This is a genomic window from Acidisoma sp., from assembly GCF_035492295.1.
GTDB lineage: Bacteria > Pseudomonadota > Alphaproteobacteria > Acetobacterales > Acetobacteraceae > Acidisoma.
Window position 1 is genome coordinate 1 of sequence record NZ_DATJJK010000099.1, and the last position, 56511, is coordinate 56511.

A 56511-nucleotide genomic window follows, 5' to 3' on the forward strand; every position below is an offset into this window, starting at 1 on the left:
GCGTCTGTCATCGCTGATGTCTCCGGGCGGGCGGCATAATCGCCGCCCAGCTGCCGTGGGCGATCTTGGAAGGAGCGCCCGCCCGCATCAAGCCATCCTCTCAGGGCTCGGAGAGCTGCAGCCGCGCAAGATCGGTGAGCAGATCCGGGCCCGTCGGCGCCCACCCGAGCACGGCGCGCGTGATCGCACTCGATGCCGGCATGTCGTGGGAGACGAACATGGCAAGCCAGCCGAAATGGCCGGGCGCTTCCTCCGCGGTGATGGAGCGGACGGGAAGGTTGAGGCGCTTGCCGAGCGTCTCGCAGATGTCCCGCGCCGAGACCCCTTCCTCGGCGACGGCGTGGTAGATCGCACCCGGCGCCGCCCGCTCGATCGCGAGCCGGTAGAGGCGTGCGACGTCCGAAATATGCGCGGCAGGCCAGCGGGTTGTGCCGCTGCCGACATAGGCGAAGACGCCCTTCTCACGTGCCACCGGGATCACATAGGAAACCAGGCCCTGCCTGACCGGGTCATGCACCTGCGGCAGGCGCATGATGGAGACATTGCCGCCCGTTTCAGCCACGGCGTTTGCCGCCTCTTCGGACGCCGCACGGGGGATCACCTCGGCGCTGATCGCCCCCTGCTCCTCCGTCGCCGGCTGGCCGGGCAGGGTCTTCGCCATGCCGGTGCCCGACGTCACGATGAGGGGTTTACCGGTGCCAGCAAGGGCCGCGCCAAGTGCGGCGATGACCCGGCGGTCATCCTCACAATTCGCGGCGAAAGTCGAAAAATCGTGGTTGAAGGCAAGATGGATGACGCCGTCCGCCTGCGCCGCGCCTTGGCCGATGCGGTCGAGGTCATCGACAGAGCCGGAAAATACCTCAGCCCCGGCGGCGGCCAAGGCTGCGGCCTTGGCGTCGGAACGGCAAAGACCAAGCACCTGGTGGCCCGCGCCGATCAACTCGGCCACAACGGCAGAGCCGATGAACCCGGTCGCGCCTGTTACAAAAACACGCATGAGAACTGTCTCCGATTTGGATGAAGCAATCTTCTGCCGGAGATCTATTCGGGTAAATCAGTGACATTATACCGGTATGGAGACTACCCGGCTGGCTACTTGGCTTAGCCCCCGGATCACCCTAACCTCCGAGGACAGGCAAGCGGCTCGGGCGATCCGAAGAAGAACAAAAGCCGGGCCGGGAGGACTTCGTAGCGCTCATCGTCCTGCGCTACCGCGCCACCATCGAGGGAACGGACACACCATGCGCAGCTTCTATAACGAACGGGAAGACATGGTCTCGGAGGCGATCGACGGCCTCATTGCCGCAAGTGGCGGCCGCCTTCTGCGCTTCGATCCCGCCTCCCGCGCGCGCGTGGTCCTCCGACGAGACTGGGACAAGTCCAAAGTCGCCGTCGTCTCAGGCGGCGGGTCGGGGCATGAACCCGCCCATGCCGGGCTCGTGGGCCGGGCGCTGCTGACGGCCGCGGTCTGCGGCGACGTCTTCGCCTCACCAAGCGTCGACGCCGTGCTCGCGGCCATCATCGCCGTCACCGGCCCAGCGGGATGTCTGCTCATCGTCAAGAACTATACCGGGGACCGGCTCAATTTCGGCCTCGCCGCGGAGAAAGCCAAAGGGCTCGGCCTGCAGGTCGAGATGGTCATCGTCGCAGACGATATCGCCATCCCGGACGCAGCTCAGCCGAGGGGCGTTGCCGGCACCGTCTTCGTTCACAAACTCGCAGGCCATCTGTCGGAACAGGGCGGCGGGCTTGAGGAGATCGCGGCCACCGTCCGTCAGGCGCTGCCCGGAATCGTCACGATCGGCGCGGCGCGGGACAGTTGCACTGTGCCGGGCGTGCCGAAGGCGGAGCGCATCGCGCCGGAGGAGGTGGAGATCGGCCTCGGCATTCATGGCGAACCGGGGATCGAGGTCGCGCGCTTCGCGACCTCTGCAGCGCTGGTCCAAAGTCTCGTGGCCAAGCTCGCGCGCAGGCTGAAGCCGCAGGCCCGCTACGCTTTACTCTTCAACAATCTCGGCGGCTTGCCCGGGATCGAATGCGGCGTGCTGCTGCACGATGTCATGCGCTCGAGCCTCGGCCCGCGCATCGCCTATGTCGCGGGGCCTGCGAACGTGATGACGGCACTCGACATGCCGGGCTTCTCCCTCTCCCTGGCCGAGCTCTCGCCGGTACTGGAGATGGCGCTGCTGGCAGAAACCGGCTGTCCTGCTTTGCCGCCCTTCCTTCCCATCGAAATCTCCGCCCCCGTGGCGGCACCGGCGATCGCACGCGCTCAGGCGCATACGCCATCCTCGAACCCAGCTGTGCGCCTCATCGTGGAAACGCTCGTCGAAAGCGCGATCGGGGCTGAGGCGGATATCAACGCGCTGGACGCACAGGTCGGCGACGGTGATACCGGCACGACCTTCGCGGCGGCCGCCCGTGCGGTGCGCCAGTCGATCGACCGCCTGCCCTTCGCCAATGGCGCATCCCTGCTCGCTGCGTTGGGGGACATCAAGCGCGATGCCATGGGTGGATCAAGCGGCGTGCTCTTTGCGATTTTCCTGGCGCGTGCCGCCGAGGCCTATCGCGATGCACCGGATTGGAGTGCGGCACTCGGCGCCGGCCTCGCGGCGGTGCAGACCTATGGTGGCGCGGAGCCCGGCGACCGCACTCTCGTGGACGCGCTGAAGCCTGCGCTCGATGCCCTTCAGGCCGGTGAAGGTCTCGCCACCGCAGCGGCCCGTGCGCGGGCTGGCGCAGATGCCACCGCGACGATGCTGCGCGCCAAGGCGGGGCGCTCGGCCTATCTCGATGCGCGCTCGCTCGATGGCGTCAAGGACCCTGGGGCAGAACTGGTCGCGCGCATGTTCGCGGCCCTGGCGCAGCATGTTCCGGACAAGGGCGCGAGGTCGTCCTAAGGCGGCGCTCTTTATTTCTCCGGGAACAGCCCACGACGAGCGCAGGGGCCAAGCCTCGCTCCGCCGCCGGGGGCTGCCTCAGAGCCGGGCGCCGCGCGGCTCAGCGTTGTCGAGGTAATAAGCCTTCTTCGCCTCGTACATCGCCCGGTCCGCGTGGCGGATGGCGAGTTCAAGCCGCATGCCGTCCCGCGCCGTGGCGTGGCCCATCGCCGCGGTCAGCGGCGTACCATAGAACTGATTGTTGATTGCAAGCAGTTCCTCAAGTTGCACGATCATCATTTCGGCGCCGCGCTCGTCCGTGTCGGGCAACAGGATCGCGAATTCATCGCCGCCGATGCGGCAGGCGAACTGCCCGCCAGAGGCGGCCTTGCCGAGTACTTCGCCCATGCGGCGGAGCAACGCGTCCCCTGCCTGGTGGCCGAGCGCGTCGTTGATCTCCTTCAGGCCGTTGAGGTCGATGATGACGACAGAAACCGGGTGGCGGCCGCGCCGGTCCAGCCGGTTGATCTCGTCGGCATAGAAGGAGCGGTTATAGAGCTTCGTCAGCTCGTCATGCTTGCCGAGGAATTCTAGATAGGCCTCGGCCTTTTTGCGGGCCGTGATGTCGGTCAGCGCCACCAAAACCCGCGTCCAGTCCTCCTCATGTCCCGGCATGGTCGAGAACTGGAGGTGCAGATACAGCTCTTCGCCGGTCAGCGTGTAGTTCACCACTTCCCGCTGCTGGTGCAGCTTGCCATCCCACAGCTCGACAAGCTGCTCTTTGAAATGATGGCGCATCCGGTCACGAAAAATCTCCCCCGTGCCTGCAAGCAGCGCCTCGCGGTCCCGCGCCCGGAAGAGCTTCAGCGTATAGTCGTTCACGTCCAGCACGCGAATCTCGTGCATGCAGCGGAGGATGAATTCCTCATGCACATCGAGGAAGGTGCGGAAATCGGTGATGCCGCGATCCCGCAATTCCTGCAGCAACCGGCGGATGGTGCTGAAATCCTCAACCCAGAGCGAGACCGGCGAGAACTCGAAGAGGCCGCGCGCATTGCGCTCGCTCTCCATCAGCCGGCGGCGGGCGGCCTCGCGCTCCGTCACATCCTGCACGACCACGAGCACGCGGCTCATATCGGCCTCATGCCCAGGCAAAACATTGCCCGTCACCTCGACATCGAGCCGCTTGCCCGACAGCGTATAGTTCACCGTCTGGCTGAAGAAGCGAGTTTTCCCTTCCCAAAGCTGGACCAGTTCCCGGGCGTGGGTCGCAAGCGATTCGGCGCGGAAGACGCGATCGAGATTGCCGGTGAGATCGTCGAGACCTTTGGCCTCGAAAAGCTCGAGGGTGCGCGGATTGACACGGAGAACGCGCAGGCTCGCGGCACAGGCGCGCACCCGCTCGGGGTCCTCCTCCAGATAGTCGGCGAGCGAGGACACGCCCGCGGCCCGGAGGTCGCGGAAAATGCGGTCGAGACCCGTATAGTCCTCGAGCCAGAGGGAGACCGGTGCGAGGTCGAACATTCCGGCAGCCAGCGCGGCCTCCCCGTCCGCTGCCTTCGTCTCATCGCGGTCCATCACGAAATCGCCCCGAGACAGGCGGAGGGCGCGGAGTCCAGTGAACCCGGCTTGGCCGGCAGCAGCGCGAAGTTCACGCAGCCGGGTCCCTGGACCTCGCCCACCAGCCGATCCCCCGCAATCGCCTGGCCGTCGAGCCCGACGGTCACGAAGCCCGGCGGCCGCAACCGCCACGCGCCCGGCGCCAAAGCGAGGTGGCCGGCCTGGTCTAAACGCCCGGCCATTTCGAAACAGCCGCGCGGAACCCCCGGATTCTGCTTGATCGCGAAAAATTCGAAGAGCCCCGCGGCCGTGCCGTCCGGCGCCACGGTCAGCGTGAGCATCGCCCCCGTCAGGCCCTGGGCGCATTGATAGACCCCCCTCCACACGCCACTATGCAGCGGTGCGGCCTCGGCCGGCTGCACGGCGACGCCGGAGATGGCCAGCGTCACGAGCAAACGACAGATCCCAGGCTTGAGCCGCATTCCTTCTCCTTCCACCCAGTTGGATCGCACAATGCACCAGCCGAGCCGGATGCCGCCTCAACGGGCCGCCGTCCCGTCCTGGATCGCATCCTCCACTGAATGGAAGACCGCGTCTGTCCCAAGGCTGGCGAGAAGACCAGTGCGTATCGCGACCGCCCGGGCCTTTTCCGATGAAAGCCGTGCCATGGCAACAGGAATGCCGCGATCACGCAACCGGCGAATGGCAGCGCCGAGGATGCGGGCGCCGGTATAGTCGATGCCCACCACACCGCTCGCCTCCAGAACGATGCGGCGCAGCGGCACGGTCTCCGCCGCGACCATCGCTTCCAGCTGGCGACAGATGGAGAGCGCATTGGTGAAATTGATCGGTGCACCGATGGCAAAAACCAGGATGCCTGGCAGGCGCTCCCCCTCCTCGCCCGGCTCGGGCGGCCACCAGACCGTCGTTCCCGGCACGCGGGCGAGGGCCACGCAGCGCGGACGGGCGATGCCGTAGATGCTCTGCGCAAGGGAGAGGCCGATGCTGCAGAGCATGCCGTATTCGATCGGCAGCAGGATGACGAGCACGGCGCTTGCGAGGACGAGTGCCATTTCCGGGCGGTTCTGGCGCCAGATTCGCGCCATTTCCTGCAGCCGGAACAGGCGCACCGCGATGGCGATAAGGATCCCCGCGAGCGCAGGTTGCGGCACGAGACGGAAGAGCGACCCGCCAACCAAAAGCAAGAGGAGCACGACACCGGCCGACACGAGCGAGGCGAGTTGCGACCGGCCACCCCCTTGGACGATGGCCGCGGTCCGCGGCGGGCTTGCATCCACCGCGAAGGCACCGGCGAGACCCGCGGCCACGCAGCCCAGGCCCACGCCCGCGAAATCTCCCTCGATCGGCGCCAGGGGATCGGAATCGCCGGGAAAGGCGCGCACTACCGTCGCGGTCTGCATCATGCAGACGAGGGCGACGATAACGGCGAGCGGCAGCAGGCGCATCAGATCCCCTGGCGCGACCGCGGAAAAGGCGGGAACAGACAGCACGAGGCCCGGCAGCGCCGCCATCATCGAGACGCCATGGTGCTCGAGATGGAAGAGACTGACCGAAAAACTGCCGAGCAGGATGGCAATCAGCGCGCCGGGCAGGTGCGGCGCGAAGCGCTCCGTCAGAATGGTTGCGAGAGCCGCGCCGAGCCCGATCGCCAGGGCATAGGGGTTCACGCCGCCGAGCGAGCCGATGACCGCTCCGACCTGCCCCAGCGGAGAACCGCCCGAGCCAGCCAAGCCAAGGAGCGGTGCCAACTCCCCCACCGCTATATGAACCGCGATACCGGCGAGGAAGCCGTTGGTCACCGGGATCGAGAGGAGATCTGCGATCCAGCCTGCCTTGAGGGCTGCGGCAAGCAGGAGAATTGCCCCCACCATGAGGGCCAGGATGGTGACGAGGATCTGATACTCGGCCGCACCGAAGGCGACGAAGGCGGCGAGCCCGCCGGCGAAGATGGGTGCAATGGTCGAATCGGCACCGACCGAGAGGAAACGGTTGCGGCCGAGCAGAATGAAGCCTGCGGTCGCGGCCACGAAGGCGATCAGCCCAGCCTCGGCCGGCATGCCGGCGAGGCGCGCAGTCGCCACCTGCTCGGGCACTGCGATCGCCGTCAGCAAAAGCCCGGCCGCCAGATCGTGCGGCAGCCAGGAAAGCCGCCAGTCGCGCAACGACGCGAAGAAGACCGCGCCCGCCAACGGCCGCCGCGGCGCCCGCCCTGTTCTCGCCCCAGACACCGTTTCGTGATTCCCCTGCCCAGGACCCTCGCTGAACCATGGGTCGTGATACAGGATGGTTCCGCGCCCGGAAACTCCGGGTTTGCGGAGGCCACCGGCCAAGGCCGACTTGATCCCGATCAATGCAGCGGCGGCCAGACCTGCCACGCTAGGAGAGCGCCCACTCTGCCTATTGATCAGACTTTAGGCCACGGAGATCGTTCAATGTCGCTCACCTCCATCCTCTTGGCTCTGCAACCCGGCCAGGACAATCGGCCCCTGCTTGACGCGGCGGCCGCGCTGGCGGCGCGATTCGGTGCCCATGTCGAGGGCATCATGCTCGCGCAGCCGCTGCGCATCTCGGCCAGCGAAGCCTATCTCGCGTCTGATCTCGCCGTCGAAGACCGCAGTCTACGTCTGGAACAGATGACAACGGCCGAGGCCGCATTCCGCGCAGCGTTGCAGGGTCACGCGCCCACCATCGCATGGCATGCCGAGGTCACCACGGCCGATGTCGCCACGGCGATCGGCGACCATGCCCGAGCGAGCGACCTCGTCATGACCGCGAGCGACAGCCCCCATGGCCTGAGCGATGCCCCGCCAGCCTTTCGGGTAGGCGATCTCATCATGCAGGCCGGACGGCCGGTGCTGCTCGTGCCTGCGACGGGGGCCTCCACCAATCTCAACCATGCGCTTGTTGCCTGGAAGGACGCCGCACCCGCGCGGCGGGCCCTGGCCGACAGCCTGCCCCTGTTGCGGAAATGCCGACAGGTGACCGTCACCGAAATCGTGCATGAGGCGCAGCTGCCGGAGGCACGCCGGCGCCTTCGCCTCATTGCCGGCTGGCTCGCCCGGCACGGCATCGAGGCCCGCCAGTACCCCGCCGCCTCGGTTGGCGACGATGGCGGTCGACTGCAACAGATTGCCACGGAGCAGAAGGCCAGCCTGCTGGTCGCCGGCGCCTATGCCCACAGCCGCATGCAGGAATGGATTTTCGGCGGCGTGACCCGCACCTTGCTGTCCCATGCCAAGCTGTGCACCATCCTGTCCCATTGACCGGGATGCGACCATGTATTTCCTGGCGCTCGCGACCGATTATGATGGCACCCTCGCCCATGATGGGGTGGTGACACCTGAGACCCGCGCGGCCTTGCAGCGGTTCAAGGCGAGTGGGCGCCATATCATCATGGTAACGGGCCGGCAGATGCCTGATCTCAAGGCAGCGTTCACGGACCTTTCGCTGTTCGATGTGATCGTCGCCGAGAACGGCGCCCTTCTCTACCATCCCGACACCGGCGCCGAGCATTTGCTGGTGCCGCCGCCGCCGGCGGGTCTCGTCGCCCGGCTGAAGGCACGTGGCGTGACGCCGATGTCCGTCGGGCGCGGCATTATCGCCACGTGGGAGCCGCACGAGGGGACCGTGCTTTCGGTCATCCATGAACTCGGGCTCGAGATGCAGATTGTTTTCAACAAGGGGGCGGTGATGGTTCTGCGGCCCGGCACTTCGAAAGCCACCGGGCTTGCCACGGCACTCGGCGGTCTCGGCATATCGCTCAAGAACACGGTGGGTGTCGGGGATGCCGAAAACGATCATTCCTTCCTTGCCGTCTGCGGCCTTTCGGCGGCGGTCGCCAATGCGCTGCCGCCCCTGAAGGAAAGTTGCGACATCACTCTGACCGGCCGCAACGGCGCGGGCGTGGCCGAGCTTGCCGAGCGGGTCATGGCGGAAGATGACGCCCTCGCCCCGCCCAGTCGCCACGGCATCATGATCGGCCGAGACCGTGACGGCACGCCCCGCCTCCTGGGCCCGGGCGACGGGCAGGTTCTGCTGGTCGGGCCGTCGGGATGCGGCAAGTCGACGCTCGCCACCGCCCTTACCGAGCAGATGGCCGATCAGGGGTTGAGCTTCTGCGTCCTGGATCCGGAGGGGGACTATGTCGAGTTGCAGCATGCCGTCTGCATAGGCAGCGCGGTCGCGCCGCCGAACGTAGCCGATGCAGGCAGGTTGGAGCGGAACATGGGTGTCAATCTCGTCATCAATACGCAGGCGCTGACCCTCGCCGAGCGGCGGCGCGTCTTCGCCCGGCTGTTGACTGACGTGACGAGGCTGCGGGAGGAAACCGGGCGCCCCCATTGGCTGGTGCTGGACGAAGCTCATGAAATCGCGCCCGCGCGGTGCGGCGGTCCGTCCACCGCCCTGCCCAGTGGCGCACCGAACGCGCTTTTCGTGACCATGTATCCGGAAATGCTGGATGTCGAAATTCTGAAATCGGTCCGCACCGTGCTCGCCTTCGGTCCGAGCCCCGCCCACTTCCTTGCAGCCTTCGCGGACATTACGCGCACCGCCTTGCCGCCCGCTCTGCCAGTGCCGGCCCATGGCGAGCTTCTGTTCTGGCAGCCGGCGAGCGGCAGACCGCCGACGCTGGTCCATCCCCTGCCGCCGCGCCAGCACCATCGCCGCCACATCGGCAAATATGCGACCGGCGACGTCGGCCCCTGGCATAGTTTCTATTTCCGCGGCAGGGACAACTGCATCAACCGGCCCGCACGCAACCTTTACGACTTCATAGACATTTCCAACGATATTGATGACGCCACCTGGCTGTATCATCTGCGGGCCGGCGACTATGCCGCCTGGTTCCGCCACGTCATCAGGGATGAGGAACTGGCGCTCGAAGCCGACAGCATTGCCGAGGACATGGAACTCAGCGCGCGCGACAGCCGGCGCAGAGTCAAGCGGGCAATCTGGCAGCGCTACGCAGCCCCCTGCGAGACCGTGACGCGCGCCGCCATCGTTTGATCGGGCGCCTTCAGCTCATCTCGCCCCGCGCCAGCGCCCGCACCACGTCGGCCCGACTGACGATACCGACCAGGGCACCGTCACGCAGGATCGGCAGACGCTTGACCTCCTTTTCCGTGATAAGGTCTGCGAGCTCGTTCAAGCTCGCACCCTCCGTGGCCGTCACGACAGGCGTCGTCATGAGGTCCCGGGCGCGGCGGCCGTCAAGTCTCAGATAATCCTGGAATTCAGGTGCCAAATCCTGGCCCTCGGCCAGAAGTTCCAGCCACCAGGCACGTTTGAGCATTTTGCTTTTGGTGAAGGGGCGAAGAAGGTCGCCTTCGCTCACCATACCGACCACATGCCCTGCGTCATCGCAAACCGGAACCGCGCTGATCCCGTGCTCGGCGAGTCGCTTGGCGACGACCCGAACCGTATCCTCGGGCTTTGCCGTCACGACCGCCCTGGTCATGATATCCGCTGCTTTTATCGACATTCCTGCCTCCGCTGCATGGCTTGAGGGCAGGCTAGAAGGCGCGCAAACATTCAGCATTGATCTGCCGCAAGCGGGTTATTGCCGCGGAGGGGCCCCCGATGCCATGGCGGCCTCGGCCAGTTGCTGCGCGGCGCGGGCCAGGTGAGCCATGGACTGTGCGGCGTCCAGCCGCTGCCAACGGAGATGGCCTGTGCCGGCGGACAGCTGTGCTGCCAGCACATCCGCCGTCGCGTCCGACGCATCGCCGCGCCGTGCCGCAATGCGCAGCCGAAGCAATTCGGGCGGCGCATCGAGCCAGAGACCGAGGAAGGGCAGGCCAAGGCTCGCGGCCAGGTCCTCCGCTTCCATCCGCTCCCGCTCGTGCCGATGGGTCGCGTCGAGAATGACGCAATATCCGGCGCGCAAAGCCGCGCGAGCGCGCGCCTCCATCAGCGCACGCAGTCGCGCGGTCACCTCCGGCCTGTAGGAGACCGCCTCGAGAGGGGTCGTTTCATCAACGTCAAGCATCGCTTTCCGAAGAACGTCGCTCCGCAGATGCACGGCACCGGGTGCGGAGCCGAGATATGGCGCCAGGGTGCGGGCAAGCGATGTCTTGCCTGAACCCGAGAAGCCGCCGACCGCAACGAGCATGGCGGGCCTGGGCGCCAGAAAGCCGAGCGCCGCGGCGAGATAGCGCCGTGCATCCTCCTGCTTCGCGTCCGCCGCCGCCGACAGGCGGCTCTGGGCCACCAGAACCTTGGCGCGTATCGCGGCGCGCAGAGCGAGAAAGAAGGGCAGCGCGCTCAGCCCCTCCATCTGCGCAAGTGGCGCCTCGCTGCGCGCAAGGTAGCGGCAAAAGAGAAAACTGGCTTCCGCGCGTAGCCCACGCTCCCACAGATCCATGAGCAGAAAGGCAAGATCGTAAAGGATGTCACAGGTCGCGATGGCGTCGTCGAATTCGATCGCATCGAAGAGCACGGGCGCCGCGTCGATCAGCGCGATATTGCCGAGATGCAGATCACCATGGCAGCGACGGAGAAATCCCTGGGCCGCGCGTTGCAGCAGAAGCGGCGCCCCCGTGTCGAAAGCGATGCCTGCGGCCTCGGCGAAACCTTCGACATGATCGCGGTCCAGAAGCCCGATCCCGGCCCGCAGTTCCGCGACCGTATCGGTGAGGATGGCGCGGAGATGCGCGGCGTGGCCAGGATTCTCCACAATCGGCGCGCGCGTGTGGGCGGAGAGCACGGCATCCGCCAGCGACTGGATCAGCCCCTCGCCAAGCCGCCCTTCGCCAGCCAGCCGGTCGAGCGTTGCGTTTTCATCGAAGCGGCGGAGATGAACCGCCCATTCGACGACGCTCCCTTCGCCACCGAGACGCAGCGCACCGTCCTGCTCGGTGATGGGAATGACGCCGAGGTAGAGGTCAGGCGCATTGCGATGGTTGACCGCGAGCTCCGCCAGACAGGCCTGGTGGCGCTTCTCCAGGGTCGAGAAATCGAGAAAGGGGTATTGGACGGCGCGCTTGACCTTATAGACCGCGGGTCCGGCCAGGAAGACAGCCGCGCAATGGGTATCGATGCGCCGGACCATGTCCGCCATCCCATGCGTATGAGGATCCGCGAGCAGGGCGAAGACCCTCTCCTGCACTTCGGCCTGGCCGGTCTCACCCGTCGCCGCCATCTTTGTCTCCCGCCCCTGCACCTTGGCCGCCGCCATCCTAAGCGCCGGCCTGCAGAAGGGTCTTGATCGGAATCAAGCGGCGCGCCCGGGATCAGGCCCGCAAGCGGCGCCCCAGCGCGACGCCACCAACGGCAAGTGCCGCCAGGGTGCCGACCCAGAAGGCGGCCTTGTGCCGGTCCGTGAACATTTCCACGCTGAGATTCCGGGATTGCTTGTCGAAATCTCCGTGGGCCGAGAAATCGCCTGCAACGGGCTCGAAAAGATTGCCCTCGCTATTGCCCGAGGAGGGCTCGTCTCGCAGCTGGCCCTTATAGGCGGTGCGGGCGAGATACCAGTCGAGCAGGCCGGGCGCCACACGGTTGCCGAGGATTGCCTTGATCGTCGACGTGCCGACCCAGACCTCCCGCCGCCGGTGGGTCGCTGCGAAATAGATGGCGCGGGCGGGGACTTCCGGCTGGTAGATCGGTGCCACCGGCCGCGCCTTGCGGCCCATTTTATTCGCCGCCCAATCGAATTGCGGCGTGTTGACCGCGGGCAAGTCTACCATCGTCAGATGAATGTCGAGCTTGTCGTGGATGATCTCCGACCGCAGGGAATCCACGAAGCCGCGGATCGCTGCCTTGGCGCCGCAATAAACCGCCTGCAACGGAACGGAACGATAGGCGAGCGCCGAGCCGACGTTGACGATCGTGCCGCGATTGCGCCAGCGCATGCGGGAAAGCGCCGCCATCATGCCATGCACCTGCCCGAGATAGGTGACTTTCGTGCCGCGCTCGATCTCCGCCGCGTCGAGCCGGGACACGGGCGCGAAGACGGTTGCCATGGCGACATTCACCCAGACGTCGATCGGTCCGAGTTCGGCCTCTACACGGTCCGCGGCGCGCTCCACCGCGGCGGCGTCTGCCACATCGCAGCGCAACGGCAAAGCGCGGATGCCGTAGGTCCGGCTGAGTTCCGAAGCCGTGTTCTCCAGCCGCTCCTCACCCCGAGCGATGAGCCCCAAATCGTATCCGTGACGGGCGAATTCTTCCGCCGTCGCCCGACCCACCCCGGCACTTGCGCCCGTAACGACTGCGATTTTTGCCATTTCGTTCCTCGCTTGAATGAATGCCCTTGGTCGTCCGAAGGCCGCTGCTCGTCCGAAGGCCGAGGCGCTGCCGCGACGGCATCCGGTGGTACGGGCATCGGCCCCGGGCCCGCCCGCTTGCACGGCACATGGCGATCGGCCGTGGCGGGACCATTCACAAGGGCGCGACAGGGCGGTTTCACGATACTGGGCACGATGATTGACGTTGCACGACGTCATCACGCTATAAACGTTGAAACAGAGAGGTTGTGCGATGATGGCCGTGGGCCATGCGGCTCTTTCGCCCGCCTATATTCTGTCCGGCCTGCTGGTTGGCATATTGGTCGGATTGACGGGCGTCGGCGGCGGATCGCTGATGACCCCGCTCCTGGTTCTCGTCTTCGGCTTCCACCCCTCCACCGCCGTCGGCACCGACCTGCTCTTCGCCGCCGCAACCAAGACGGTTGGCACCTCCGTCCACAATGCCGGCAAGTCGGTGGACTGGCGGATCGTCGGGCTTCTCGCCTCAGGGTCGATCCCCGCCACCATCCTCACCCTCGTCGTGATGGCCCATTTCGGCACGACGAGCCATGCGGTCACCGCCACGATCTCTCTCGTGCTCGGCGTGGCACTGCTGCTCAGCGCCGCATCGCTGCTGCTGAAGGACCGCGTGCTGCAACTGGCGCTCGATCGCAATCCCGATTTCGGGCGGGATACCTCGCTCTGGCTGACCATTCTCGTCGGCTTCGTGGTGGGCGTGGTGGTCTCGATTTCCTCGGTCGGCGCAGGTGCGCTCGGCACCATCGCGCTCTTTTTCCTCTATCCCCGCCTACCCGTGGTGCGCATCGTGGGGTCCGATATCGCCCATGCTGTGCCGCTGACCCTCGTCGCCGGCATCGGCCATTGGTATTTGGGGGCGGTGAACCTGCCGCTGCTCGGATCGCTGCTGATCGGCTCGATCCCCGGCATCATCCTGGGCAGCCTCGGTGCCCGCCGCGCGCCGGAAACCGTGCTCAAATTCGCCCTCGCCGCGGTTCTGCTGCTCGTCGGCATCAAGATGCTGACGGCCTGAGGCCCGGGGCCGTCAGGCAGCGGCGATGACGTCCACCCCGCCCATATAGGGCCGCAGCGCTTCCGGCACGCGGATCGTGCCATCCGGCTGCTGGCAGTTTTCCATCACCGCAATGAGGGTGCGGCCGACCGCCAGGCCGGAGCCGTTCAGCGTATGGGCGAAACCCGCGCTCTTGCCGTCCGCGCCGCGGGTGCGGGCATTCATGCGCCTGGCCTGGAAGTCCCGCATGTTGGAGCAGGAGCTGATCTCCCGCCACGCCTCCTGGCCGGGCAGCCAGACTTCGAGGTCGAAGGTTTTTGTCGCGCCGAATCCGGTGTCACCGGCGCAAAGCAGCATGCGGCGATAAGGGAGGCCGAGCCGCTCCAGCACCGTCTCGGCCGCGCGGGTCATGCGCTCGTGCTCCTCCGCGCTCTGCTCCGGCGTGGTGATGGAGACCATTTCCACCTTGCGGAACTGGTGCTGGCGCAGCATGCCGCGCGTATCGCGCCCGGCGGACCCCGCCTCGCTGCGGAAACAGTCCGTCAGCGCCGTCATGCGCCAGGGCAACCGCGCCTCAGGTGTAATCTCGCCGGCCGCCATATTGGTGAGCGGCACCTCGGCCGTCGGGATCAACCAGCGCCCGTCGGTGGTGCGAAACAGATCTTCGGCGAATTTCGGCAATTGAGACGTGCCGTAGACCGCGGCATCGTTCACCAGCGTCGGCACGATCATTTCCTCATAGCCATGCTCGGCCGTATGCAGGTCGATCATGAACTGGCCGAGGGCGCGTTCCATCCGCGCGAGCGCGCCGCGCAGCACCGTGAAGCGGGCACCGGCGAGCTTCGCTGCCGCCGCAAAATCCATCATCCCAAGCGCTTCGCCGAGCTCGAAATGCTGGCGCGGCGCAAAATCGAAGCGCGGCACCTCACCCCAAACCTTGAGCTGAAGGTTGGCGGTCTCGTCCGCGCCCTCGGGCACGTCATCCGCCAGGAGATTGGGGAGGGATTCCAGCGCCGCCTTGATATCGGCATCGGCCTGATCGGCCTGGCCCTGCAGCAGTTCCATTTCGCTGCGCAGCGTCACCGCCGTGAGCTCCAGGCTCGCGGTATCGACGCCTTCGCGCTTGGCACGGCCGATATCGCGGGACAGCTCGTTCCGCTTCGCCTGCTTCTCCTGCAACAAGGAGAGTGTTGCGCGCCGGCTCGCGTCGAGCGCCAGGATCATCTCGCTCTGGGGGCTGAGCCCGCGCCGGGCCATGCCAGCGTCAAAGGCTTGCGGTTCGGCGCGGATGGCGCGGATGTCATGCATGGTTCAGGCTCTCGGTCTCGCAGGCTTTGCGCAGGGTCCCGCGCTCATTCCTCGTCCAGCTTCGGCTCGACCAGCCGGACGCAGAGGATGGAAATCTCGTAGAGCATGATCAGCGGCACGGCGAGGCCGGTCTGCGTCAGTACGTCGGGCGGCGTTAGCACCGCGGCGATGACGAAACAGCCGACATAGGCGTAGCGGCGATAGCGCTTGAGGGTTTTCGCCCGCAACAGGCCGACCTTGCCCATGAGCGTCAGGGCGACTGGCAGCTCGAAGGCGACGCCGAAGGCGAAGACGAGCTTCATGACGAGGCCGAGATAGTCGGATACCCGCGCCATCAGCTCGATTTGCATGCCGTCCGCCGCCGGGTGGCTGGTGGGCGTCTGGAAGCTCAGGAAAAAGCCGAAGGCGATGGGAAAGATGAAGTAATAGGCGAGCGCCGCGCCTGCCAGAAAGAGCACAGGCGTCGCCAGGATGAAGGGCAGCAACGCCCGCTTCTCGCTGCGATAGAGGCCGGGCGCGATGAAAAGCCAAATCTGGGAGGAGATGATCGGAAAGGCGATGAAGAGCGCCGCGTAAACCGACACCTTAATGTAGGTGAAGAAAGCTTCGTAAAGCTGCGTGTAGATCAGGCGCGGCACTTCGCCGCGGCTCTTCAGCACCTCCACCAGCGGATGGGCGATGAAGGAGTAGATCTGGAACGAGAAATGATAGCAGGCCAGGAACGCGACAAGGAAACCCGCCCCCGACCACAGCAGGCGCCGGCGGAGTTCCGCCAGATGCTCCAGCAGGGGCATCGGCTTGTCTTCGATTACGTCGTTCTCGTCGCGCGCCACGTCAGGCTGCCTCGGTATCTCTCAGTCGGTTGGTGCCGTTAGCGGCGGATGCCGGGTGGGATGAAGGCAGGACGGCCCCCCGTCAAGCTGAGCGTCGGAGGCACGAAGGATGGACGGGTCGGGCCCTCAGTCAAGGCAGGCTCCAGATCCTCCGGTCGGTCGATCCGGTATTCGGGGAATTCACCGACGGCGACGGTCTCGATCGCGGTCGGGTCCGCCGATACCGAACTGGCGCCACTGTTGGCGCCCGCCATCGGGTCTTCGAAGGCAGAGCGGATCGTGTTGTCCGGGTCGATCATGCGCCCGAGCTGCTTGCGCACGTCCAAGCCCCCGCGCAGCTCGTTGATGCTGTCGCGCACCTCGTGAAGATTGGCCTCGCGAACGATATCGTCCATCTGGCCCTGGAATTCGCCCGCCATCTTGCGGGCCTTCTTGAGCATGGTCGTAATGGAGCGGATCGCCACCGGCATGTCTTTTGGGCCGATGAAGATCAGCGCAGCCGCCGCGATCACGGCGATATGGGCCCAGGACAGGAAATCGAACATGGCTGGCGCTTGCTCCTCCCGGGAGCGTTAGCAGGGATTGGCGGGCAGGGAAACTCTCGCTCAAGACGCCATGGGTGGCGGGGGATCGGGTTCGGTCTCAGGCGCGGAATCGTCACCATCCGCCTGCCCCTCCGAAATGACACCGGTCGCGCCCTCGGTCTGTCTTGAGACCTCCTCCGTCTCAACCGCCGCCGCCTCCTCCGGCTCAGGCGGCAGCGTCATGGCGTCGGGCGGCAGGTCGCCCATCGCAGAGTTGTCGTTGATGAGATCTTCCCGGCGCGGCAGGTCGGAGAGTGATTTCAGTCCGAATTTGGCAAGGAAATTCGGCGTCGTGGCCCACAGCGTCGGCCGTCCTGGGCTGTCCTTGCGGCCACACGGGGCAATCAGCTCGCCCTCCAGCAGCGCGTCCAGCGTGTTCTGGGACAGCGCGGTGCCGCGCACCTCCTCGATCTCGCCTCTCGTCACGGGCTGGCGATAGGCAATGATGGCGAGCGTTTCCATGGCGACACGCGGCAAGCGGCGCGGCACCTCGATAACGCGGGTAAGGCGGGGGGCGAGGTCGGGCGCCGTGCGGAACTGCAGCCCGCCCCCGACCTCGGCCAGTTCCACGCCACGGCCGGCGTAACGCGCGCGCAACGCCTCGACGACCGCCTCCACTGATTCTTCCTCGGGCAGGAGCGGCTTCAGCACCCGCAGCGCGACCGGCGCCGCCGATGCGAAGATCAGGGCTTCGGCAAGCCGGAGGGATTCGTCGGATACACTCATGGTCTTCCGTCTATGGATTGCGGGTATCCGGCCGCAGGGCGGCCCTCGAACCCGGCTAGCTAGCCGATGGAGCGCCCCCAGCGCCAGCCTGGGCGATGCAGAAATGCGATACACAAACGGAAGTTGCCGCTTCTCCCTCTTGTGGTGGCCGAACCGCGCGGGTAAGCCCCCGGCGTTGCTGCGCGCGTGGAAGGTTGAACCTTTATGTTTTCTCGCATTCTCGGAATGATGTCCGCCGACATGGCGATCGACCTCGGCACGGCGAATACCCTCGTCTACGTCAAGGGCCGCGGGATCGTGCTGAACGAGCCCTCCGTCGTCGCCATCGCCGATGTGCGCGGCAAGAAGCAGGTGCTGGCGGTGGGTGAAGAGGCCAAGAGCATGCTGGGCCGGACACCGGGTAATATCTCCGCCATCCGCCCCATGCGCGATGGTGTCATCGCCGATTTCGAGATCGCCGAGGAGATGATCAAGCACTTCATCCGCAAGGTGCATCACCGCCGCGGCTTCGCGAGCCCGCTGATCATCGTCTGCGTGCCCTCCGGCTCCACCGCGGTTGAGCGCCGGGCGATCCAGGAGAGTGCCGAGAGCGCCGGCGCGCGCAAGGTGCTGCTGATCGAGGAGCCGATGGCGGCTGCGATCGGCGCGGGCCTCCCCGTCACTGAGCCCTCGGGCAGCATGATCGTCGATATCGGCGGTGGCACGACGGAAGTTGCCGTGATCTCGCTCGGCGGCATCGTCTATGCGCGCAGCGTGCGCACCGGCGGCGACAAGATGGACGAGGCTGTCATCAGCTATATCCGCCGCCACCATAACCTTCTGATCGGTGAGAGCACGGCCGAACGCATCAAGATGGATATCGGTGCGGCCATGACCGAGGCCCCGGGCATCGACGGTCCCTGGCGCGAGGTGAAGGGCCGCGACCTCATGCACGGCGTCCCGCGCGAGGTCATGGTCAGCCAGCGCCAGATCGCGGAAAGCCTGGCCGAGCCCGTCAGCGCCATCGTGGAAGCCGTCAAGGTCGCGCTCGAGAACACGCCTCCTGAACTCGCCGCGGATATCGTGGACAAGGGCATCGTGCTCACCGGCGGCGGCGCGCTGCTGCACCGGCTGGACCAGGTGCTGCGGGACGAGACCGGCCTGCCGGTCGTGGTGGCGGAGGAGCCGCTGCAATGCGTGGCGCTGGGCACGGGCCGCGCGCTCGAAGAAATGAAGCGCCTGCAGAATGTGCTGACCTCGATGTATTGAGAAACCGGCGCAGATGAGATCAAGGTAGGGCGGCCGCGATCGGGTACGCGCACGCATGCGTGTTAAGATTCGATTATCGCAGCAGCCCCCTGTATAGGGCCCCATCTTCGCTGAGGCTCATATCGGAGATCCGGACACGGTGATTAGGCTCTCCATACCCGTCCGACAGGCCCTGGAAAAACTCTCGCTTCCGGTGCTGATCGCGGCGGCCTTTGGTCTCATGCTGATCGGCAAGGCGGACGCGGTGCTGGCGGTCGAGGTGCGGGTTGCGCTGGCGGACATGCTTTCGCCGATCTATTCGGCCATGGCCCAGCCGCTGGCCCAGGTGCGCAGCGTCGGCGCCGATATGGTCCAGATCTGGGACATCCGGGCGGAAAATGCCCGGCTCCGGGCCGAGAACGAGAAGCTCCGCCGCTGGCAGACTGCCGCCCTCGCCCTCGAGGCGCAGAACGAGGAATTCAAGGCGGAACTCAACTGGATGCCGCCGGCCGCTCCCGCTTTCACGACAGCGCCGGTGGTGGCTGATTCGGGTGGCATCTATGCCCGCTCCGTGCTGCTCGCCGTGACCCCGCCCCATCAGGTGGTGAAGGGCGAGATCGCGATGGACGAGCGCGGCGTGGTCGGCCGTGTCACGGAAGTGGGCGACCGTAGCGCGCGGGTGCTGCTCATCACCGACATCAACAGCCGCATCCCGGTGATCCTGGAAAGCAGCGGCGGCCATGCCATCATGGAGGGCACGAACGAGGCCCTGCCCGTGTTGCGCTACTGGCCGGAGGGCCAGGCGCCAGTCGATGGCGAGCGCGTGATGACCAGCGCCTCCATCGGCGCCTTCCCGGCCGGACTGCCGCTTGGCACCGTGCACTACAACGCCGATCATGTGCCCCAGGTCTATCCGGTGGCCGACCTGAACCATCTCTCGATGGTTCGGCTGTTCAATTATGACGACACGGGAGTGGATGCGCCGGAGGCGCCACCCGGACGCAAGCTGATGCAGAGACCACCTCCATCGACGCTGAATCCGCGGGCCCGCTAAACCGTGGAGAAAACGCCAGGCATTCGGCCGCGGCGCGGCTGGGGCCAGCGTCTGGACAGGGCCGCGCGCAGCGGCTTCCCCATCGGCACCACGGTCATCGGCATGGTCCTGCTCTCGGCTCGTTTCGGCATTCCCGGCCAAGCGGAGCTGCTGCCCGGCTTCACCTTGGCCGCCGTCTTCTTCTGGACGCTGTTCCGCCCGGCCTCGGTCGCCCCGCCCCTCGTCTTCCTCATCGGCCTGCTCGCCGACCTGCTGGGCGAGATGCCGCTCGGTAGCAACGTCCTCGTCCTTCTTCTGACCCAGCTGCTCGTGGTGCGGACACGCCGCTACCTGCCGCTCAAGGGCTTCCTCTTTGTCTGGCTGGTCTTCATCGCGGTAGCGGCCGTCGCGGCCCTGCTGCAATGGGGGCTGGCCTGCGGCATGGAATGGACCCTGTATCCGCCGATCGCCGCAATCACCCAGTTCCTGCTCGCCGCCGGACTTTATCCATTGCTCGCCATGATCTTCAGCCGGGCGCACCGGACCATTGCAGCACCGGAGCGGGTGTGATGCGCCTTAACAAAGAAACACGTGCGATGCCGCCCAAGGCTGGTATGACCCGCGCATGAAGAAGGAAATCACGCGGAGCGGGGTTTTCACCCGCCGGGCGCTTCTCGTCGCCGGCGGGGAGATCGCGGTATTCGGTCTCCTGGGTGCCAAGCTTTACCAGATGCAGGTTGTGGACGGCGCCAAATACACGGCGATGGCCCACGGCAATTCGGTCAGCGTTCGCCTGCTGCCCGCGTCTCGCGGCCGCATTTTCGATCGCTTCGGCGCGGCGCTTGCGACCAACAGGCAGAACTGGCGCGCGCTTCTGATGGTGGAGCAGACGAACGACGCGCCCTCGGTGCTGGACGCCTTCTCCAAGCTCATTCCGCTCTCCGACAGCGAGCGCGCGCGCATCCTGCGCGAGTTGCGCACGCATCAGCGTTACGTCCCTGTGATGCTGCAGGATTTCCTGACCTGGGAGCAGATGGCGCTGATCGAAGTGAACGCACCGAACCTCCCAGGCGTGCTGATCGATGTCGGCTCCACCCGCCTCTACCCGACTGATGAACTCCTCGCCCATGTCGTGGGCTATGTGGCTCCGCCGCATGATGCCGACGTGAAGGCGGACCCGACGCTGGCGATGCCGGGCATGCGCGTCGGCCGCACCGGTGTCGAGGGCTTCAACGACCTGATGTTACGCGGCCATGCCGGCGCCCAGCAGCTCGAGGTCAACGCCCTCGGTCGGGTGATCCGCGAACTCGACCGGCAGGAGGGGACGCCCGGCACCGATATCGGGCTCAGCATCGACGTTAGCCTGCAGCAGGCGACGGCGAACCACCTGGCCGGGTTGAGCGCCAGCGCCGTGGTCATGGACCCACGCAACGGCGAAGTGCTTGCCATGGTCAGCCAGCCGAGCTTCGACCCGAGCCTCTTCGATTCCGGTGTCAGCAATACTCAATGGCAGGCCTGGATGAACGATCCGCGCAAACCGCTGCTGAACAAGGCGGCGGCGGGCCTCTATCCGCCGGGCTCCACCTTCAAGCCCGTCACCGCCATGGCGGGGCTGAGTTCCGGTGCCATTTCCCCTGAAGAGCGTCTCAACTGCCCCGGCTATTTTGACCTCGGCAATGCCCGCTTTTACTGTTGGCGGAAATGGGGCCACGGGATGCAGGACGTGAAGACGGCGCTGAAGAACAGCTGCGACGTCTTCTTCTACCAGGTGGCGCTGCGGACCGGCATCGACCCCCTCGCCTCCTACGCCAAACGCTTCGGCATCGGCGCCGATATCGGCATGGACCTCACCAACGTGTCCGACGGCTTCATGCCGACGAAGGAATGGCGGCTGCGGCAGCACAAGACATGGCCGCTCGGCGATACGGTGGTGAGCGGCATCGGCCAGGGCTATATTCTGGCGACGCCGCTTTCGCTTGCGACCCTGTGCTCGCGGGTGGCCACCGGGCGCGCGGTGAGCCCGCATGTCGCGCGGCGTCACGGCGGCGTTCTGCAAACCGGCTCGGCCGCCGATGATTGGGGTGCGATGAGTCTGTCCAACCACTATCTCTCCATCGTGCGCCAAGGCATGTTGGAGGTGGTGAACGCCCCGGACGGCACCGCGAAAATCGCCAAGCTTCCGCTGCCGGACGTGCAGATGGCCGGCAAGACCGGCAGCGCCCAGGTGATCCGTGTCAGCCGCGCTCAGCGCGAGCGGGGTTTCAACTCGATGAACCTGCCTTGGGCATTGCGCCCGCATGCCCTCTTCATCGGCTTCGCACCCTTCGACGCGCCGCGCTATGCGGTTGCGGTCGTGGTCGAACACGGCAATGCCGGCGCCGATGCCGCTGGCCCCGTGGCGCGGGACATCATGATGGACGCGCTGACGCTGGACCCCGCCGGGCGCGACCTGCCGTTGAAGCCGCCACCCGCCCCACCCCTGCAAAGCTCGTGAGGCCGCCCGCATGATGGAACGGCGCCTCTGGCGCGAAGGCTCCCTCGGCGTCGCCGGCAAGGTCTGGCAGACGAACTGGTTCTTCGCCCTCCTCGTCTGCTGCCTCGCGGCCGTGGGCTATATGGCGCTCTATGCGGCGGCCGGCGGTTCGCCCGAACCCTATGCGCAGAAGCAGCTCGTCCGATTCCTCATCGGCCTCGTCCTCATGCTGGGGATTGCGATGATCGATATCCGGGTCATCGCCAAATGGTCCTGGTGGTTCTACGCGCTGGGCATTGTCCTGCTGCTCGTCGTCGCCAAATTCGGCCATGTCGGCAAAGGCGCGCAGCGCTGGATCGCCGTTGGCGGCTTTCAGCTGCAGCCGAGCGAACTCATGAAGATCTTCCTCGTGCTCGGTCTCGCCCGTTGGTTTCACAAGGCAAGCTATGAGCAAGTGGGGCGCCTGCGCTTCCTGATCGTGCCGGTGATCGCCGTGCTCGTGCCCGTCGGCCTGATCCTGAAAGAGCCCAATCTCGGCACCGCGCTGATCACCGGCGCGATCGGCGCGGCGATCTTCCTGGCCGCCGGGGTGCGCTGGTGGAAATTCGCGGTCGTCATCATCGGGATAGGGGCGGCGCTGCCGGTCGCCTATCACCACCTGCACGATTATCAGCGCCAGCGCATCCTGACCTTCATGCATCCCGAGCGTGATCCGTTAGGCACCGGCTACAACATCATGCAGTCGAAGATCGCGCTCGGCTCCGGCGGCATGTGGGGCCGCGGCTTCCTCCACGGCACCCAGAGCAATCTCGATTTCCTGCCCGAGAAGCAGACCGACTTCATCTTCGACGTGGTCGCCGAACAATTCGGCCTCGTCGGCAGCCTCTCGGTTCTGGGCCTTCTGCTTGTCATCGTGCTGACAGGCATGCTGATCGCCATGCGATGTCGACACCAATTCGGGCGGCTGGTGGCGCTCGGCATCAGCGTCGACCTCTTCCTCTATGTCTTCGTCAACATCGCCATGGTCATGGGTGCGATCCCGGTGGGCGGCGTGCCGTTGCCACTGATCTCCTATGGCGGATCAGTGCTGATCACCGCGATGATTGCCTTCGGGCTGCTCATGTCCGTCCATGTCCATCGGGACGTGGAATTCTCCGACGACGGGCACTGACGCGCGCGTGTCAGTCACGGTTCAGATTGAATCGCTGCCGCGATGCACTCTGAACCGATCGGGCCCTCTCACTCCCCCGTCTCATAGCGGGCCCGCCAGGCGGCCTTGATCGGGCTCTCCTGCCGGGCGATGGGAAGCGCGGCCAAATCGGCCCGGAGGCCGGGAAGGCCGAGCCAATCTCCGATCTCGGCCACCATGGCCTCGGGTGCTGCCTCAACCTGCTCGTAGGCGATGTGCTTCGGTGTGATGCCGTTGCTCGCGAAAAAGCGATAGAAGCCGAAATTCTGCTGCGCGATCAGCGCCTGCTGCTCGACAAGGATGCGCCGATCATAGACCAGCGCCTCGTCGCCCATCCGACGGCTGTGGCGGGAGGTCCATTGCTGCGTCTGGATGGCGACGAGAAGCGAGATCGCCTGTGCCAGCTTGTCCTGCCGCTCGACGAGCAGAAACCGCGCGCGGTCGCCGATCTGGTCGAGCAGACCCGTTTCGGTCAGCATGAGCAGCTGTTCGAGCCCTAGTTTGGAGAAGAAGATCCCGCCCTGGGCGAGCCGCTTGCACAGGAATTCGACATAGGCCGGAAAGGAAGGAAGCCTCTGGGCGCGAACATGCTCGGCAATGGTCTCGCCATTGAAGACCTCCTCGGCCCGGTTCAGCGCGCCGGTCGAGGCGAGCAACTCGGCAAGATAGTTCGAGCCGCAGCGATTGGTGAAGCAAAGGAAAACAAAGCGGAGTGCGGGATCGGGCGCTGCCGCCGGCGCATCCGGGATGAAGAGGCCGGTGATCGCCGCACGGTGGTAGCGCTCAAGCCCCGCCAGCGCCTGCGGCACGGCAAAGCGGCGTTCAGCGGCCATGGCCAGACTCAGATCGTGGAATTAGAAGGACACGGTGCATAGCGCCATCATGCGCAGGGACCGAAAATTTTGAAATCATCCGCCTGGCTCGATCAGATCGGAGGCCGCCTTTCCGATCAACTCCGCTTCCTTCTGGAAGCCGACCGCCTGAAGGGCGTGATCAGACTTAACCACATCGCGGACGGGTCGCGGCGTGAGAATACCGCCGAACATTCCTGGCATCTCGCCCTCTTCGCCATGGTGCTTCAGGATTACGCCGTGGCGCCGGTGGACATCTGGCGCGTGGTGCAGATGCTGGTTCTCCATGATCTGGTGGAGATCGAAGCGGGCGACACGCCGCTGCATCTGACGCTCACCGACCACGGACAGGCCGCACGCGAACAGGCGGCGGCGGATATCCTGTTCGGCATGCTGCCTGCGGATCAGGGCGAGGCCTTTCGCGCCATCTGGGAGGAATTCGAGGCGGCGGAAAGTGCCGACGCACGTTTCGCCAAGGCCTGTGACCGGCTGCAGCCGATCCTGCTTAATCATGTCGTGGGTGGCGGTACCTGGGGCGTGCGGCCGGACTTCAACATCGACATGGAGAAGCAGCTGACACGCCGGATCGAGCACGGCTCACCCACGCTCTGGGCGGCAGCCGAGGTGGTCTTTGCGGATGCCGTCGCCTGCGGCTGGTTGAAGCCTGCCCCCGCCCCCGCCGCCGAAGGCTAAAGTCGCCGGAACATCACCAGCGCGTCGACGAGGCCCGCGGCCGGGTGATCGAAGGCCTCCGGCAGGCGGCAGAGCGTCTCGAAGCCGAGACTGGCCCAGAGATGCACGGCCGCTTCGTTGGTGCTCACCACGAAGTTGAACTGCATGGCACGGAACCCGCGCGCCTTGGCATGAGCAAGCGCGAAATGGCCCATGGCGCGGGCGACGCCGCGCCCGGAAGCATGGGCGGCCGTGGCAAAGCCGGCATTCGCAACATGGGCACCCCCGCCCTGCTGGTTCGCCTGAAGGTAGAAGGTGCCGAGCGCCTTCCCCTCTTCCTCCGCCACGAACACCTCATGCGCGTCGAGAAACCAGTAGGCGAGCGCCTGCGCCGCTGACCAGTCGCGGGGGAGCGCATAGGTCTCCCCCGCCGCAACGATCGGCCCGATGATGGTCCAGACCGCCTGCCTGTCGGTAGCGAGCGCCGGACGGATGGCAAGCGCGGCCGTCATTCAGCCGCCCGCGCCGTCGAGCGCCTGGGTCAGATCCTCGATCAGATCCAACGGATCCTCGAGCCCGATGGAAAGGCGCACGACCCCCGGACCGATGCCGAGACGCGCCCGCTCATCCACCGCGACCCGCATATGCGTCGTCGTCTCCGGATGGGTGATGAGGGACTTCGAATCGCCCAGATTGTTGGAGACCGCGATCAGCCGCAGGCGATTGAGCACGGCGAAGGCCGCCTGTTTCGAGCCGAGATCGAAGGTGACGAGCGTGCCGCCCGCTGTCATCTGGCGCATCGCGAGTTCGCGCTGCGGATGACTCTCGAGCGTCGGATACCAGGTACGGGAGACCCTCGGGTGACGTTCCAGGAAGCGGGCAACCGCTTCCGCCGAACGGCAGGCAGCGTCGACGCGGAGCGACAGCGTCTCCAACCCCTTCAGCAACAGCCACGCATTGAAGGGTGAGAGGGCGGGGCCGGTATTGCGCGTGAAGGGCTGCAGCACTTCCTCGACCCATTTCTTGGAGCCGAGCACGGCGCCGCCGAGCACGCGGCCCTGGCCGTCGATATGCTTGGTGCAGGAATAGACGACGACATCCGCCCCCATCTCCATCGGCTTTTGCAGGAGGGGCGTCGCGAAGACATTGTCGACCACCACGATCGCGCCTGCGGCATGGGCGAGATCGGCGACGGCCTTGAGATCGAGGATGTCGAGCATCGGGTTGGAGGGCGTTTCCAGCAGCACGAGATCGGTCTTGGAGCCCAGCGCCTCCTTCCAGGCCGCAAGATCGCCGCCATCCACGAAAAGGGTCTCGATGCCGTAGCGCGGCAGAAGAGTGGAGACGATCCAGTGGCAGGAACCGAAGAGCGCGCGGGAAGCCACGACACGGTCGCCCGTCTTCAGGTGACTGAGAAGGGCGGCGGAAACCGCCGCCATGCCCGTGGCCGTCGCGCGGCAGGCTTCCGCCCCTTCCAGCATCGCCAGCCGGCTCTCCAGCATTTGGACCGTCGGATTGCCGAAGCGGGAATACTGAAAATGCTCGACCTCACCGAGGAAGGTCTGCTCGGCCTGTTCGGCGCTGTCATAGACGAAGCCGGAGGTGAGAAAGAGCGCTTCGCTCGTTTCCCCAAAATTGCTGCGGATCGTCCCGCCATGAACGAGAAGGCTGGCAGGACGAAGGGATTTAGACGGATTAGTCATGGCAAAGGGCCTCTCTTCGAGAAACCCGGCCGTGGATGCAGCAGGGCATAACGCCCCCACTGGCCTCTTTAGCGCGCTTCTTTCACCTCGCCGCAATCCGGCCGGACAAATCACGAGGGGCACGCGGTGCCGCGAGATGCATAGGCCGGGCCTTGCCGCCGCGTCAACGCCGGGTGGATCAGGGGAGCTTTTCAAACCGGGCGTGGGCAGCTATGAACGGTTCCCGGGCGCACACGCGGGTATGGTGTAATGGTAGCTCGTCAGCTTCCCAAGCTGAATGCGCGGGTTCGATTCCCGCTACCCGCTCCAAAATCCTGTTCGGCAGCGGCCACCAAAGATTGAAAAATCCCCAAATTTTCTTTATCTTTCAGTGGTTACTAGTTGCTAGTGATCGCCCTTGTCCGCCTGCAATCGCCAAAGATGGGGGCCTAAATTGGGGGCCTCAAAGGGCCCCTCTCGATGCGAGGCCCCCAAATGGTGCTAACAGATACGGCGATCCGTAACGCCAAGCCCAAGGACAACAAGCCATACAAGGTGGCCGACTCGCAGGGACTGTATCTCCTCGTCAACCCGACTGGGAGCAAACTTTGGCGTGTGAAATATCGCATGAACGGGGTGGAGCGTAAGCTGGCGCTGGGGGCGTACCCCGAAATTACGCTAGCCGAAGCGCGGGCTGCACGCGACGCAGCGCGGAAGCAGTTGGCCCATACCATTGATCCCAATGCCGCCAAACGGCAAGCGCGGATCGAGGCGAACATTCGAGCGGGAAACAGCTTTGCCAGCGTGGCCGAGGAACTGATTAACAAGAAGGGACGAGAGGGGCGAGCCGCCACGACGCTGGAGAAACAGCGTTGGCTGTTGAAATTGCTTGGGACGGATTTCGGAAAGCGGCCGGTCGCCGAAATTGCGCCCCAGGAATTGCTCCATGAGCTGAGAAAACACGAACGACGCGGGCGGTTGGAGACGGCCAAGCAGCTCCGCGCCTTCGCGGGGCAGGTTTTCCGCTACGCGGCAGCCACGGCACGAGCGGAACGCGACCCGGCACAGCTCCTACAAGGGGCACTGATTTCACCAAGGATCCGACATTTCGCAGCAATTACCGACCCGTCGGAGTTTGGCGCGCTTTTGCGGGCGATAGACGACTATCAGGGAGACCCTGCCGTCATTTTTGCCTTGAGGCTCACCCCGCACGTCTTCCAAAGACCAGGCGAGATACGCCAAATGGAATGGTCGGAGGTCAACTTCGAGAAGGCCATCTGGGAATTGCCCTCGGCCAAGATGAAAAAGCGTGAACCCCACACGGTACCGTTGTCGAAGCAGGCCGTGGTGATCCTCCGTGAGATGCGCAGCCTGTCAGGATCAGGGCGATATGTGTTTCCCTCTGTGCGCACGAGGGCAAGGCCGATCAGCGACAATACGGTCAATGCAGCGTTGCGACGTATGGGATATTCTAAGGACCAGATGACGGCGCATGGGTTCCGTACCTCGGCGTCATCTCTGCTCAACGAATCGGGAAAATGGAACCCAGATGCGATCGAACGCGCGCTAGCTCACATGGTCCCCGGTATCATTCGGCGCATCTACAACCAATCCGTTTATTGGGGCGAACGAGTGGAGATGGCCCAGTGGTGGAGCGACTACCTTGAGGAGTTACGGCGGGGAGGCAATGCGCCCAACCATCTCGGACAGCAAAACGCCAAGGCAGCCTGTCGTATCCAACAGAAGGTCACGGTTGACCGCTGAGTATGAGCGGATAATCCAGTCTCTTACGCATTTTTGGGCTCAAGGTGTGCCCGAAGCGAACTTACTGAGACCAATCTACGCCGACCAACAGTGATCGTGTCGATGTAGCCAGCTCCAATCAGCTCGTACAACTTCGTTCGCCCCAGGCCAGTTGCATCACATGCTTCAGAAATGGTGCATGTCAGGCGTTGCGAGAATGGAATCGTGGTGCTGGACGACGCTAAAATTGTCCCGGTAGGTTGGTTGACTTGCGAACTACTGTCCAATTTTGACAGAATGCGGCGCATGTTGTTTCCCTTCAGCTGATGCTATCTGATGGAGGGTCTCGTCTTTTGATCCGTGAAATCGTCTAAGCCTCCGTCATTTGCCGTGGCCTGACTTTAGTCGGTTCCAAACGAGCTGTGCCAAGCTGCCGTCGTCGGAGGGGAACAGGACAGCGGTGATCCGCTGGCTCAGACTGGGATCGTCGAGCTTGACGCGCAGATAACCTTTTGAATTGTCGCCGCGTGATCTTGCCTCCCAAGCGTCTCCGATATGAAACTTCCCAACAAATACGCGGAACACTGGTGCGTTGTCACCGGTACGATTGTCGTTGGGCACAAGGCGCAGCTCTGCATTGATCGTGAGCGTCTGAATGCTGCCGGTCCAGCCGCCATCCTTGGCGGGCGTGAATATTCCGATCGTTGGCATGATGTTTCTCGTTTTCAGTCTGTGATTGATGATGGCTCGAGCGCAGCGCTCTTCCGACGCCGACCGCCGCGCGGAGTCGCGGGTTCCGCGGATACTGCTTCGTCGATGACGCTCTTGCGTGCCTTGGCAAAACCGCGGTCGCTATCGAGGAAGACACCAAGCATGAACGGGATCAATTCGGCGAGGGATTCGGCCTCGCCGTAGGTCGCACGGTAGATGCCAGCATATTGGCGCAGCGCCTGATGCAATTCCGGTGGCATGGTGATCGTGATCTTGACCGGGGTGCGGTCGGGCAGCTTCGCAAGTTTCAATTCGGGCATTGGAATTCCTTATTCCGGGTTTGTCATCCCTGATAGGGTCGCAATGTGAGGTCCTTGTGGACGATCACGCGCAGCGGCCATCCGGGACGCACAATGATCGTGGGTTGGATGTTGAGGTCCTTCTCGACGATACGCTGTCCGGCCTGGTTGGTGCTTTCCTGGGCAGATTCCTGGATCGCCTCGACGAGATCGTTGTTGTCACTGCCGAAGGTGGCCTGGGTGCCGACACCGAGCAGCGTCGACATCGCAATGCCCTTCAAGAGCGTCCAGGTGTGATAATCGACCTGATCCTTCAGCCCGGAATAACCGGCGGCATCGGTCGCCGGCAGGTTGTCGATCTGGATCGAGGAGCCGTCCGGCATGACAATGCGCTGCCAGGCGACCAGGGCGCGAGACTGACCGAAGGCGACGACGCTGTCGTAACTGCCGATCAGGCGCGACCCTTGCGGGATCAGTAGGTAGCGCCCGGTCACCGTGTCATAGACATTCTCGGTCACTTGTGCCGTGACCTCGCCGGGCAGGTCGGAGTTCAGGCCGGTGAGCAGGCTGGCGGCGATCACCGTGCCGGCCAGAACTTCATAGGGCGAAGCGGGCGTTTGCAGGGCATGGTCGTTGTAGATGTCCTTGGCCGATGCCTGGTTCACGAAATCCATCTTGCGCTGCTGATCGTTCTGGTCACTGGCGAGATTCAGGTTCAGATGGCCGGCGTCTGCTCCGGACGAGCCAGCGGCAACCGGCGCCAACGTGACACCAACACCGGTAGCAGCATTGTCCGATGCACCACCTGCCGAACCCGCGATCGCGCCTCCGCCATTGCCGGGCGCCTGGTTCAGCTGGAAGAACACCCCGGCTTCCCGCGCCTGTTCGGCCTGTTGCGCCAGCCGTTCCTGTTCCGCACGTTCGGCCTCATCATTGGAGTTCGCGGCAACCGGGTTGAGGCCGAGCTGTCGCTCCCGTCGGACGATCCCGGGCCCAAGGTCGCCGGGCAGCGGTGGTCCCAGCTGCGGCTTGGGTTTGGGAATCTCACCGTAATTGCTTGGCAGCGAGGCCAGATCATCGGGTTTGGCCTTGTTTCCGGTATCCAGAAGGTTGGCCTCGCTGCCGCTGGTGAAGTGAGCGCCCTTTAGCGCCACCCAGGCGACACCGGCGACAGCCATGCAACTGATGGCAGCGATACCGATGAGCAGACGACGCTTGAAGCGGACAACGCGGCGTGGCGACGCCTTCAGCACCACGGATTCGGGATCGTGTTTCGGGGGGATGGGCTCACTCATGCCCCCCCTCCTGACGAACCCGAACTGGTGGCCGATGCGACCGCATCGGTGCGGCTGATCCGCACCACCTGCTGCGGCGTCTCGCCGAGACGCAGCTCGGCGGCAGCGAAGAGCCGGTCTACGATGTAGTAATTGCCGCGGACCCGGTAATTGACGAGCTGATCGTCGCCCCGCGCGCCCACCACGAAAAGCGGGGGCATCTCACCCTGGCCGATCCCGGAGGGGAATTCGATATAGACCTCGCTGCCGTCGTCGAAAACACGCACCGGCCTCCAGGGTGGATTATCACCTGTAATCCTGTAGCGGAAATGCAGATCCGAGAGCGCCACGCCATCGGCGATGGGAGCCGCGGCATTGGCCTGGCTGTTCTGCTGCTGGAGGGCGAGCAGCTGATCATCCGGATAGGTCCAGGAGATCGCGGCCATCGCGGTCCGGTCGGTGCTGACCAACTCGAGATGATAGCTGCGCCGGTCGGTCATGATGATGAGGTTCGTCGTCAATCCCGGCGCGAAGGGCTTGACCAGGATATGCACCTGCTTATCCGCGCCGGTACCGCTGCTGGTATTGCCGACAACCCAGCGCACCGTATCGCCCGCCGCGACAGAAACGAGTTTCTCCGCCGGCTGAAGCGCGATATCCGTCACCTGCTCCGGGGCGGCATAGAGGCGGTAGAGCGCGCCTTCGGTGAAGGGGTAGACCTGGATGGCGTTGACATAACCATGCGCCGTCGGCTCCTGGAGCGCGGCCTTATTGGCGGCCGCGACCCGCTGCGTCGGCGCCAGCTTGTCGGTGCTCCCCTCCGCCGACGGCGGCGGCATGAGCTGGCCGGGCAAGGGCAAGGGCTGCGGCACGGTGACGATCTGCACCGGCTTTGGCGGATCAGGAATCACCGTCGCCTGATGGAAATCCCCATTATCATAGCTGATGGCCGGCGGTGAGACTTTGCCGGCACAGGCGGCAAGCATCAGCGCCGGCAATGAGATGATGAACACGGAACGAATGGGATGCATGGCGCGATCTCCTGTCATGGGGAGGTGCCGGGATCGAGTTCGCGCGACCAGGCGATGTCGGTGACGTAAAGGCCGAGCGGATTGACCCGCAGCACCTCAGCGGTCCGAGGCGGCGCGATGGCGATGGTGAGAATCGCGGTCCAGCGCTCTGTCGAGGCGAGGCTATCCTGCCGGTAGGTCTGCTCAGTCCATTTCACCTGGAAGGAGCGATCCGAGGCACGGACGACGTTGGTCACCTCGACGGAAACGCTGCGGTCGCCGATGGCCTTGAACGGATCGTTAGCGCGCGCGTAGTCGTTGAGGAAAGCCGCCGCATGGCGGCCGGCGAAGGCATAGGCTTCGAGCCAGTCCCGTCGCACCAGCACCGGATCGGTCGGCAGCGAGCGGACATTGGTGATGAAGCGCGCCAGAAACCAGGCGATCTGGGCATCCCTCGGCTGGTAATGCCGGATCGCGGGTGCCACGGCCTGCACCTCGCCGAGCTTGTCCACCTCGACAACGAAGGGCGTGACGCGGCTCTGTGCCGAGAGCCAGATGAGACCGCCGGCGAGACCACCCGAAAGCGTCAGGCAGCCGAAGGCCATGAGGCGCCAGTTCTTCGCCTGAACGCGGGCCGTGCCGATCCGTTCGTCCCAGAGCTGCCCGGCACGCTGATAGGGTGTCTCCGGCTCCGGCGTGCGGCCGTAGCGCTGAAGCGAGCGCTTAAAGAGCATGGATCATTCCTCCTCTTCATTGAGATCGGGATTGGCGGGCGCACCGGGCCGGTCGCCGTCCTTGATCGCCTGGGAAGTGGCCTGACGGTGGTGACGGGCATGCTGCTTGGTCTGCATCCGCCGCGCCCAGGCCGGTGGGTTGGACGTGCCGCTATCGCCGGTATTCGCGGATGTGCCACTCCCTCCCGCACCACCCGACGGCCCGGCGTCGTCTTGGCCGTGCCAGGCCCGCCAAGCCGCCTCCCGTCCGGATTGCGCGCTTTGGGAGAGGGACGCGCCGGCCCGCTGCATGACAGACCGGCCAGCCTGCATGGCGACTCCGCCTCCGGCCCGCGCCACGCCGCCGAGACCGGCGGCAACACCGGCCGTGCCCGAGGCGCCGGACGCGGCCTGGCCGAAGCCATAAGCCGCGGACGCGGCGGCACCCATGGAGGTACCGGCACGAATAGCGGCAAGCCCGCCCGATCCCGCGACGCCCAACAGACGCGCGCTATCCATCACGGCACCGCCGGTCAGCATGGCCGCTCCGGCAACGGCGCCCGCCGTGCCGATCGCCGCCCCAGCACCAAGCTGCGGCGCGCCGGAGACCAGCCCGGTCGCGATGGCGGGCCCGAAGATGCCGAGCCCGACCATGGCGATTGCCGCCAGCACAAGCGCCATGGCGCCGGCAATGGTGGGAGACTGCGCCGATGCGGCACTGGTGAAGGTCGAGAACAGCGTGTCGCCGATACCGATGATGACGGCCAGGACCATGACCTTGACGCCGGAAGAGACGACATTGCCCAGCACGCGCTCGGCGAGGAAAGAGGTCTTGTTCCAGAAGGCGAAGGGGACCAGCACGAAGCCGGCGAGTGCCGTCAGCTTGTATTCGAGCACGGTGATGAAGAGCTGCACCGCCAGGATAAAGAAGCTGATCACGACGATGAACCAGGCGATCAGCAGCACGACGATGATGACGAGATGGGTGAAAACGCTGGCAAAGCCGATCAGCGAACCGGCTTGCTGCAGAAGCGGCCAGGCCGCGGTGAAGCCGGTTCCCGCGATCTTGCCCGGCAGCAGCAGATCGGCGGCGGTGAGCCCGGTTACGGTCGCGTTCAACCCCAGCGTCGAGAAGGAGTTGAACACGACGGTGGTCAGGTTCTGGTAGTTGTCGATGATATAGGCGAAGGCGCCGATATAGAGAGTTTTCTTGATCAGCCGCGCGAGCACGTCGCCGTCGCGATCCAGCACCCAGAAGAGACCGGCAAGTGTGATGTCGATGCCGATCAGGATGGAGCTAAGCGAAACGACATCGCCATTCAGCAGCCCGAACCCGCTATCGATATAGCTGGTGAAAGTCTTCATGAACTGGTCGATGATATTGAGATTATCCATGGCGGCCTCGTATCGGCGTTCCGGTCATCGTTACGGGTTGTAGGCGTTGTCACTGCCGAGGAAGGTGGTCAGCGCCGCCTGTCCTTCCTGCTCGGCCTGCGCCTCATTGGCGCCTTGCACCGCCTCCGCCCGGCCCTGTGTTGCCAGCAATGTCTGCAACTGCAATTGCTGCTTGATGGAGAGCGCCAGCAATTGATTGGTCGCCTGGCTCACGGCGAGATTGCCGGTCGCGGCCTGCGAGGCATCCACCAAGGTCGAGAGTTTTTTTGAGTCCGATTGCACCGTCTGCGCAATCTGCGATTGCACGGTCATCGTCTGCTGGAAGGCATCGCGCGCATTCTGCCAGCGCGTCTGCGCATTGCTCAGCAGGCTGGAGATGCTGGTGCCGGCGCTGTAGTTTTGCGGATAGAGCTGATTGAACGCGGCCTCGACGGATTGCACCTGGAAGCTGATGCCCTGCGCCTGGTTCATGAGGTCGCCAATCTGAGTCAGATCGCTGGTGATGCCGGACAAGGACGAGACATTCAGGCTGGTGAGATTCCTCGTCTCGTTCTCCAGCATGGTGGCTTCGTTCTGAAGTGAGGCAATCTGGTTATTGATCTGTTGCAGCAGCCGTGCGGCCTCGATAACATTTTGCGCGAGGTTGGCTGCATCGATCACTGGCACCGCTGCCCACACCGGTTGAGGAACGGCAAGTGCCGTGGACGCCGCGAGGACGAGTGCTGCGGCACCGGCTCGAAGGGCATGGGTTCTCATGGCAGGTTTCCCTGTCGGGATGGAAAGCGGCCGAGCAGATCCGCAGCCCAATCGAGATCGGGACTGCGAAGAAACTCAGCCGCGAAATCCTCCGGCCTATGCTCGGCGAGTATATGGTCGATGCGCTGCTGGTCGGCAGGGGACGATGCACCGCAGAGCGCCAATGCAATCGGGCCCAGCCCCAGCTCGAATAGCCGGTTGCCGCGGCGGGATTGCAGATAGTAATGCCGCTTCGGCGTGGCGCGGGCGATCAACTCGATCTGGCGCTCGTTGAGGCCGAAGCGTTCATAAGCGGCGCGGCCCTGGGGTTCGACGGCGCGATCATTCGGCAGGAAGATGCGCTGGGAGCAGGACTCGATGATGGTGGGCGCGATGGAACTATCCGCGATATCGGCCAGCGACTGCGTGGCGAAGACCACAGCGACATTCTTCTTGCGCAGCACCTTCAGCCATTCGCGGATGCGCGCGGCAAACAACGGATTGTCCAGATAGACCCAGGCTTCGTCGAGAATTAGCAGGGTCGGCCGGCCGTCGAAGCGATCCTCCAGCCGATGGAACAGATAGCTCAGCACCGGCAGGATCGCGGCGGCCTCGTGCATCAGATCCTCGGTCTCGAAGCACTGCACCTCGGCGAGTGCCAAGCTGTTCTCGGCGGCATCGAGAAGCCGGCCGAAGGGACCGTCCAGGGTGTAGGGCATCAGCGCCGCCTTCAGCGCATTCGACTGCAGCAGGACGGAGAGGCCGGTCAGCGTCCGCTCGTCGGCGGGTGCCGAGGCCAGGCTGGTCAAGGCCGACCAGACTGCTTCCTTGACCTCCGGGGTGACATTGACCCGCTCATGGGCCAGCAGACCCGAAATCCATTCGGCGGCCCAACTCCGCTCGGCGGGATCGTCGATGTTCCGCAGCGGCTGGAAAGCAAGTGAGCCATCGGAACCCAAGGCATGATGCTCGCCGCCCATGGCGAGCACGGCGGCACGCGCCGAGAAGCCCTTGTCGAAGATGTAAAGCTGGGAATGGGCGTAACGGCGGAACTGCAGGGCGAGCAGCGCCAGCAGCACGGATTTACCGGCGCCGGTCGGCCCGACGATCAGCATATGACCGACATCGCCGACATGGGTCGAGAACCGGAACGGCGTCGAGCCCCTGGTCTCGGCATGGAACAGGGCAGGACCATCCAGATGATCGTTGCGTGCGGGCCCCGCCCAGACCGAAGAAAGCGGCACCAAATGCGCCAGGTTCAGCGTGTGCACGATCGGCTGGCGGACATTGGCGTAAGGGTGCCCCGGCAAGCTGCCGAGCCAGGCCTCGACGGCGTTGAGGCCCTCACGGATGCAGGTGAAGCCGGCACCATTGATGATGCGCTCGACCGCCCGGCGTTTTTCTTCAGCATGCAGCCGGTTCTCGTCCATCACCGTGATGGTCGCCGTCAGATAGCCGAACGCGACATGATCGCCGCCCAGGGCCTGCAGCGCCTGGTCGGCATCGTGCATTTTGTTGTCGGCGTCGGAGTCGGTGAGCTGGGCCGGCTGGTTGTAGAGCACCTCGCGCATCAGCGCGGCAATGGACTTACGCTTGTTGAACCATTGCCGCCGCAACCTGGTCAGCGTCTTCGTCGCCACGGTCTTGTCGAGGGCGATGAAGCGCGTCATCCAGCGATAGGCGAAATCCTGGTGGTTCAGCGCATCGAGAATGCCGGGGCCGGTCATGCCCGGAAACCCCAGCACCGTGACGCTGCGCAGATGCTTGTCGCCCAGCATCGGCTCGATGCCACCGCTGAGCGGCGTATCGGCCAGGATGGCATCGAGATAGAGCGGCGTCTCGGGCACCGCAACCGCATGGCGCCCGGTCGAGATCGTATTGTGCAGGTAGGTCAGCGTGCCGGCATCGTCGAGCGCCTCGACCTCCGGCATGAAGCCCGCGAGCAGATCGCGCACACGCTCTGTCTCGGCGATGAAGGCGTCCAGCTCCCGACGCCAGTCCCTGCCCTTCCCCGGTTCGGCGCGTTCGAGCAGTGCTTGCTCGGCGCGGGTCACCTGATCAGGTGGGGGCCTAAAGAGCAGGGTCAGATGATAGGCGCTCTCGTAATGCGCGCGCCTACGATGAGAAAACGGCGAGGCGTCGTCATTCTCGAATGCGGCGCGGCGCTCCTCATCCACCAGCCAAGACGCAGCGTCAGGAAAGATCGAATCCGGATAGCCTGGCGCTTCGAACCGTTCCGCCTCGAAGAACAGCACCCAGCCCGATCCGAAACGGCGAAGCACATTGTTCAGCCGAGCGCAGGCGCCCACCAGCTCCGCTTCCGTGGCGCTCTCCAGGTCTGGTCCGCGGAAGCGCAGCGTGCGCTGGAAGCTGCTATCCTTATTCAGGACGACCCCGGGGGCCGCGAGCATCGCCCAGGGCAGATGATCAGCGAGCCGGTCGCCGGTGCGTCGGTATTCGGAGAGGTTCAGCATGCGAGGTATCCCCGCTGTCGGAGATGACGCACCAGCACGGGCGCAAAATCCGGATCACGCTTGGCGGCAAAGACACTGAGCGTGTGCAGCGCCATCCAGAGCAGCAACCCGGGCACCCACATCTGAAGCCCGAGCCCGAGCGCGGCGGCCAGCGTGCCGTTGACGATGGCGATGCCGCGCGGCGCGCCGCCGAGCAGGATGGGCTCGGCGAGCGCGCGATGCAGCGGCACCTCGAAACCGGAGACGCTGACACCCATCAGACCAGCGCCCCGCCGCCGAAACCAAAGAAGGAGAGAAAGAACGAGCTTGCGGAAAAGGCGATCGAGAGTCCGAAGACAATCTGGATCAGGCGGCGGAAGCCGCCGCTGGTCTCGCCGAAGGCGAGGCTGAGGCCGGTGACGATGATGATCATCACGGCGATGATCTTGGCCACAGGACCTTCGACGGATTCCAGAATATCTTCGAGCGGTGTCTCCCAGGGCATGTTCGTCCCGGAGGCATAGGCAACCCCGGCGAGCAGCGGCAGCATCGCGATGCCGGCGGCCAGGCGGCGCAGGAGCCGGCGGAGCGGAGAGGACGCGGGTGCAGACACAAGCATGGCAAACCCTTTCTGGTGATCAGACATCGTGCGAGGCACGGAGCCGGTGGGGGTCGAGGTCGGTAACGGCATAGTCTCCGTCGACGTCGAGGCCAGTGACTTCGCTGATGCTCTCGACGCGGCGGGTGGTGCCGCGGCCCTGGATGAAGACGATGATGTCCACCGCTTCGGCGATCAGCCGGCGCGGGACGGTGACAACTGCCTCTTGGATGAGCTGTTCGAGCCGGTAGAGCGCCGCCCTGCCGGAATTGGCATGAATGGTGGCGATCCCGCCGGGATGGCCCGTATTCCAGGCCTTCAGCATGTCGAGAGCTTCCACGCCGCGGACCTCGCCGACGATGATGCGGTCCGGCCGCAAGCGCAGGGTGGAGCGCACCAGATCGGCGAGGGACACCACGCCCGGCCGCGTGCGCAGCGCGACACTGTCGGGTGCGGAGCATTGCAGTTCGCGCGTGTCTTCGAGGAGAATGACCCGCTCGTCGAGCCCGGCCATCTCGGCGAGCAGGGCATTGGCGAGTGTCGTCTTGCCGGAGCTGGTGCCGCCGACGAGTAGGAGATTGCGGCGCGCGACCACCGCCTCACTCAGGAGCTTCGCCTGCGACGGCCGCATTGTGCGCTCGGCAACATAGTCACTGAGGGTGTAGACGCGCGCCGCCGGCTTCCGGATCGTGAAGCACGGTGCCAACGAAATCGGCGGCAGGATGCCTTCGAAGCGCTCTCCGGCCACACCCTCATCCCGCGGCGGCAGCTCGGCGCTGACCACTGGACTACCGGCATGGACTTCGACCCGGACATGGGAGGCGACGAGGCGGATGATCCGCTCAACCGCGGCAGCACCCAGCCGCACGCCGGTGTCGCTCCGGCCCTCGCCGAGACGGTCAAGACGCAGCGCGCCATCGGGATTGACCATGACTTCGATGACGGCCGGATCGGCAAGTGCCGCCACTATCTCCTGGCCCATGGCGGTGCGCAGCATGGCACGCCGCCGTTCCAGTGATTGGCTGGCGTGGGCTTCCGGGCGGAACGGGCCGCTCATGGTCTCTCTCCCGGCCGGCTATGGCCTTCCGGCGGCGTCGCTCCTGCCGCCGGCATATGACTGGGGGGCTGACCACCATCCCTCTCCTCCTGCCCGAAGGCGCGGCCGCCACGGGCGATGTGCCGTCCCACCTGGTCGATGAAGGCCTGGAAGCGGTCACGGCCAACGGCGCGCGCCGCCTGGTCGGGCTCGGGCAAGGGGGCGTTGATCGTGAGGTAGTAACGGATGAAGAGAGCCAGGCTCTCCAGCAAGATCTGCTGGTCGCGCTCGATGCGTGCGAGCTGGGCGCTGACACGGTCCAACCTCAGCGCGAAGCGATCATCGAGCTCCTTGGTACCGCGGCGGGTCAGCCAGGCTTGTACCGCATCGGCGAGGATTGCGGATTTGGAAGCACCGGGCTTGGCAGCGAGTGCCTCGAGCTTCTCAGCGACATCCGCGGAAAGGTAAAGCTGATGACGGGTTTTGAATTGCTTGCTCATCATCTCCCCTCAGAAATCCGGCAGGAGGTCGCGGTCGGGATTGCGATGCAGATCACCCTCGTTCATCGCATGAGCGCGATTGACGCTGCCGGCCTCCTGCACCCGGTCCATTGCCGCCTTGTCGGCGCCGATGTCGGTGTCTTCGTCGAGACCGAGGTCGACGGCCTGTTCTGTGGCGTACGACCATACCTTCCTGTCATCGGGCGAACCTGGATGGCGCTGACGCTGAAGGCCGCCTTCGTCCTCCGGAGAATCGGCGATGCCCTCATCTTTGGCGGCGGCGAGACCCAGATGCACACCGCGCACCTGGCCGCCCCAATCGTCAGGCCGAGCAGCGGGAGGGTCCAGATAGCCCTTCTCTGCCAGCGCTGGCGCCGGGGCGACGCGCCCGGTGAAATTCCGATCTTCGAAGTAGCGGAGCTTCTTCGCGCGGATCGGAGCGAGGCCCGAGACCAACACCAGCTCGTCGGCGGGCGGCAGCTGCATCACCTCGCCGGGTGTCAGCAGCGGCCGGGCCGTCTCCTGGCGGCTGACCATGACATGCCCGAGCCAAGGGGAGAGCCGATGACCTGCGTAATTGCGCTGAGCCCGCAATTCCGTGGCCGTACCAAGGGCGTCGGAGATACGCTTCGCCGTCCGCTCGTCATTGCTGCTGAAGGCAATGCGGACATGGCAGTTGTCGAGAATAGCATTGTTCTCGCCATAGGCTTTGGAAATTTGGTTCAGCGATTGCGCGATCAGATAGGCGCGGATGCCGTAGCCGGCCATGAAGGGCAGCGCCGTCTCGAAGAAATCGAGCCTGCCCAAAGCGGGGAACTCGTCCAGCATCATCAGGAGCTGGTGCTTCCGCCGCTTGGCCGGATCACCCTCGAGCCGCTCGGTCAGGCGCCGGCCGACCTGGTTCAGCACCAGGCGCACCAGCGGCTTCGTCCGGGAAATGTCCGAAGGCGGGATGACGAGATAGAGCGAGACCGGCCGCTCGGCATCCACGAGATCGCTGATCCGCCAGTCGCAGGCGGCGGTGGTCGCCGCGACCGTGGGATCACGGTAGAGACCGAGGAACGACATCGCCGTCGAGAGCACGCCGCTGCGCTCGTTCTCGGATTTGTTGAGCACCTCGCGTGCGGCGCTAGCGACGACGGGATGGACGCACGGATGCTCGGGCGTGCCGAGATGGTTGGTCCCCATCATCCGGCGCAGAGTGTGCGCAAAGCTGCGTTGCGGATCGGAGAGAAAGGTCGCGACGCGCGCCAGCGTCTTCTCCTCCTCGGCGTAGAGGACGTGGAGGATGGTGCCGACCAGGAGGGAATGACTGGTTTTCTCCCAGTGGGAGCGGCGTTCCAGCGCGCCTTCGGGATCGACCAGGATGTCGGCGATGTTCTGCACGTCGCGGACCTCGTCCGGCCCTTTGCGCACCTCCAGCAACGGGTTGTAGCGGGCGGAGCGTGGGTCGGTCGGATTGAACAGCAGAGCGTGGCTGAACCGGCTGCGCCAGCCGGAGGTCAGTTCCCAGTTCTCACCCTTGATATCGTGGATGACAGCCGAGCCCGTCCAGGACAGCAAGGTCGGGATAACCAGGCCGACACCCTTGCCGGAACGGGTTGGGGCAAAAGCCATGACATGCTCCGGACCGTCATGGCGGAGGTAATGCTTGCCCAGGCGACCGAGGAAAACGCCCGCGGCACGGAACAGGCCGGCCGCCGCGATCTCCCGGTTCGTCGCCCAGCGCGAGGATCCATAGGTCGTGACCAGCCGGGATTGCCGCGCCCGCCAGAGTGAGCCGACGATGGCGACCGCACAACCGAGCAGACCGCTCGATGCCGCGATGGCGCCCGCCTCGTTGAAGATCCGCGGGGCATAGGCGTCGTAGGAATACCACCACAGGAAAAGCTGCCAGGGCCGGTAGATTGCGCAACCGATCACCGCGAACCATGGTGCGCCGAGCTGCGCCTGGAAGCCAAGCTGGGCCGCGCACCATTCCGTGGCGAACCATACGCCCGCGATGACGATGGCAAAGACGATGAGTATCTGGCCGATGAGAAGCTTTGTCGGGGTCATGGTCGCTGTCTCCGCCGGACAGCGGCAAACGCGCATCCGGATCGCGAGACAGGACTCGGGCGAAACGCCGAAAAGAGAAATATGCTTTGTTTACGCCCAGTTAGGTTTATCTACGCTCCAGCGGCCGGGTGGATATTTGGACGTAAGAGGGCATAACTAGTTGGGCAGGCGGCGTGTGTTGGGAACACTCTCGCTTCAATCACAGACGACTGCAGCCGATTCACTTCGAGCATCTTGGTTGGGTGTAACAGAACAAATCTATGTCCGACTGGGTCAGTTGATGGGACCGTCAAATATGACGATAAGCGTGGCCCGAAATGGCCGTCGCTTCGGCCTTGTGGGATGCGCCCCTTGCTCGGGTGCCTCGCGCCGGATATCGCCCAGATGTCCGATACCTACGAAATAGCGCGGATCCAACTCCGGCAATTCCTGTCTGCCGAGCATTTCTTCTTGCTCGAACGCGCCTTACCTCGCTCCCGGTCGCTCTCCATCGGTCAATGTCCGATTGAAGCAATGACGGCATTGAAATCCGGCGGCACTCCGTCCGCCCGGCCCACCGCGCCGTCCGACTCCCGCCAGATCAGAGTCGGAGTCCCCTTGAGATGCAGCGCTGCTGCCACCTGCATGTTGCGTGCAAGAAGCGCCGGCGCATCCGGTGATGGGGTGCCCTTGAGAGAGCCGCTGGTCCGGTCCGCCACCACCTGTTCCGCCGGCTCGCCGACCATAATTTTCGCGGCCGGTGTGCTAAGACCATCATCCTCATAGTCCAGCACCGAAATGGGAATTACCGAGAGCCGACCTTTCCGGCTTGCACGTAGAGCTGAAGCTGCTGCATCGCTCGCACAGATAAGACACAGACCGGGTCGATAAACATCCACAGATGCGATGCATCGGAAGGCCCGACCGTGCCGTAGGCAGTCTCCTGAACGAGGGCCAATTGCGAAGCCGGGGGCGCCTCAGCCGCTGTGGGCGATGCCTTGGTTTCCGGTCCAAGCCGGACGGTCGGGACGGCGCCGGCGATAATCTTGACTTGGTCACGCGTTACGTCCCGGCGCGCCTGGTCCCACGTGATGCCGCCGACCACCGCCCGCGCATCCGGCGCGACATAGAAGACCTGGAAAGCGTTGCCGTTCTTCGCCAAAACCCTCCGCATCCCATGCTCCGTTCCCAGATCGAAAAGCGTCGCGCCGGCGAATGCGACGCGCTGAAGCGCGGGCACCGAGGCGATTTCGCTCTCGCGCACTGCCGGCGACTCCGGTTGTGTCGTGGCCTGCGCGCCAATTGCCGCCGGCGGAGCAATCGAAACCGCCGTTGCGCCTGGGGGCGCGTACGGAGGAATTAGAGGGGCGAGCTTTGCCGCCTGTTGCTGTGGATCGACGGCGGGCGGAACGGGAACGGACGGGGCGGTCGCGCTACTCCCGGTTCTCTGGTTGTCCACAATGGCGGCAGCCTTCTGTGGAGAGGGAGGCACCGCACAAGTCGGGCCGCTTGCGGCCACGGCCGCCACGGGATCCAAGAGTAACGTGGTCGCGAAAAGCAGGTGTCGCATAAGAAGGCTCCTTTCCTCGAAGGAGCTTCCCTCGCCTCATCGCGAACGAGGCGATCAAATTTACGTCGACAAGCCCGAACCGGAATAGTGTCCTCGGCGATGCAGCCCGGCTCCTGGCATACACGTGGGCATATGGGAGAGCCAAAGGCTCTAAGGGCCCGGGTTTGGCTTCACGTCACCGCCTCACATTCCCGCATGGATCTTAATTTTTGAGCAACAAGAGATGAAAATGTCGCTACGCGAGGGTTGCGCGACGACGGCCGCCGCTCTCCACGTCGTCGCGTTCGCTTACTTCATGATGAGGCAAGTAGCTACTCTGGTCTCAGGTGCCTAACATCCTTGGGCGTGCCCGATTCTTGAATCTACGCGATGCAAGGCTTGCACGGACGCAACGCCGGGTGCGGCGATCCACCTGGACCTTCTTAGATGTGGAGAGCGTCGTGAGGGCGTGCATCATCAGTTCAGGCATTTTAGATTGGCGGCGATGGCGAGAGGTTACCAGACACGCGGCAGAACGCGCAGTTCCCTCGAAGCTGCAAGCACAGCACGGGAAGGCAGAGCAACCCGCGTCCCAACGCGTCACCGTCGAGATCTCCACCTCATTCAATCGTGAAATCGGTCCTGCTATGTCCAAACATCTTACGACAATTCAGGCGTTTGTTCTCACGCTCTGCCTCGCGTGGACGACTAGTGCAGCGCGCGCAGCGGAGCTAGATGGCATCACGATGCCCGACCATATGGTTGTAGATGGGACACCACTCATACTCAATGGAATGGCCCTGCGCACGGCCTCGCTTCTTCGTGTGCGCGTCTATGTCGTAGGCCTCTACCTCCAACAGCCGGGCCATGACACGGAACGGATAGTCGGCTCCTCGCAGGTCAAGCTACTGCATTTCGTCTTTCTCCATGACGTCAGTGCTGCCAAGGCACGTGCATCCTGGCGGAACTCCCTTGCCCGGAACTGTCCAGCACCCTGCCGTCTACGGCCCGATGAAGTCGCACAATTCCTCGCCAGCATCCCCGCGATGCGCGCGGGTTATACTGCTGATGTCCTGTTCGTTCCTCGGAGGGTTGATTTCATCGTCAACGGGCGCAGTCTGGGGCAAGTGACCGATCCCATCTTCGCCCGCGTTATTTTGTTATGCTATATCGGACCGCAAGCAAAACCTGCGGCCGTCAGAAATGGCGTTCTTGGTCTGCGATGATCAAAGGAGGATCAATCCGAGAGGCAAAACAACGCAAGATGCTTGTACGGCGCTCCTTCTGCTGTGACGGGCGTGCCCACATGCAGGCCCTTGCCACCCATCGTCCGCAGAAGCTGCTTGAGGTGGCGGCGCAGCGGAACGAACCGGCTGCACGCAAGGAAAGACAAGTGACCCGCATTGGCACGGCTGAGCAGCAGCAGGAGGCAGCGCTCACTGCCGAGAGACGACGGAGCGGCTACCAGGCCCCTAGTGACCTGCCGCCGCCACTGGCGCGCTTGTCATGACGCAGCTAGGGGCCGTCATATCCACCGGCATCCGCGGCCAACTGGCCGAGGACAAGTGCCGGCACGACGTTGCGATCCCGTTCCGGTCTGGATACGGTGGCGCTCCATGCTTCTCGTGCGGAGTTTGTCATGCCGCCGGAGAATTCGGATAAAATGCTCAAGGTAAAGCGCCGTGCGAGCGTCCTGGTGACAGGCGCGTCCAGTGGCATTGGCAGGGACCACGGCCCTCAATCTCGCGGCCCAGGGCGTCCGGGTTTTTGCCGCCTGCCGCCGTCTCGCGGATGGAGAGGCGCTGGCGCGTGACTCTCCGGGCGGGCGGATCGTTCCAGTCGAAATGGATGTGACGCGGCCGGAAACGATCGCCCAGGCGCGAGCGTCAGTGGAGGCGGCCCTGGGGCAGGATGACCTCGATGGCCAGGTCAACAACGCTGGCGTCGGTCTTCCTGCGCCAATGGAGAACGTCAGCCTCGCCCGGGTGCGGGATGCCTTCGAGGTCAATCTGTTTGGGTAGCTTGAGGCGATCCAAGCGTTCCTGCCGCTGCTGCGCTCAAGGTCTGGCCGGATTGTCAATCTCGGCTCCGTTGGCGCGTATATCACCATACCCTTCGGCGGTGTGCTCTGCGCGACCAAGGCAGCCTTCACCTCTTTCAACGATGCGCTTCGGTTGAAGCTTCATTCCTCCGGCATTCGGGTTTGCCTGATCGAACCCGGCTCAATCAACACCCCAGCCGTCGAGAAGACCCTAGGCGGCGTCGCCGATGCCATCGCCGCCTGGCCGCCGGGCGCGGCCGAACGCTACGGCGGGATGTTTCGGAACTTCACCAGGCGCGCCGTGGCCCGCGAGAGCGCGGGCAGCCGGCCTGAGGTGGTTGCTCCGGCAATTCATCATGCCTTGACCAGCGGCCGGCCCAAGGCCTGCTATCCCGTGGGAAAGGACGCACGCCTGCTGGTGACCCTGCCGCGCGTCCTGCCAACGTCGCTGCTCGATGCGCTGCGCCGTCGCCTATTCGGCCTGTCGTCGGCAATTGGTGAAGTCTCGTCACCCGAGGGAAGAAAACAATGACCGAGGTTCTGGTTGTCGGCGCGGGACCCGTCGGGCTCACCATGGCGGCGGAGGCCGCGCGTTATGGCCTGAGTATTCGTATCATCGATAGCGCGGGGCGGGCCACAGAAACTTCCAAGGCGCTAGTGTTGTGCAGCCGCTCGCTGGAGCTAATTGACCGGATGGGTTGCACGCCAACCTTCCTGGCGGCGGGGTTCAAGGCTCATGGCGCATCGATCCGCAGCGGCGCGACGCTGCTCGGGCAGGCGCGCCTCGATGATGTCGCCAGTCCCTACAACTATGCCCTAATGATCCCCCAACGAGATACGGAGCGTCCCGTGGCTGGTCGGTTGCGATGGCGCCCACAGCACCGTCCGGCACGGCCTTGACACCGAATTTCTTGGCCAGGCCCAGGGTGACGATTGGATCCTGGGTGATGTTCGTCTTGAGGGCACCGGCGCGCCGGCTGTCGACGAGATCGCTGTCTATCTGCATCGGGACGAGGTTTTCACGGTCTTTCCCATTCCAGGTGGACGGGTGCGCGTCGTCGGCACAGTCGGCAAGACGGACCCCGCCCACCCGAGGCCCGATCCGACGCTCGGCGAGATTCAGATGCTGATCGATCAACGGACCGGTGGCGGCTTCCAGGCCTCCGATCCGGTCTGGCTCTCTATCTTTCGCGTCAATGAACGGAAGGTCTCCAGCTATCGGCAGGGGCGGGTCTTTCTCGCCGGCGACGCCGCGCATATCCATAGCCCGGCCGGCAGCCAGGGCATGAATACCGGCATGCAAGACGCGATCAACCTTGCCTGGAAGCTCGCCATGGTGATGCGGGGCGCGGCAGCGGCGACACTGCTCGACACCTATAGCCCGGAGCGCAACGCCGATGGGGAGATGATCTTGAGCAATGCGACCCGATTGACCGATATCGCAACGCTTGCTCACCCGGCGGCGCAGGTGATTCGCAACCTGGCGCTCCGCTTCATGCTCGGATTTCATGCTGTCCAGGAGCGGATCGCGGTGACGATGACCGAGACTGAGATCGCCTATACGCAAAGTGCACTCTCTGTCGGCGCCAGACATGTGCCTCACAACCTCGCCGCGGGCGCCAGGCTTGACCCGGCGCTCTATGATGGGCCACCGCCGGGTAGCGGGGATACCCCGCGTTTCGTTCTGTTTGCCGCGGACAAGTCCAGGGCCGCGAAGCTGACGGCGGCCTTTCCATCGGTTCTGGAGGCTGCCCCGCGCGCGTCGCCACAAGTGGACCGGATGCTCATCGTGCGGCTTGACGGATATATCGGGCTCTCGGCCGCCGCATCCGATTGGGCTACAGCGGAAAGCTATCTGGCGAAGCTTGTCTCCACCGGGCCAGTGATCGCGGCTTAGAACGCCTTTCAAAACCGTCCTCCCAATGCTCGCAGGCAGATGATTGAGCAGGCGATTGAGGTGACGGCGTGATGTTGTCGAGCCTGCGTTCATAGCGGATAGTGAGCCGCCTGAACTTGTTGAACCATGTGAAGCTGCGCTCGATCACCCATCGATGGGCGCCTAGCTTCTGGCTGGTGTCGACGCCGCACCGGGCGAGACGTGGCTTGATACGGCGACGCAGACAGGCTCGGCGGCAGCGCCGGTGATCATAGGCTTTGTCGGCGTGCGGCTTGTCAGGCTTGCTTTTCGGTCTGCCGCGCTTGTCCGCGATGGGCGGTACGGCGTCCAGTAGATCCTCGAAAGGTATGCTGTCGTGGACGTTGGCTCCGGTAAGCAGAAAGGCGAGCAGAATGCCACGTCGATCCGTGATCAGATGGCGTTTTGTGCTCGGCTTGCCTCGGTCGGTTGGGTTCCGACCTGTCGCGGCTCCCCCTTTTTGGCCGCAATGGACGAGCTGTCCATGCAGGCTCGGCTCCAATCGATGCGGTCTGCGTCTCGCAGTTGGCGCAGCAACTCGTGGTGCAGACGCTGCCACACCCCGGCCGCTTGCCAGTCGCGCAGTCGTCGCCAGCAGGTCACACCTGATCCGCACCCGATCTCCGCCGGCAGCATTTCTCATGGAAAGCCGGTGCGCAGCACGAACAGGATGCCGGTCAGCGCGGCACGCGACAAAACAGGTGGTCGGCCACCCTTGGGCTTGGGCGACATCGGTGGAAGCAATGGCTCGATGAGCAGCCACAGCGATTCGGGCAAGAGAGGAGCGAGCATCCCTTCTCATGAATCAGACCCGACCCGAGTACAAGGGTTTTGAAAGGCATTCTTAATACGCTCACCGCGTTGTCGTGAGGCATTCTTAATACGCTCACCGCGTTGTCGTGAGTAGTTCTGCAAACGCCAACGCCGAGATCGGCTCAGAGAAGTGACATCCCTGAAACTGATGAGGTCGTCTAATCGCCGCCGATAACCCCAAAGCGGGGGTCCTTGTTCCACGCTTACTCACAATCTGATTCCCGAAAAGTCGGCGATGCGGAACGCCGCGTCTCCGGCTTTGCGGTTCTGCGCCTTCCCGGAGCGTCAGTTTTGCGGCGCTGCTCTCCATTTCGCTATGCATATAGGCGCTTTCTCCCACCTTGAGTTCGAGCGGGCTGTAGAATTCCGTATACAGCGTGACCGTTCCTTTAATGACATAGATGAACTCCTCGCCAGCATGGGAGCTCCAGTTCTTAATATCGTTCAATGATCGCGCTTTGATCTTCATGATCAGGGGAATCATCCGCGTACGACGCAGTTCAACCGCAAGCTGCTGCTAGGTGAGTTGGGGCTGCATTGTATTCGACGGCATAGTAGAGTTGCGCGTGTTTAAGCAGTAGAGATTCGCGCATGCATCTAGATGATCGTATCAGCGCATTCCGCGCCTCGATATCGCCTAATCTTCTTGCCAGTGATGATTTCATCGACTGGCAGGTGATTAACAGGCGACTGGGTTCGAAAAAACCGGAGATTCTGCAACTGCAGGCGGTGATCGACCAAGGCCCACTGACGCAAAATGCACTAGCCGGCATGCTGCGTCGATTTCCTTCAATCTACCCGCTACTCCTCGATCTAGTCGCCTTCAACAGTTCCGACAACCAGGTCGAGAAGTGGGGATTTCCGCCTGCTGTTGGTGACGAGCCCGGTCGCATTGATTGGGTTGCCAGCCAGTTGATGCACGTTGGGGTAGACCGGATATTGGATAGTGGAGTCTCGGTCCTTTCGCTGCTCCGCGTCGCCGAGGTGCACAAGGACAGTTATCGGAGGCGCTTCCGATCAGCCGGGCAGCTTGATGACCGCACGAGGCGTGCGGTCATGGCAGCCGTTCGTCGAGCCAACTTGGAGCTGATGCAGCCGACCACTCTCAATCCAGACGCGCTCACCGATGCCTCTCTGAGACGTTCGCTCGCCTATGTTCTTGCCATCGGCAGTCGCCCGATTGCCGGCATTACAACCGCTTTTCAAAATCAATCAGGCGACCGTCAACAATACGATCTTTTAACTATATACCCCGCCCTTCAAGAGCGATTAGGCGCGGTCGGCATGCCACTCATCCTAATCACCGACGGGCAGGGACTAAAGGAAGCTTTGGAATGCACTCTCACGGCCCTTTTCGAGGGCGTGCGCTTCCCCATGACGCTGAGCGCAGCTGAAGGTGGTTCTTTGGTCGAAGCGATCATTGATGCTGCATCGCTTGAAGGAGCCAAAGACAGTTGAACGTGCAGCCGTCGATGCGTTGATCCTAGGGGGGACTGCAGTTTCAACTCGAAGTGCACGCAGAGGACCTTCATGTTGGCATTGGTCTGGCGAGGCTGGCTCTCGCCTGCTTCGCCGAGAGCCGACGGACATTGGCGCTAAAGCCGATCCAGATTGGCGAATCGATTACATGGACAAACCGGCAGTGGGTTGAGCGTGCCAGAAATCCCTCCCTGTCCTTTGAAGCTGCCCGGTCCTCGCCCTGGTTGCAGAGATGCTGGGCGTAAAGGAGCTAGAGACGGGCAGGAGTGCCAGCGGAATGCTTGCCGCATCTTAGGCTCTACCCAACCAACCGATTGCTGCCAAACTCGACCTAAGTGCCAATGGCAGTCCGTTAACGACAACATTCCAAATGACGTTTCTCAACGCTTGATAACGACCCCCCCACCCCACCTCCCGGCAGCAGTAGGACTGGGGATCAATATTCGAGCGGTAGCCAAGGCAGGGGGGCGCGTGATGGCCGCGGTTACACTGTCGCTCGTCGTGCTGGGCGCGATCAGCGTGGCCTGATCCGACTTCTTGGCGTTGCGTGACGTCAGCGGGTACCGTATTTCTATCCTGTAAGCGTCGGAGACAAATGCCTCAGTGAGGAAGCAGGGTTGGCTGCCTGCGCCGGAATAAAACTCCGTCGATGGAAACTTCCTCATGTTGAACGCAAGTCGATGGAAACTTCCTCATGTTGAACGCAAAAGGTCAAAGGATGCGAGGATGAAGGACGGAGATCTAGATGGAGCGAGCCATTACGCAGCCCGCCGACCCTCTCCTGAAGTCGTGATCTGGCAGTCTCTGTAACGTAGACGCCAGTCATGAAGCGAGCCCATTATGTTTTCGTCCAGTCTAAACCAGTATATCAAATCGCAACATCCGGAGCTGCCTAGCGCACGTCCGCTCCTTCGTTAGCGAATCACAAAATTTCGGGTTTCCGAAAGCCGAGGTCCGCGTTTTGTCTACGTGATCGCTCGTTCGGTAATGACCTGATCCATGGGGATATCGTGCGCCTGTGGGTAAATTGTTGCAATTTGAGAGTGTTCAAAACCCACGCCGACAGTTCGTGGTCGCCCCGGCGCCGCGAGCGTACGATCATAATATCCCCCCCCGTACCCTAGCCGATAATTCTGTCGATCAAAGCCTACGACCGGCACTAGCAACAAGCTGGGCGCCACGGGCTCACCCACGGCAGGGACGGGAATGTTCCATAAACCGCTCGCCATCGTGATCCCAGGCCGCCATTCACGAAAGATCAATGGTTCCGCCTTACGCACGACGACTGGGAGCGCAAGCCTTACTTTTTGAGCGTGCAGAAGTCTTATCACTCCACGCGGATCATATTCCCCCCTAAACGGCCAATAGAAGCCGATCAACGTCCCGGCTTCTATTGGCAGGACTTTCAGGAGTGCGGCGGTAATCGCTTGGCTGTGAGCGCTTCGCTCCCTTGACGAAATGGCCAGACGACGTTCGATCAGCGTGACACGCTTGGCTTTTCGCCACAAGCGAATCTCCTCCCAGTGGTGGACCGGATTGGTTGTGGGCGGCTCTTCGGGTTGAGAATTCGATATATGATCGAATTCGTGCATCATACATGCGGGCGAACTGTAGGACCGGAACTCAAACTCGTCGTCTTCAGGATCACCCTCATGATGCGCCTTGTCATTCCCGCTCATGTCCGCTCTCCTTCGTCACAACCGAACCAGCCCCACGTCCTGACCGGGACAACGCATGCAGTTCAGTATGGACCCAATCTATTTTGTGGTAACTGAGCCATGCGTCTCGCCCAACTCGTTTGATGGCGCAAGATTCTGGTAGGTGTTCCCAGACCAGAGTCATTAATCGACCGCGCTCCTGACTGCGACAAAGCACCTGTCTATCCCCGCTGGGCCTGTGACCGCGCCATCCAACGTTACCGTCAGTCTGGGCTAACAGAGCCGCAGACATTATCGATCTTATCTATTAAGAGTCAATAATAGCCAATCAGCCGTGAACATTGCGACATTAGAGATGCGGCCGCCGGCTACCTTTGGACTCAGGCAAAATCCGGTCGGCTCAGGCCGTTGCGAGCCCAGCACCAGCATGGTATTTGACGTTCACCCTATAGCCTTTGTCTTACTCTGGCGTTGGGCCCGTCCTAGCAGTTCCTGGAACAGCGCCTCAAGATCATCGCGGCTGATGTCAACGGCTTCTCCATAATCCGCTAGCACCTCATCGAGTTCGGTGGGATCGAGAGAGAGCTGCGCGATCGGCGGATGCGGATGGGCTGGAACGTGTGCATGGTGCGGGTAGGAACGGCCAGTAGCATTGTTGTAGGCAATAGCCGTTATCGCAAGCAGAAACGAATTAAGGCCGACAGGCACCATTACGAAACTATAACCGAGCGCTGCGACATGTGGACTACCCAGCACAGCAGTGAGTGCAACTGCGCCGCTTGGCGGATGAACACAGCGCAGCAATGACATTGCTGTGAAGGAAAAGCCGACTGCCACCGCGGCCGCGATGACAGGAGATGCAATCCAGTGAGCTGCGGTTACTCCGATTAGCGCGGCGACAAGATTGCCCCCAATGATCGACCAGGGTTGGGCAAGTGGGCTTGCCGGCACGCCGAAAAGCAGCACAGCAGATGCGCCCATCGGCGCAATCAACAATGGCAGACCATTCGTCGAACCGAGCCATGCCGTGCAGATGGAACCGGTGAGCAAAATGCCCAAAAAAGCACCGATCCCCCCGCGCAGACGTTCGCTATAGCTTGTCGATAGCGGATATGGCAGGAAGCGACGCCATAAATTCATCGATTTGCCGGCAGATGAACGTATGGGACTCTATGAAGAATCAAAGCATCGAACAGACAATAGATGATTCCACATACGATTATGGCGACGATGACAATGGTGACCAGCATCAAGGCCAATCCAGCCGCGTAAAATATTGTTTCAAAAATTTTGTGCAGGTGGTCCTCTCCACGATCAGGCTGACTCGACTTGCCAAAATCAATTTTTAACAATTTCATAGCGATTAAATCCCGTTCGTTCCACGAGGGAGTAGCGCGCGACTGCTGGCATCGTCCGTTAGTTTCTCAACGACGATCGGCATTTCATCGGATAAAGGTTCTTTGTTTGACGTTCTTTTGTGGCGACGTCGGAAAAGCGTCCCGCGGCTGGTCTCAGCCTCGAATTCCCGCCAGCGCAGCTTGATGAGATCACCTCGCGAAACGATTCCGAGCAATGCGCGTGTTTCGGGGTCGATGACGGGCATCCTTGGCGCCTGCTGAGCCATCATTCTTACAGCAATTGTCGCGATTGTCTCGTCGAGCAATGCCGTGGGCACCTCGCTACCCATCAAAATGTCAGAGATGAGATCGGTGCGAGGTATCTGTGCGCCGATCCACCCCAATATGTCGGCACGCGAGACTAAACCAACAAGCCGCCTTTCGGCGTCCACCACTGGATAGGCGCGATGCCGGTGTTTGGGCTCTAGGAAGAAGTCGATCGCCTCACCTACCGTGATGCCCGCATGCAAGGTTTCGACAGGCGTTGCCATGATCTCCCGCACACGCACCAACGAGGCCAGATCGACGCTATATTCGCGGGTGACATGGTGTCCGCGGCGGGCCAGTTTTTCCGTCAGGATCGAGCGCTTCATCACCAGCACCGTGACGGCATAGCTCCCCATGCTGGCGGCGATGACAGGCAACAGGACGCTGTGGTTCCCCGTCAATTCCACCGCAAACAGGGTGGCTGTCAGCGGCGCCCGCATGGTTCCGCCCATCATCGCCGCCATGCCGAGGACCGACCAGAAACCCGGTGCGGCAGCGGGCAGCCACGGTGCCAACACGGCCCCTAGCCCACCGCCGATGATCAACAGCGGGGCGAGAACGCCGCCAGACGTACCGGACCCTAATGCCACCGACCATATGACGGATTTCACGGTCAGAAGCCGGAGCGCGGATAGTCCCGTCAATCCACCCGCAAGCATATGCGCAATATTGGGATAGCCAACCCCAAGCGCGCGGGGGTCGATCAGTCCGCCGATGCCGACAACAAGGCCACCGATGGCCGGCCACCACATCCAATGCAGCTTCAGGCGCGCGAACCAATCCTCCGCAGCATAGACCATGACTGTGAGCAGCGCCGAGCCTAAGCCCGCAATGAGACCCAGGCCAACCCACCCCAAGCCATGAATAGGATCGACAGTCACATTGCCCGTGAACGGAAATAAAGGTGTCGCCGTCAGCACGTATTGGCGCTCGAGGGAAGCGGTGATGCAGGCGACAGCCACGGGCAGAAAGCTCCGTGGCTTGAGTTCAAACAGGAGCAGCTCGACAGCGAGAAGCATGGCCGCGACCGGCGTGCCAAACACGGCGGTCATGCCCGCACAGGCACCCGCCACCAGCAGAGTCTTGCGCTCCATATCGGTTAGCGAAAACAGCTGCGCGAAGAGGGAGCCAATGGCGCCGCCAGTCATAATGATTGGCCCCTCGGCGCCGAATGGGCCGCCCGTGCCGATCGAGATTGCCGAGGAAATCGGCTTTAGGATGGCAACCTTCAGCCCCATCCGAGAGCCACCCAGAATGATGGCCTCCAGCGCCTCCGGGATTCCGTGGCCACGGATTTTCTCGCTGCCGTACCGTGCCATTAAGCCGATGGCGAGGCCACCGATCGCAGGCACCGCGACGGTCCATAGTGGCAGGTGGGCGGAGGCTGCGCCCGTCATCGCAAGATGACCAAAATACGCGGCAGAGGTCACCATACCGATGAGATGGAGGAGCGCCCACCCAGCGGCAACACCGCCGGTGCCCGCCACGACGCCCATCGCGGCGATGGCCAATACCCGAGGCTCTGTGGTGAAATCCCCCAATTTTTCCAGAAGTCCGTGTCTGTCACCGGAACGCGTCGTGCCCATTGCCACCTCAGTTGAAAGCGGGCCGGGTATATATCGTATCACGATATAATCAAGTGTCTAATCCAGTTTAGCGAGCAGCTCGATCAGCAAGGGGCGAAGTGCACGCAACTCATCTCGATGCGTGACGGACAGCGTCAAAAGTGCCACTTCGGCGGTTTGCGTCAGACATAGCTTCATTATGCGCCGATCCCTCGCGTCGGGCTCGCGGCTCACGAGGCCTAGTGCCACCAGCCTGTCCGCCAATTCACTCGCGCTATGAGGTTGGATGACCAAATACTCGGCCAGCTCACCGATCGAGATGGCAGCCTCCTTTGCGGCCCGGATGGCGAGCAGAGCCTGGTGCTGCTGCGGCGTCAGACCGGCGGACTTGGCCGCGGTCTCACTGAAATGCGTGAAACGTCGCAGCGCGGTCCGAAACGCCGCAAGGGTCTGATAATCTTCATCGGTGAGCTGATGGGTGGGCTTTTGTCGTTTCGTCATGCTCTATGATATCGCGCAGCCAAGCGCGAGCACCATACCGGGCGGCCTTTACTGGGCCGCCGAGTACAGCAGTCATCCTTAGTCCAGCGCTTCCGCCGGGCCGAAAAACTCAAAATGGGCTCGATGACCAGGCACGCCGAGCGCGGCAAGGCTACGCTTGATGAACGCCATAAAGGGTTTTGGTCCAAGAAAGTAGACATCGCAATCGAGATTAGCGGGTAGCCAGCGTTGCAAATGATCGATGGCAGGCCTGCCAAACGCGTGCGCGTCGCTGCCATCGGTCGCCTTGCCATGCTCGTAAACGATGAAGCGACGGAGCTGCGGATAGAGCTCTGCCCAACCTTGCAGCGTCGTCGCGAAGGCATGTGCTTCCCTGGTACGGGCATAATGCAGGAAGGTCACCTCGCGACCGCCCTTGGCAAGCGCCGCTTCCGCCATTGCAAGGGTAGGCGTAATGCCCACACCGCCGCTAATCAGAACCAGCGGACTGGTGCCCTCTCGAAGAGTGAATTCGCCGGCCGGCGGAAATACATCCAGCAAACTGCCCTCATCAACCCGGTCATGCAGGAAGTTCGATACCAAGCCGCCACTTTCTCGCTTCACGCTGATCCTATAGCTGCGCCCGTTCGCGGCCGCAGACAGCGAATAGTTGCGCCGCACTTCCTGTCCATCGGGCACCAGCCGCAGGCCGAGATATTGGCCAGGTATGAAATCCAGAACCGGCTGGCCGTCCACCGGTTCAAGGTGGAAAGAGGTGATCTCGGCACTCTCTGGAACCTTGCGGGTGACACGGAAGACCCGAGCGCCGCGCCAGCCGCCCGGGTCTTTGGCGCGCTTGTCATACGCTTCCGCCTCCGCGCCGATCAGAACATCGGCTAACTGCTGATAGGCGGCTGCCCAGGCTCCGATCACCGCCTCCGTGGCCGTCTCCGAGCCCAACACCTCACGGATCGCGCGCAGCAGGCAAGCGCCAACGACAGGGTAATGCTCCGGCAACACCTGCAACGACACATGTTTGTTCACGATCTGTGTCGCCAGCGGACCAAGCTCCTGCAGACGGTCGATATTCTTGGCGTACATCAGCACCCCATTTGCCAGGGCACGAGGCTGGGCACCGCTCGCCTGATGCGCCTGGTTGAACAATGGCCGCACCTGCGGATACTCGCCCAGCATGATTTTATAAAAATGCGCGGTCAGTGCCTCGCCGCCAGTTTCCAGTATAGGAACAGTAGCCTTGATGATGGCAGTTTGATCGGCTGTAAGCATGAGGTATCTCCTGCTGGGTTGTAGTCAAGGTACCTGACCGGATCCGCGCGACTTGCCCATCCGTGTCCATCACGCCGGACACGGGCAGGAACGCGGCCGATATTTCTGAAATCAGCAGCCTGCAGGCGGGATGGAAGCGAGGGGTGAACCTCCGGAGGGATGTAGGGAAAGCAGGTCACCTGCAGACCGTGGGCAGCGCGGCGGTCTCGGTGATGAGTGCTATCCGCCGCTTCCGACGGCAGGCGCTGCTCCGGGCTATTTTCCCAAAAATTTCAGCGAGCGCCCGAACATCTCCGGCGAAGGTTCCGTTTGATCGCGTAGACGGACGCGTAAAGGCTGATGCTTGTACCGGCCTCTCGCGTGCCTCACCGAAGACCAGAAGCTGGCCAGTCGCTCAACACGGGTGGGCCAATCCACGATTGCCCGGCTGAATAGCGGCCCGAGCAATGGATTGGCGCGCACATCACTATCAAAATGGCTGACAAACAGCGCTAGGTGGCGTTCGTGGGAACCTTCGGCAATTTGCATGGCATTCGACTCTAAAAGCGGTATTGTGGTTACCTATTTATTGCACGGGATAAAAACATGCAAGTGCGATGCATATATGGAGTTGCCGGTGCGGCTGACCCGATACACTGACTTTGCGATCCGGGTGATGCTCTATCTAGCGGCGCATGAGGGCCGGCTTTGTTCGATTGGCGAGATCGCCAAGGCGCATGACATTTCGCAGAACCATTTGATGAAAGTGGCGAGCGACTTAGCCGGGTCCGGCTATGTGCAAAGCCTACGTGGTCGCGGCGGCGGCCTTCGCCTTGGCCGTCCCGCGAATGAGATCAACATCGGCCAAATGATCCGCCATACGGAAGGCAAGGTTGATCTCGTCGGATGCGGAGAGTGCGCTCTAGCCCCTGCTTGCGGCATGGTTTGCGCCTTTAGAGATGCTGTCGAAACGTTCTTTGGAACACTGGAACGATATAGTTTGGCTGATATTATGGCGACAGGCCACCCAGACCGCCTGCGCCAAATCCTGGCCGCTGAAACACAACCATCCGGGCTCCTTCAGTCGATCTAGGCCGAAGCTAGTTCAGGCAGCTGCAGTCGCGGCAGCGACTGATTGCCGTGGAGATACTGAGCAATCCTTGTTGACGAGTCTCCGACTATTAGTCGGATGCTTCGTTGAGATTCGTTTCAATTCCATTCGAATTCGAAGGTGGCGAATGATGACCCTACGGCGTACTTTCGATTTGCGCACAAAGCGGG

52 protein-coding genes, 1 tRNA gene, 3 pseudogenes and 1 riboswitch (1 of these 57 only partly in view) are annotated in these 56511 nt (G+C 63.5%); of the genes and pseudogenes, 19 read left to right on the plus strand and 37 right to left on the minus strand.

Annotated elements, in window-relative coordinates:
- Positions 1-100: 100 nt before the first annotated feature.
- Positions 101-997 (minus strand): SDR family oxidoreductase, encoded by an 897-nt coding sequence (locus tag VL752_RS06845; RefSeq protein WP_325353477.1) that lies wholly within the window; start codon positions 995-997, stop codon positions 101-103.
- Positions 998-1241: 244 nt separating this feature from the next.
- On the opposite strand from VL752_RS06845, the gene VL752_RS06850 reads away from it, so the two are divergent.
- A complete protein-coding gene (locus tag VL752_RS06850) occupies positions 1242-2900 on the plus strand; it encodes a dihydroxyacetone kinase subunit DhaK (protein ID WP_325353479.1) in 1659 nt (552 codons plus the stop codon).
- 78 nt (positions 2901-2978) lie between these two features.
- Here VL752_RS06850 and VL752_RS06855 read toward each other — a convergent pair whose 3' ends face one another.
- Genes VL752_RS06855 through VL752_RS06865 form a run of 3 tightly spaced genes read right to left on the minus strand, consistent with a single transcriptional unit; the run spans position 2979 to position 6649 of the window.
- Positions 2979-4457, minus strand: a complete 1479-nt coding sequence (locus VL752_RS06855; RefSeq protein WP_325353631.1) for a diguanylate cyclase domain-containing protein — start codon at positions 4455-4457, stop codon at positions 2979-2981.
- Positions 4457-4921, minus strand: coding sequence for a hypothetical protein (locus VL752_RS06860; RefSeq protein WP_325353481.1), 465 nt, complete (start codon positions 4919-4921; stop codon positions 4457-4459). Before VL752_RS06860 ends, VL752_RS06855 begins: the two co-directional genes overlap by 1 nt.
- 57 nt (positions 4922-4978) lie before the next feature.
- Positions 4979-6649 carry a SulP family inorganic anion transporter gene (locus VL752_RS06865; protein WP_325353483.1) on the minus strand — a complete coding sequence of 557 codons (1671 nt, stop codon included), beginning with the start codon at positions 6647-6649 and terminating at the stop codon, positions 4979-4981.
- Positions 6650-6892: 243 nt separating this feature from the next.
- On the opposite strand from VL752_RS06865, the gene VL752_RS06870 reads away from it, so the two are divergent.
- Both VL752_RS06870 and VL752_RS06875 read left to right on the plus strand, forming a co-directional pair.
- Positions 6893-7723, plus strand: coding sequence for a universal stress protein (locus tag VL752_RS06870; protein ID WP_325353485.1), 831 nt, complete (start codon positions 6893-6895; stop codon positions 7721-7723).
- 13 nt (positions 7724-7736) lie between these two features.
- Complete coding sequence (locus VL752_RS06875) at positions 7737-9467, plus strand: HAD hydrolase family protein (protein ID WP_325353487.1); 1731 nt, start codon at positions 7737-7739, stop codon at positions 9465-9467.
- A gap of 10 nt (positions 9468-9477) precedes the next feature.
- Here the strand turns inward: VL752_RS06875 and VL752_RS06880 are convergent, their stop codons facing one another.
- The 3 genes from VL752_RS06880 to VL752_RS06890 form a co-directional block, all read right to left on the minus strand.
- A complete protein-coding gene (locus tag VL752_RS06880) occupies positions 9478-9942 on the minus strand; it encodes a CBS domain-containing protein (RefSeq protein WP_325353489.1) in 465 nt (154 codons plus the stop codon).
- A 75-nt stretch (positions 9943-10017) separates the two neighbouring features.
- On the minus strand, positions 10018-11601 hold the full coding sequence (locus VL752_RS06885; protein WP_325353491.1) for an AAA family ATPase: 1584 nt from the start codon (positions 11599-11601) through the stop codon (positions 10018-10020).
- Positions 11602-11692: 91 nt separating this feature from the next.
- Positions 11693-12688 carry an SDR family oxidoreductase gene (locus VL752_RS06890; RefSeq protein WP_325353493.1) on the minus strand — a complete coding sequence of 332 codons (996 nt, stop codon included), beginning with the start codon at positions 12686-12688 and terminating at the stop codon, positions 11693-11695.
- Positions 12689-12941: 253 nt separating this feature from the next.
- Here VL752_RS06890 and VL752_RS06895 point away from each other — a divergent pair, with 253 nt between their 5' ends.
- On the plus strand, positions 12942-13739 hold the full coding sequence (locus VL752_RS06895) for a sulfite exporter TauE/SafE family protein (RefSeq protein WP_408863069.1): 798 nt from the start codon (positions 12942-12944) through the stop codon (positions 13737-13739).
- A gap of 12 nt (positions 13740-13751) precedes the next feature.
- On the opposite strand, the gene serS is transcribed toward VL752_RS06895, so the two are convergent.
- From serS to scpB, 4 genes are all read right to left on the minus strand, one after another.
- Entirely contained in the window at positions 13752-15026 is a 1275-nt protein-coding gene (gene serS, locus VL752_RS06900) for a serine--tRNA ligase (protein WP_325353495.1), read from the minus strand.
- Positions 15027-15070: 44 nt separating this feature from the next.
- Positions 15071-15820, minus strand: coding sequence for a twin-arginine translocase subunit TatC (gene tatC, locus VL752_RS06905; RefSeq protein WP_325353635.1), 750 nt, complete (start codon positions 15818-15820; stop codon positions 15071-15073).
- A gap of 77 nt (positions 15821-15897) precedes the next feature.
- The gene (locus tag VL752_RS06910; protein ID WP_325353497.1) at positions 15898-16404 is read right to left on the minus strand and encodes a twin-arginine translocase subunit TatB; all 507 of its coding nucleotides are present in this window, start codon (positions 16402-16404) and stop codon (positions 15898-15900) included.
- 60 nt (positions 16405-16464) lie between these two features.
- Positions 16465-17169, minus strand: coding sequence for an SMC-Scp complex subunit ScpB (gene scpB / locus VL752_RS06915; RefSeq protein ID WP_325353499.1), 705 nt, complete (start codon positions 17167-17169; stop codon positions 16465-16467).
- A 204-nt stretch (positions 17170-17373) separates the two neighbouring features.
- On the opposite strand from scpB, the gene VL752_RS06920 reads away from it, so the two are divergent.
- From VL752_RS06920 to rodA, 5 genes are all read left to right on the plus strand, one after another.
- The gene (locus VL752_RS06920; RefSeq protein ID WP_325353501.1) at positions 17374-18417 is read left to right on the plus strand and encodes a rod shape-determining protein; all 1044 of its coding nucleotides are present in this window, start codon (positions 17374-17376) and stop codon (positions 18415-18417) included.
- 139 nt (positions 18418-18556) lie between these two features.
- Positions 18557-19450 carry a rod shape-determining protein MreC gene (gene mreC / locus VL752_RS06925; RefSeq protein WP_325353503.1) on the plus strand — a complete coding sequence of 298 codons (894 nt, stop codon included), beginning with the start codon at positions 18557-18559 and terminating at the stop codon, positions 19448-19450.
- A 3-nt stretch (positions 19451-19453) separates the two neighbouring features.
- On the plus strand, positions 19454-19999 hold the full coding sequence (locus VL752_RS06930; protein ID WP_325353505.1) for a hypothetical protein: 546 nt from the start codon (positions 19454-19456) through the stop codon (positions 19997-19999).
- Positions 20000-20054: 55 nt separating this feature from the next.
- Complete coding sequence (gene mrdA, locus VL752_RS06935) at positions 20055-21923, plus strand: penicillin-binding protein 2 (protein WP_325353507.1); 1869 nt, start codon at positions 20055-20057, stop codon at positions 21921-21923.
- 10 nt (positions 21924-21933) lie between these two features.
- Positions 21934-23073, plus strand: coding sequence for a rod shape-determining protein RodA (gene rodA, locus VL752_RS06940; RefSeq protein ID WP_325353509.1), 1140 nt, complete (start codon positions 21934-21936; stop codon positions 23071-23073).
- Positions 23074-23141: 68 nt separating this feature from the next.
- Here rodA and VL752_RS06945 read toward each other — a convergent pair whose 3' ends face one another.
- Positions 23142-23924 (minus strand): Stf0 family sulfotransferase, encoded by a 783-nt coding sequence (locus tag VL752_RS06945; protein ID WP_325353511.1) that lies wholly within the window; start codon positions 23922-23924, stop codon positions 23142-23144.
- A 69-nt stretch (positions 23925-23993) separates the two neighbouring features.
- Between VL752_RS06945 and VL752_RS06950 the strand changes: the two genes are divergently transcribed.
- Positions 23994-24635: an HD domain-containing protein gene (locus tag VL752_RS06950; protein ID WP_325353513.1), complete on the plus strand. Its 642-nt coding sequence runs from the start codon at positions 23994-23996 to the stop codon at positions 24633-24635.
- On the opposite strand, the gene VL752_RS06955 is transcribed toward VL752_RS06950, so the two are convergent.
- Together VL752_RS06955 and metZ are read right to left on the minus strand one after the other, a co-directional pair.
- Positions 24632-25126, minus strand: coding sequence for a GNAT family N-acetyltransferase (locus tag VL752_RS06955; protein ID WP_325353514.1), 495 nt, complete (start codon positions 25124-25126; stop codon positions 24632-24634). The genes VL752_RS06950 and VL752_RS06955 overlap by 4 nt on opposite strands.
- Entirely contained in the window at positions 25127-26317 is a 1191-nt protein-coding gene (gene metZ / locus VL752_RS06960; protein ID WP_325353516.1) for an O-succinylhomoserine sulfhydrylase, read from the minus strand.
- Between the two features lie 47 nt (positions 26318-26364).
- A riboswitch (SAM riboswitch) is annotated at positions 26365-26444 on the minus strand.
- 108 nt (positions 26445-26552) lie between these two features.
- Here metZ and VL752_RS06965 point away from each other — a divergent pair.
- Together VL752_RS06965 and VL752_RS06970 are read left to right on the plus strand one after the other, a co-directional pair.
- A tRNA-Gly gene (locus VL752_RS06965) sits at positions 26553-26626 on the plus strand.
- Between the two features lie 165 nt (positions 26627-26791).
- Positions 26792-28060, plus strand: a complete 1269-nt coding sequence (locus tag VL752_RS06970; RefSeq protein WP_325353518.1) for a tyrosine-type recombinase/integrase — start codon at positions 26792-26794, stop codon at positions 28058-28060.
- A 23-nt stretch (positions 28061-28083) separates the two neighbouring features.
- Here the strand turns inward: VL752_RS06970 and VL752_RS22250 are convergent, their stop codons facing one another.
- The 16 genes from VL752_RS22250 to VL752_RS07045 all read right to left on the minus strand — a co-directional run bounded on the left by VL752_RS22250 (position 28084) and on the right by VL752_RS07045 (position 42370).
- Positions 28084-28347 carry a helix-turn-helix domain-containing protein gene (locus VL752_RS22250; protein ID WP_408863070.1) on the minus strand — a complete coding sequence of 88 codons (264 nt, stop codon included), beginning with the start codon at positions 28345-28347 and terminating at the stop codon, positions 28084-28086.
- Positions 28348-28420: 73 nt separating this feature from the next.
- Complete coding sequence (locus tag VL752_RS06975) at positions 28421-28750, minus strand: DUF736 domain-containing protein (RefSeq protein WP_325353520.1); 330 nt, start codon at positions 28748-28750, stop codon at positions 28421-28423.
- Positions 28751-28764: 14 nt separating this feature from the next.
- Positions 28765-29070: a DUF2274 domain-containing protein gene (locus VL752_RS06980; RefSeq protein WP_325353522.1), complete on the minus strand. Its 306-nt coding sequence runs from the start codon at positions 29068-29070 to the stop codon at positions 28765-28767.
- 23 nt (positions 29071-29093) lie between these two features.
- A complete protein-coding gene (locus VL752_RS06985) occupies positions 29094-30344 on the minus strand; it encodes a TrbI/VirB10 family protein (protein ID WP_325353524.1) in 1251 nt (416 codons plus the stop codon).
- Positions 30341-31354: a P-type conjugative transfer protein TrbG gene (gene trbG / locus VL752_RS06990; protein ID WP_325353526.1), complete on the minus strand. Its 1014-nt coding sequence runs from the start codon at positions 31352-31354 to the stop codon at positions 30341-30343. Before trbG ends, VL752_RS06985 begins: the two co-directional genes overlap by 4 nt.
- Positions 31355-31368: 14 nt before the next feature.
- Positions 31369-32067, minus strand: coding sequence for a conjugal transfer protein TrbF (trbF, locus tag VL752_RS06995; RefSeq protein ID WP_325353528.1), 699 nt, complete (start codon positions 32065-32067; stop codon positions 31369-31371).
- Positions 32068-32070: 3 nt separating this feature from the next.
- Positions 32071-33441, minus strand: a complete 1371-nt coding sequence (gene trbL / locus VL752_RS07000) for a P-type conjugative transfer protein TrbL (RefSeq protein ID WP_325353530.1) — start codon at positions 33439-33441, stop codon at positions 32071-32073.
- A gap of 30 nt (positions 33442-33471) precedes the next feature.
- Positions 33472-34197: a P-type conjugative transfer protein TrbJ gene (trbJ, locus tag VL752_RS07005; RefSeq protein ID WP_325353532.1), complete on the minus strand. Its 726-nt coding sequence runs from the start codon at positions 34195-34197 to the stop codon at positions 33472-33474.
- Complete coding sequence (trbE, locus tag VL752_RS07010) at positions 34194-36650, minus strand: conjugal transfer protein TrbE (protein ID WP_325353534.1); 2457 nt, start codon at positions 36648-36650, stop codon at positions 34194-34196. Before trbE ends, trbJ begins: the two co-directional genes overlap by 4 nt.
- On the minus strand, positions 36644-36907 hold the full coding sequence (locus VL752_RS07015; protein WP_325353536.1) for a VirB3 family type IV secretion system protein: 264 nt from the start codon (positions 36905-36907) through the stop codon (positions 36644-36646). Before VL752_RS07015 ends, trbE begins: the two co-directional genes overlap by 7 nt.
- The gene (locus VL752_RS07020; protein WP_325353538.1) at positions 36907-37248 is read right to left on the minus strand and encodes a TrbC/VirB2 family protein; all 342 of its coding nucleotides are present in this window, start codon (positions 37246-37248) and stop codon (positions 36907-36909) included. The genes VL752_RS07015 and VL752_RS07020 overlap by 1 nt, the downstream gene beginning before the upstream one ends.
- Positions 37249-37267: 19 nt before the next feature.
- Positions 37268-38284, minus strand: a complete 1017-nt coding sequence (trbB, locus tag VL752_RS07025) for a P-type conjugative transfer ATPase TrbB (RefSeq protein WP_325353540.1) — start codon at positions 38282-38284, stop codon at positions 37268-37270.
- On the minus strand, positions 38281-38766 hold the full coding sequence (locus tag VL752_RS07030; protein ID WP_325353542.1) for a ribbon-helix-helix domain-containing protein: 486 nt from the start codon (positions 38764-38766) through the stop codon (positions 38281-38283). Before VL752_RS07030 ends, trbB begins: the two co-directional genes overlap by 4 nt.
- Positions 38767-38772: 6 nt before the next feature.
- On the minus strand, positions 38773-40821 hold the full coding sequence (locus VL752_RS07035; protein ID WP_325353544.1) for a conjugal transfer protein TraG: 2049 nt from the start codon (positions 40819-40821) through the stop codon (positions 38773-38775).
- A gap of 494 nt (positions 40822-41315) precedes the next feature.
- Positions 41316-41546, minus strand: a complete 231-nt coding sequence (locus VL752_RS07040; protein ID WP_325353546.1) for a hypothetical protein — start codon at positions 41544-41546, stop codon at positions 41316-41318.
- A 59-nt stretch (positions 41547-41605) separates the two neighbouring features.
- Complete coding sequence (locus tag VL752_RS07045; RefSeq protein ID WP_325353548.1) at positions 41606-42370, minus strand: hypothetical protein; 765 nt, start codon at positions 42368-42370, stop codon at positions 41606-41608.
- A gap of 626 nt (positions 42371-42996) precedes the next feature.
- Here VL752_RS07045 and VL752_RS07050 point away from each other — a divergent pair.
- From VL752_RS07050 to VL752_RS07065, 4 genes and pseudogenes are all read left to right on the plus strand, one after another.
- Complete coding sequence (locus tag VL752_RS07050) at positions 42997-43575, plus strand: chalcone isomerase family protein (RefSeq protein WP_325353550.1); 579 nt, start codon at positions 42997-42999, stop codon at positions 43573-43575.
- 80 nt (positions 43576-43655) lie between these two features.
- Positions 43656-43859 (plus strand): hypothetical protein, encoded by a 204-nt coding sequence (locus VL752_RS07055; protein WP_325353552.1) that lies wholly within the window; start codon positions 43656-43658, stop codon positions 43857-43859.
- Between the two features lie 202 nt (positions 43860-44061).
- Positions 44062-44922: pseudogene (locus VL752_RS07060) on the plus strand (SDR family NAD(P)-dependent oxidoreductase).
- A pseudogene (locus tag VL752_RS07065) lies at positions 44919-46287 on the plus strand (FAD-dependent monooxygenase). The pseudogenes VL752_RS07060 and VL752_RS07065 overlap by 4 nt, the downstream one beginning before the upstream one ends.
- 8 nt (positions 46288-46295) lie before the next feature.
- Here the strand turns inward: VL752_RS07065 and VL752_RS07070 are convergent.
- Positions 46296-47097, minus strand: a pseudogene (locus tag VL752_RS07070) (IS5 family transposase).
- Between the two features lie 94 nt (positions 47098-47191).
- Positions 47192-47587, minus strand: coding sequence for a cupin domain-containing protein (locus VL752_RS07075; RefSeq protein WP_325353554.1), 396 nt, complete (start codon positions 47585-47587; stop codon positions 47192-47194).
- A 122-nt stretch (positions 47588-47709) separates the two neighbouring features.
- Between VL752_RS07075 and VL752_RS07080 the strand changes: the two genes are divergently transcribed.
- Positions 47710-48576 (plus strand): hypothetical protein, encoded by an 867-nt coding sequence (locus VL752_RS07080; RefSeq protein ID WP_325353556.1) that lies wholly within the window; start codon positions 47710-47712, stop codon positions 48574-48576.
- Between the two features lie 986 nt (positions 48577-49562).
- Here the strand turns inward: VL752_RS07080 and VL752_RS07085 are convergent.
- From VL752_RS07085 to hmpA, 5 genes are all read right to left on the minus strand, one after another.
- On the minus strand, positions 49563-50276 hold the full coding sequence (locus tag VL752_RS07085; RefSeq protein ID WP_325353558.1) for a 5-formyltetrahydrofolate cyclo-ligase: 714 nt from the start codon (positions 50274-50276) through the stop codon (positions 49563-49565).
- Between the two features lie 420 nt (positions 50277-50696).
- Entirely contained in the window at positions 50697-51395 is a 699-nt protein-coding gene (locus VL752_RS07090) for an HPP family protein (RefSeq protein WP_325353560.1), read from the minus strand.
- A 223-nt stretch (positions 51396-51618) separates the two neighbouring features.
- Positions 51619-53505, minus strand: a complete 1887-nt coding sequence (locus VL752_RS07095; protein ID WP_325353562.1) for a chloride channel protein — start codon at positions 53503-53505, stop codon at positions 51619-51621.
- Between the two features lie 57 nt (positions 53506-53562).
- Positions 53563-53985, minus strand: coding sequence for a MarR family winged helix-turn-helix transcriptional regulator (locus tag VL752_RS07100; protein WP_325353564.1), 423 nt, complete (start codon positions 53983-53985; stop codon positions 53563-53565).
- A 78-nt stretch (positions 53986-54063) separates the two neighbouring features.
- Complete coding sequence (gene hmpA / locus VL752_RS07105; RefSeq protein ID WP_325353566.1) at positions 54064-55251, minus strand: NO-inducible flavohemoprotein; 1188 nt, start codon at positions 55249-55251, stop codon at positions 54064-54066.
- A gap of 526 nt (positions 55252-55777) precedes the next feature.
- Here hmpA and VL752_RS07110 point away from each other — a divergent pair.
- Entirely contained in the window at positions 55778-56323 is a 546-nt protein-coding gene (locus tag VL752_RS07110) for an RrF2 family transcriptional regulator (RefSeq protein ID WP_325353568.1), read from the plus strand.
- Between the two features lie 148 nt (positions 56324-56471).
- Positions 56472-56511, plus strand: the 5' end (the start) of a protein-coding gene (locus VL752_RS07115) for a DUF488 domain-containing protein (protein ID WP_325353637.1). Its footprint extends 365 nt past the window's final position; the window shows 40 of its 405 coding nt (coding positions 1-40); it begins with the start codon at positions 56472-56474; its stop codon lies beyond the right edge, outside the window.

Bases quoted from the DNA above. Each gene is read 5' to 3' on its own strand.
- mrdA (WP_325353507.1), top strand. From the start codon at position 20,055: ATGAAGAAGGAAATCACGCGGAGCGGGGTTTTCACCCGCCGGGCGCTT.
- trbF (WP_325353528.1), bottom strand. From the start codon at position 32,067: ATGCTCTTTAAGCGCTCGCTTCAGCGCTACGGCCGCACGCCGGAGCCG.
- VL752_RS07015 (WP_325353536.1), bottom strand. From the start codon at position 36,907: ATGGGTGTCAGCGTCTCCGGTTTCGAGGTGCCGCTGCATCGCGCGCTC.
- VL752_RS07020 (WP_325353538.1), bottom strand. From the start codon at position 37,248: ATGCTTGTGTCTGCACCCGCGTCCTCTCCGCTCCGCCGGCTCCTGCGC.
- trbL (WP_325353530.1), bottom strand. From the start codon at position 33,441: ATGGATAATCTCAATATCATCGACCAGTTCATGAAGACTTTCACCAGC.
- VL752_RS07100 (WP_325353564.1), bottom strand. From the start codon at position 53,985: ATGACGAAACGACAAAAGCCCACCCATCAGCTCACCGATGAAGATTAT.
- VL752_RS07075 (WP_325353554.1), bottom strand. From the start codon at position 47,587: ATGAAGATCAAAGCGCGATCATTGAACGATATTAAGAACTGGAGCTCC.
- VL752_RS07080 (WP_325353556.1), top strand. From the start codon at position 47,710: ATGCATCTAGATGATCGTATCAGCGCATTCCGCGCCTCGATATCGCCT.
- trbJ (WP_325353532.1), bottom strand. From the start codon at position 34,197: ATGAGAACCCATGCCCTTCGAGCCGGTGCCGCAGCACTCGTCCTCGCG.
- scpB (WP_325353499.1), bottom strand. From the start codon at position 17,169: ATGAGTGTATCCGACGAATCCCTCCGGCTTGCCGAAGCCCTGATCTTC.
- hmpA (WP_325353566.1), bottom strand. From the start codon at position 55,251: ATGCTTACAGCCGATCAAACTGCCATCATCAAGGCTACTGTTCCTATA.
- metZ (WP_325353516.1), bottom strand. From the start codon at position 26,317: ATGACTAATCCGTCTAAATCCCTTCGTCCTGCCAGCCTTCTCGTTCAT.
- trbG (WP_325353526.1), bottom strand. From the start codon at position 31,354: ATGCATCCCATTCGTTCCGTGTTCATCATCTCATTGCCGGCGCTGATG.
- VL752_RS06970 (WP_325353518.1), top strand. From the start codon at position 26,792: ATGGTGCTAACAGATACGGCGATCCGTAACGCCAAGCCCAAGGACAAC.
- VL752_RS07035 (WP_325353544.1), bottom strand. From the start codon at position 40,821: ATGACCCCGACAAAGCTTCTCATCGGCCAGATACTCATCGTCTTTGCC.
- rodA (WP_325353509.1), top strand. From the start codon at position 21,934: ATGATGGAACGGCGCCTCTGGCGCGAAGGCTCCCTCGGCGTCGCCGGC.
- VL752_RS06845 (WP_325353477.1), bottom strand. From the start codon at position 997: ATGCGTGTTTTTGTAACAGGCGCGACCGGGTTCATCGGCTCTGCCGTT.
- VL752_RS06910 (WP_325353497.1), bottom strand. From the start codon at position 16,404: ATGTTCGATTTCCTGTCCTGGGCCCATATCGCCGTGATCGCGGCGGCT.
- VL752_RS07090 (WP_325353560.1), bottom strand. From the start codon at position 51,395: ATGAATTTATGGCGTCGCTTCCTGCCATATCCGCTATCGACAAGCTAT.
- VL752_RS06890 (WP_325353493.1), bottom strand. From the start codon at position 12,688: ATGGCAAAAATCGCAGTCGTTACGGGCGCAAGTGCCGGGGTGGGTCGG.
- VL752_RS07040 (WP_325353546.1), bottom strand. From the start codon at position 41,546: ATGGTCGGCGAGCCGGCGGAACAGGTGGTGGCGGACCGGACCAGCGGC.
- trbB (WP_325353540.1), bottom strand. From the start codon at position 38,284: ATGAGCGGCCCGTTCCGCCCGGAAGCCCACGCCAGCCAATCACTGGAA.
- VL752_RS06850 (WP_325353479.1), top strand. From the start codon at position 1,242: ATGCGCAGCTTCTATAACGAACGGGAAGACATGGTCTCGGAGGCGATC.
- VL752_RS06860 (WP_325353481.1), bottom strand. From the start codon at position 4,921: ATGCGGCTCAAGCCTGGGATCTGTCGTTTGCTCGTGACGCTGGCCATC.
- VL752_RS06920 (WP_325353501.1), top strand. From the start codon at position 17,374: ATGTTTTCTCGCATTCTCGGAATGATGTCCGCCGACATGGCGATCGAC.
- tatC (WP_325353635.1), bottom strand. From the start codon at position 15,820: ATGCCCCTGCTGGAGCATCTGGCGGAACTCCGCCGGCGCCTGCTGTGG.
- VL752_RS06980 (WP_325353522.1), bottom strand. From the start codon at position 29,070: ATGCCCGAATTGAAACTTGCGAAGCTGCCCGACCGCACCCCGGTCAAG.
- VL752_RS06895 (WP_408863069.1), top strand. From the start codon at position 12,942: ATGATGGCCGTGGGCCATGCGGCTCTTTCGCCCGCCTATATTCTGTCC.
- VL752_RS06955 (WP_325353514.1), bottom strand. From the start codon at position 25,126: ATGACGGCCGCGCTTGCCATCCGTCCGGCGCTCGCTACCGACAGGCAG.
- VL752_RS06985 (WP_325353524.1), bottom strand. From the start codon at position 30,344: ATGAGTGAGCCCATCCCCCCGAAACACGATCCCGAATCCGTGGTGCTG.
- VL752_RS06945 (WP_325353511.1), bottom strand. From the start codon at position 23,924: ATGGCCGCTGAACGCCGCTTTGCCGTGCCGCAGGCGCTGGCGGGGCTT.
- VL752_RS06875 (WP_325353487.1), top strand. From the start codon at position 7,737: ATGTATTTCCTGGCGCTCGCGACCGATTATGATGGCACCCTCGCCCAT.
- VL752_RS06870 (WP_325353485.1), top strand. From the start codon at position 6,893: ATGTCGCTCACCTCCATCCTCTTGGCTCTGCAACCCGGCCAGGACAAT.
- VL752_RS06855 (WP_325353631.1), bottom strand. From the start codon at position 4,457: ATGGACCGCGATGAGACGAAGGCAGCGGACGGGGAGGCCGCGCTGGCT.
- VL752_RS07095 (WP_325353562.1), bottom strand. From the start codon at position 53,505: ATGGGCACGACGCGTTCCGGTGACAGACACGGACTTCTGGAAAAATTG.
- VL752_RS07085 (WP_325353558.1), bottom strand. From the start codon at position 50,276: ATGAGCGGGAATGACAAGGCGCATCATGAGGGTGATCCTGAAGACGAC.
- VL752_RS07045 (WP_325353548.1), bottom strand. From the start codon at position 42,370: ATGCGACACCTGCTTTTCGCGACCACGTTACTCTTGGATCCCGTGGCG.
- VL752_RS06885 (WP_325353491.1), bottom strand. From the start codon at position 11,601: ATGGCGGCGACGGGTGAGACCGGCCAGGCCGAAGTGCAGGAGAGGGTC.
- VL752_RS07110 (WP_325353568.1), top strand. From the start codon at position 55,778: ATGGCATTCGACTCTAAAAGCGGTATTGTGGTTACCTATTTATTGCAC.
- VL752_RS07030 (WP_325353542.1), bottom strand. From the start codon at position 38,766: ATGATGAGCAAGCAATTCAAAACCCGTCATCAGCTTTACCTTTCCGCG.
- VL752_RS07050 (WP_325353550.1), top strand. From the start codon at position 42,997: ATGTCCAAACATCTTACGACAATTCAGGCGTTTGTTCTCACGCTCTGC.
- serS (WP_325353495.1), bottom strand. From the start codon at position 15,026: ATGCATGACATCCGCGCCATCCGCGCCGAACCGCAAGCCTTTGACGCT.
- trbE (WP_325353534.1), bottom strand. From the start codon at position 36,650: ATGCTGAACCTCTCCGAATACCGACGCACCGGCGACCGGCTCGCTGAT.
- VL752_RS06975 (WP_325353520.1), bottom strand. From the start codon at position 28,750: ATGCCAACGATCGGAATATTCACGCCCGCCAAGGATGGCGGCTGGACC.
- VL752_RS06880 (WP_325353489.1), bottom strand. From the start codon at position 9,942: ATGTCGATAAAAGCAGCGGATATCATGACCAGGGCGGTCGTGACGGCA.
- VL752_RS07055 (WP_325353552.1), top strand. From the start codon at position 43,656: ATGCAGGCCCTTGCCACCCATCGTCCGCAGAAGCTGCTTGAGGTGGCG.
- VL752_RS22250 (WP_408863070.1), bottom strand. From the start codon at position 28,347: ATGCGCCGCATTCTGTCAAAATTGGACAGTAGTTCGCAAGTCAACCAA.